We start from the raw sequence: 56,293 nt of genomic DNA on the forward strand, positions 1-56,293 counted from the left end.
CTCCAGGCAGACCGGCACGTCCGCACCGGTCAGGCGCGCCGCCTCATGGAGGGCGGAATGGGACAGGGGGAGATCGTTGAGGCGGGCCAGCAGCCGCAAGGCCGCAGCCGCATCCGAAGACCCTCCGCCGATCCCGGCCGCGACAGGCAGGCGCTTCGTCAGGTGAAAGGTGCCAGCCTTCAAGCCTGCGATCCGCTCCGCGAGGAGACGGGAGGCTTTGAGGACAAGGTTGTCGGCCTCGCTTCCCGCCTGCGGCGCGGTGGGGCCTGCCACCTGAAGAGCCAGCACCGGGCCGGGATCGAGCCGGAGGTCGTCGCCGGTGCCGGCGAACGCCACGAGGCTGACCAGGTCGTGATAGCCGTCGGCCCTGCGCCCAAGCACATGGAGCGTCAGGTTGATCTTGGCGGGCGCGCGGGTGGCAAGAGGCTGGGGCATGGGGCTTCCATGCCCGAGAGCGGCGCGGTTGGGAAGAGTTGGAGCGACACTCACTGTCATTCCGGGGCGGCCAGGGGCCAAGCCGGGAATCCATAAACAGGACAGCTCAAGAAGAGGCGATCAGCGCCGCACGCAGTTCTGCATCGTCAGCGTTTATGGATTCCGGGCTCTCGCTAGCACTCGCCCCGGAATGACAAGAGAGTCCGAAACGACAATGGCCGGGACGGGCCCGGCCATGACGTGGAAACAATGACGATAAAAGCGCTTAACCGCCGTTCTGCTTGGCCACCTCCGGCTGCGGCGCCGGGGCGTTTTCGGCGGCGGTGGGCTTCGGCTCCTCTTCCAGACCGTTGTCGATCTTCTTGAGGATCTTCACCAGCTCCTCGTGCTCGGGATCCGAGACCTTGGCGTGGTCCCACTGGAACTTCGCCTCGAGCTTGCGGCCGACCTTCCAGTAAGCATCCCCCAAGTGGTCGTTGATGGTGGCGTCGCCCGGCTTCAGCTCCACGGCCTTTTCCAGCTCGCGCACCGCGTCTTCGTAACGGCCCATGCGGTAATAGGCCCATCCGAGCGAGTCGATGATCATGCCGTCGCGGGGAGCAAGCTCCACCGCTTGGGTGAGCATCTTGAAGGCCTCGTCGATGTTGATGTTCTGATCGACCCAGGAATAGGCGAGATAGTTCATCACCTGGGCCTTGCCGGCCGGCAGGCCGTCAGGCACGAGCTCCAGCGCCTTCTTCAGATCGGGCTCGGCCTTGTCCCACTGCTTCGAGCGCTCGTAGGACGTGCCGCGATAAAAGTAGAGGATCCAGTGGCCGCGCTCCGGCTGGCCGATCAGGTTGATGGCCTTGCTGTAGGTGTCGGCGGCCTCGGCGAACTTTTTGCGCGAGCGCTGCACGTTGCCCAGCGCCATGACGACCTCCACGTCGTCCGGCCGGTCCTTCATGAGCTTCTCGAGATGCGTGATGGCATCGTCGCCCCGACCCATCAGCTCGTAGTTGTGGCCGATGGAGATGTCGGCGCTGGCGCGCACGGGGGAGTCCTGCGGAATGCGCGCGAAGATCTCGTTGGCCTGGTCGTACTGCTTCAGGCGCTCGTAGACGTCGCCGAGGGTGACGAGGGCCAGCGGGTGATCCGCCTTCAGGTCGAGGCCGAGGCGCAGATAGATGATGGCCGTCAGCTCGTCGCCCTGCGTGTTGCCGACCACGCCTAGGCCGTAGAGCAGCTCCGCCGCCCCGTCCTGCGCGTTGGTCACAAGCGGCATGAGAGGCTTGTTCTCCTCCAGTGCCTTCATGGCGGATCGTACGAGAGGATGGCGGGGCGCCACTTCGTCGAAGGCCTTGTAGACCTTCAAAGCCTCGTCCTTGCGGCCGCGCTTGGCCAGGAAGCGCCCATAGGCGTCCACCACCTGCAGGGTGTTGCGCTCGCCCTCATAGGCCGCCTTGAAGCGCCGCTCGGCTTCTGCCGGATTGCCGACCACATCGGCGATCAGGGCGGCATGATATTCCCGGAACTGGTCGAAGGCGCGCTCGTTCTTGAGCTTGTCGACGGTGGCGAGCGCCTGCTTGCCGTCCTTGGAGCCCGCATAGGTCCAGGCGGTGAGGAGCGTGGCCGTCAGGTCGGCCTGGCGCCCGCGGGTGCCCTTCGACAGGCGGGCGCGGGCATCGGCGTATTTCTGGGCCTTGAGGGACCGGACGCTCAGGGCGAACTGGGCGAGATTGTTCGATCCATCCTGCTGGGTCAGGCGCTCCGCCGCGCGAATCGCCTCCGGCATGGAGCCGTTGGCCAGGAAGGCCACGAAAGCCCGCTCCAGAAGCTCCTGATTGCGCGGATCGTCCTGGATCGCCTGGCGGAAGAAGACCGTTGCCGCTTCGGTGTCCCGCGCGGAGCCTGCCACATAAGCCGCCAGGTAGTTGCCCTCGAGGCTCTCTGCCGGCCTCAGGATCTCGTCGGGGTCCGTGTTCACGGCCATGGCGGGGGACGCCAGCAGGCCGGCGGCCACGAACACGAGTGCAGACAGGCCCTTACGGGTCACAGGCAATTTCAAGGTGGGCACGAAAAGCGGCTCCAATCATCGCGACGTCTCCTGAGTGTAAGGAGATGTGCGCCAAATCAGGCCGGAGAATGGCGTCTCCCTCTTGTGGCCGCAAGGGGACAATTGCCGCTGGGGCGTAAAAGCCTCGTGAGGGATGCAGATGCGCCGGGATCCCAAGGCGTCGTCCCGGCGCTGCGCAGCGGAACCCGGGATTGCGTGAAGGATGTGGCGTGACCTGCTCTCCTCCCCACAAGCCGCGGGCAAGCCCCGAGACTTGTCTTGACGATGCGCAAACTGGGAACACCCGACTTGCAGTGGGGAGGGAAACCTGCGCTCCACTCGTCCAGCATACCGGATCGGCACCTGCCGCCTGGGACAACCGGGGGCTGTCATCCCCGGCAGCCGCAGGCTGGGAAGGGGATCGACTCCCATGCACTGAGCTATGGATTCCCCTTCCCCTCCCCTTCGCTACGTTGCGCCTGGGATGACGGCCGATCTCACATATTGACGTAGTTCGGCCCGCCGCCGCCTTCCGGGGTGACCCAGTTGATGTTCTGGTTCGGGTCCTTGATGTCGCACGTTTTGCAATGGACGCAGTTCTGGGCGTTGATCTGGTAGCGGACGCCCCCCTCGCCTTCCACCCACTCGTACACGCCCGCCGGGCAGTAGCGCTGCGAGGGACCGCCATAGACGTCGTGCTCGGAGCCCTTCTGAAGGCCCATGTCCTTGACCTTGAGATGGACCGGCTGGTCCTCCTCGTGATTGGTGTTGGACAGGAACACCGAGGACAGCCGGTCGAAGGTGAGCACCCCGTCGGGCCTGTCGTACTTGATCGGCTTTACTTCAGAGAGCGGCAGCAGGCACTCGTGATCCGGCTTGCCGTGGCTCATGGTGCCGAAGGGCGACCAGTTGAAGATCTCGGTCAGCCACATGTCGAGGCCGCCGAGCGCCACGCCGGCCGTCGTGCCGTATTTCGACCAGAGCGGCTTCACGTTGCGCACGCGCTTCAAATCGTAGCCGATAGGCGAGGCGCGCCAGGATTCCTCATAAGATGCAACCTCGTCATGCGCCCGGCCCGCCTGCAGCGCCGCGAACACATGGTCGGCGCAGAGCATGCCCGACAGGATGGCGTTGTGGCTGCCCTTGATGCGCGGCACGTTCACGAAGCCCGCCGAGTCGCCCACGAGGCAGCCGCCCGGGAAGCTCAGGCGCGGCACAGACTGCCAGCCGCCCTCCATGATGGCTCGCGCCCCGTAGCCGATGCGCTTTCCGCCCTCGAACACGTCGCGCACCATGGGGTGCGTCTTGAAGCGCTGGAACTCGTCGAAGGGCGACAGGGTCGGGTTCTTGTAGTTGAGATGCACCACGAAGCCGACGGACACCAGATGGTCGTCGAAATGGTAGAGCCAGGAGCCGCCGCCGGAATTGTTCGGCAGCGGCCAGCCCATAGAGTGGCGCACGAGGCCGGGCTGGAAGTGCTCCGGCTTGACCTGCCACAGCTCCTTGATGCCGATGCCGTATTTCTGGTGGTCGCGGCCCTGGTTCAGGCCGAAGCGCTCGACCATCTGCTTGGTGAGCGAACCCCGCGCCCCCTCGCCGAAGACCGTGTATTTGGCGCGAAGCTCCATGCCGCGGGTGAAGTTGGCGTTGGGCTCGCCGTCGCGGCTGATCCCCATGTCGCCGGTGGCCACGCCCACCACCTTGCCGTCCTCGACCAGCACTTCCGATGCCGGGAAGCCGGGATAGATCTCGACGCCGAGTTCCTCCGCCTTGCGGCCGAGATAGCGGGCGACGTTGCCGAGCGAGCCGATGTAGTTGCCGTGGTTGTTCATGAGCTTGGGCATGAACACATTGGGCAGCGTCACGCCGCCGGCATGTCCCAGATACATGAACTGGTCGGCCGTCACCTCGGTCTTGAGGGGGCGGTCCGGATCGGATCGCCACTCGGGCAGGAGCCCGTCGAGGCCGATAGGGTCGATCACCGCCCCGGACAGGATATGGGCACCGACCTCGGAGCCCTTCTCGACCACCACGACGGAGATGTCCCCGCCTGCCTCGGCCGCCTGCTGCTTGAAGCGGATGGCGGTCGCCAAGCCAGCAGGACCCGCGCCCACGACGACGACGTCGAATTCCATGGATTCACGGGCGGGCAACTCGGCCATAGGTTTCCTCCTGATACGCGCCTTCAGCGCCTGAAGAGACAGACGGTTTACATATGAACAATCTGCCTGAATTCTCAAGCTATTCTAATCAAGACATTGTCCTAGCTTCATTGGAACGAGGCTGAAAGTTCTCTTTGTGCATAAGGTGATGCCAAAACCCGATAATCGCGTCTGTCCCGGGCAAACGGATCGGCGCGACCGAGCTGCGCGATCGCAGCGGTGGCAAAGCGCGTCCGGAGTTGTTCGACGATGACGAGAGGGTTACAAAGGAGCATGCAGGATCATCCGCCCGGCCATGCGGCGTTCTACACGCTTTTCGAGACAGCCATGGGCCTCTGCGGTTTGGCCTGGAACCAGCGCGGCATCATCGGCTTTCAGCTCCCCGAGGACGACCGATCCAAGCTCTGCGGCCGCCTCGCCAAGCGCTTTCCCGGGATCGTCGCAGCCCCTCCGCCGCCGGATGTTCAAGGCATCATCGCCGACGTCGTGGCTCTCCTGAGCGGCGAAGCGCGTGATCTCTCCACGGTCCCGCTGGATATGGAACGCGTGCCGGACCTTGACCGTCGCGTCTACGAGATCGCCCGCACCATTCCACCGGGCCGCGTGCTAACCTACGGTGAGATTGCCTCGCAGCTCGGCGTCAACAACGCCCGGATGATCGGCCAGGCGCTCGGGCGCAACCCGTTTGCCATCATCGTGCCCTGCCACCGGGTTGTCGCTGCGGGCGGCAAGCTTGGCGGCTTCTCGGCCACGGGCGGCTCCATGACCAAGCGCCGCCTCCTCGCCATCGAGGGCGCCAGACGCGACGAGAGCCCAACCCTGTTCGACCTGATTTCGTGAAGGCAAGATCTGCAGCACTTTTACAGGCCCGAGCTGTTGATAGGCCCTGGAATGCTCGCACGAGGTCAAAACAGCCCCTCTCCGACGCGATGCACTCCAGGCGGTCCTCGACTTACCTGTCGAGGTAGGGGTTCAGTCACCTGGTCGATCCAACACCGGCGAAGATACTGATCATTCTGCTGACGCCATTTCGTATGAAGACGAGCAGGAAACCTACCAATACGAAGCCCAAAGCCACCAACTGGGAGGCTGACACATCTGCATCCAGCCAAATCCAGGCCATGAGAACAGCCGAGATAGGCATCGCCGCTATGGCAACTCCTGCAGCGGCGGCAGAGCTTCTGCCCATGCCCCAATACCAGAGCAGGAAGCTCAGAATGGTCGGCCCTCCCGCAAACCAGAGAATGGCCAACCATTGAGACGTTTGAGCATGAGGCCACCCATAGAGCCATGTTTCCACCAGGGCAGGCCCTAAAGATAGAAGAAATCCCAAGCCTGACATAGATGCCGCTATGAAGAAGGCGCTCACCGGTGTGGAAAGCCGCTTCGACAGAACGGTGAAGAGAGCATCGGCCCAGTATGCAAGGATCAGACAGACCAAGCCTAGCATTTGCGCGCCCTCGAGCATCGACGGACCGGAACCGTTCTGGCGGCTTATGGCCAACATGATCAATCCTGCAGATGCGCAGCCGACGGCTGCTTTCTCATGCGCCTTCATCCGCTCTTTCAGAAGGACGAAACCGGTCAGGCTGATGAGAGCAGGAAGAAGCCCTGCCGCAACTCCTGCATTGACGGGCCCTGCAAGGTGAACGCCTTGAAGAAAGAGGATCATGAAGATCACGGTGCCGGTCGCAGCCTGGAAGGTTAAAAGACCCCAGTCCCTTGCCGGCAGACGCACCATCCCTCCATGCAGGAGAGCAACTGGGACCAAGACGCTGGATGAGATGGCATAGCGGATGGCAGCTGCCGTGAAGCGGGGGAAGCCCTGAATCACCAAGTCCGAGACGAGCACCATGCTCCCCGCAAGCATGGAAGCGAGTACCATACTGAGAAAAGGAAGCATGTGCTGCTCTGCCATTTCTGAAAAAACAAGCCAAGGGTTATATGAAATAGCGTAACGAAAAGAAAGCTGATGCGCTCGTATGGCAGGGCGGATTTTGTTGTGATAACGCCCCGGAATGCCTATCTAACTGAAATGCCCAGCCATTCCTCCGACCGCGATGCACTCCAGGCGCTCCTCGACTTCCATGTCGAGGCGGGGGTTGATCTCGCGCTCGACGAGACCCCGCACAATCGCTTTGCGGAGCCCAAGGCCGAGCCCGCCCGGGACAAGGCCGAAACGCCGGCTCCCGCCTCCAAGCCCGGACCGGCTCAGGCTGCCCCCTCCCCCCGCGCCTTGCCGAAGGCGGCAGCGAGCGCCCCTGAGGAGGTGGCAGGCCTTGCCCGCGAGCAGGCGCGCCATGCCCGGTCCCTGGAGGAGCTGGAGGCGATCCTGGCAGGCTTCGACGGCTGCGCGCTTAAATTTTCCGCCAAGAACCTCGCCTTCGCCGACGGCAATCCCGAAGGCCGCGTGATGCTGGTGGGCGAGGCTCCCGGAGCGGACGAGGACCGGATCGGCAAGCCCTTCATGGGCCGCTCCGGGCAGCTGCTCGACCGGATGCTCGCCACCATCGGGCTCGACCGATCCCAGGTGTATGTGGCCAATATCGTGCCCTGGCGTCCGCCGGGCAACCGCACCCCGACGCCGCAGGAGATCGCCATCTGCAAGCCGTTCATCGCGCGGCAGATCGAGCTGGCCTCCCCTGAATTCGTGCTCTGCCTCGGGGGCCCCGCCGCCCAGAACCTGCTGAACATCAAGGAGGGCATCCTGCGCGCGCGCGGCCGCTGGTTTACCTACAAGGCTGAGGATGGCCGCGAGATCCGGGCGCTCCCGACCCTGCACCCGGCCTATCTTCTGCGCCAGCCCCTGCAGAAGCGGCTCGGCTGGCGCGATTTCCAGGCCTTGCGGCGAGCGCTCGACGGCAGGGAGTAGGCTGCTTCCGGCATCCTGCTTCGGAACCGGTCCATACGCTTACGCCTTAAGCTCCTGCAGTGACTGGACTGCGGCTTAAAGGTGGATCATGCGCTGGCAAGACTTTCGAACCTCGTCCAATGTGGAAGACCGTCGCGGCATGGGCATGGCCGGCGGCGTGGGCGGGCTCGGGATCGGAGGCATGGTGATCCTCGGCCTGATCGGCTGGGTTTTCGGCATCGATCCCCGCATCCTCATCGGCGGCGCCGAGATGATGACCGGAGGCGGCTCCGGCTACCAGCAGCAGCAGCAGCAGGGTCGACAGGGCGCCCCGCAGGATGAGGCGGGCCGCTTTGCCTCCGCCATCCTGGGCAACACGGAAGACGTGTGGAACACGGTGCTGCCCCAGCAGGTCAATCAGCAGTATCGGGCTCCGAAGCTCGTGCTGTTCTCCGACGCCACCCGCTCCGGCTGCGGCGGCGCGCAATCGGCCATGGGTCCGTTCTACTGCCCTCTCGACCAGACGGTTTATATCGATCTCACGTTCTTCGAGGAGATGCAGCGCCGCTTCCGCGCCGGGGGCGACTTCGCCTATGCGTATGTGCTCGCCCACGAGGTCGGCCATCATGTGGAGAACCAGCTCGGCATCCTGCCCCGCGTGCAGGAGCGCCAGCGTCAGGTTGGCCAGGCCGAGTCCAACCAGCTCTCGGTCCGCGTCGAGCTGATGGCCGACTGCCTTGCCGGCGTCTGGGCCCATCATTCGCAGCAGCGCTGGAAATCCCTCGAGCAGGGTGACATCGAGGAGGCGATCCGGGCGGCCGAGGCTATCGGCGACGACCGGCTGCAGCGTCAGTCCGGCGGCCGCGTGGTGCCAGACTCCTTCACCCACGGCTCCTCCGAGCAGCGCGTGCGCTGGCTGACGACGGGCTTGAAAAGCGGGCAGATCCAAGCCTGCGATACGTTCCGGGCAAGCCGGCTCTAAGATCAGGGCTTGGCGTTATCCCGGACGGCGTGAGCCGATCCGGGATGACACCCGTGGAACGCTCTGTCGTCCTGCGCTAGATCAAGGCTACGCAGCACGGAGATCCCATGCCCGGCATCGACGAAACACTCCCCTTCATCCCTCTCGGCATCGCGGTGCTGACGGTCTCCGACACGCGCTCCTTGGAGGATGACAAGTCTGGCTCGACGCTTGCCGAGCGGCTCACGAAAGCCGGTCACAGGCTCGGGGATCGGGCCATCGTGCCGGACGACGTGGAGGCGATCCGCGGCAGGGTGCGGGGCTGGATCAATGATACCGCCATTGACGTGATCATCACCACGGGCGGCACGGGCTTTACCGGCCGCGACGTGACGCCGGAGGCCATCGAGCCCTTGTTCGACAAGCGGATGGAGGGCTTTTCCGCCGTCTTCCACCGCATCTCCTACGACAAGATCGGCACCTCGACCGTGCAGTCGCGGGCAACGGCAGGGGTCGCCGGAACCACGTTCATCTTCGTGCTGCCGGGCTCCCCCGGCGCCTGCAAGGACGCCTGGGACGGGATCCTGTCGAACCAGCTCGATTACCGGCACCGGCCCTGCAACTTCGTCGAGATCATGCCGCGTCTCGACGAGCACCTGAAGCGGGGCAAGCTGCAGGCCGGCTAGGCCTTCCTCAGGCCAGCGACACGGTCTCGGCAATCACCGAGTCGAGCACCAGGTCGTCGGTGGCGCCCATGAGCCAGAGATGATCGATCTCGTAGCGCAGGATCGGCCGATCCCACCAGCGGTCGAGCAAAGAGGCGAGCGCCGCCGCCTCAGGCGGATCGAGATCGTCCGTCATGTTGTAGAGGCCGACCACGTACAGGTCGGTCTCGCGGCAGCCCAGGCTGCGCTGGATCTGCCGGAAGACGTTCTCGCCCTTCCGGCTTTCTGGATAGGCCCGCAGGTACAGGCGCCCCCGGTTCACGTTGCCGGAAAACAGGCCCCGCAGCTCGACCGTGATCGGCCCGACACCTCTCAGGTCCCGCAGCCGGCTCCTGTCGAGCGTGGGCGGCTCACCTGTCGAGAGCGAGCCGCAAATGGTGGCATGCAGCTTGCTCCTGCGCCTATCGAGCAGGCTCCAGGCAATCTTGCCCGCGAAGGGCGCTGCCCGCATGGCCTCGTCCAGATCGTGATAGGCCGGCGCCTGCGCCAGAGCATCGCCCGGAACCGGCAGCACCAGCGAGAACACCCGCTCGTGCCGTCCCATCACATAGGATGAGCCCTCGCGCGTCGCGATGATGCGCGGATGAGACGGAGCGACCAGGGGCAGGTGCGCAAGCCGGTAGGTCTCGTCGAGGGTGAGCCCCTCGCCAGGCTGGAAACGGGTTCGGCTGCGCTCGAAGCCGAGCTCGGCGTCCGGGCAGAACAGGATTGTCGAGGGTGGGTTACTCATTGGACGCTCAATGGAAGACAGGATCGCGCTCGATGGTCGCGGCAAGGCGCACGGGCGCTCGTGGCTTGCCGTGGTGGATGAGGATGCGGCGATGAACGAGATCGCCGGCGCGGATCGGGGTGCCCGCGAAACGGCGCCCCATGGCTTCCGCCCAGGCCCGCAGAAGGCCCGCGCGGCGGCACAGACGGGCCATGCTCTGCTGAGGCCCGGCAAGGCTGACGAAGCGGTCGACCGCCCGGATCCAGCCCTCCTGCGGAATGTCCCCGTCGTCGAGGCAAAGCAGCCAGTCGCGCCGCGCCGCCTTCGCTCCCTCCGCCCAGGCGGCACCATCAGCCACGACCAAGGTCGCGCCTGCGGCATCGGCCACCATGGCCAAGGCGGAGTCCTGTCTTTCGCACAAGATGACGGCATCGCCCACGAGACCTTCCGCAACAGCCGGAACGAGGGCGCTCAAAGTGGCGGCCAGAGCCTCGGGCCCATGGGTGACGCGAACCAGAACAGTGATCATCCGAACAGTATAGCCACACTCATCCCCACCGTCGCTAGGACAATCTAGCGACCGGCATCTTGAATTTGTTCTTGTTTTGTTCTTAAGCTTGGGGTGTTCCCACCTGCAGATTCGCTTGAGGCCGCCATGACTGTTCGCGCCAAGGACAATTCCCGCGATTTCGTCCGCTCCAGGCCTGTGAAGCGCACCCCGCTGGAGGCGGCGGAGGCGGCCCGGCGGCGCATGGACGATCCGGCCTACCGGTTCGAGATGGAGCGCCGACGGGGCCGAGGTGCGGCGGCCAATCCGAGCGGGCGCTACGAGGCGGCCCAGCGCGAGGGCTTCGACGACGGCTGGGAGATCGAGGAGGAACTTCCGGCTCTTCCCACCGAGGTGATCGTCGAGAAGCCGCGCACGATCATCAATCGAAACGACTCGCCCGACATTCTCTTCGAGAAGTCGATCAATCCCTATCGCGGCTGCGAGCACGGCTGCTCCTATTGCTTCGCCCGCCCCACCCACGCCTTCCAGGGCCTGTCCTCCGGGCTCGATTTCGAGACCAAGATCTTTGCCAAGCCGAACGCCGCGGAGCTGCTGGAGAAGGAGCTGCGCGCCTCCAGCTACCAGCCCACGACCATTGCGCTGGGCTCGAACACCGACCCCTACCAGCCGGTGGAGCGGCGATTTCGCATCACGCGCTCCATCCTTGAGGTCCTGCATCGGACGAACCATCCCGTCGGGATCGTGACGAAATCGGCGCTCGTGACCCGAGACATCGATATCCTGAGCCAGATGGCCGGCCGGCAGCTCGCCAAGGTGGCCGTCTCCATCACCACCCTCGACCCCAAGCTCGCCCGCCGGATGGAGCCTCGCGCAGCCTCCCCGATGAAGCGCCTCGAGACGGTACGCAAGCTCACGGAGGCCGGGATTCCGGTGACCGTGCTGGTGGCGCCGGTCATCCCGGCCGTCAACGACCACGAGATCGAGGCCATTCTGAAGGCCTCCGCCGAGGCCGGTGCCCAGGAGGCCGGCTACGTGCTCCTGCGCCTGCCGCACGACCTCAAGGACCTGATGCGCGACTGGCTCGCCGAGCACTACCCGGACAAGCTCAAACACGTGTTCACCCTGTTGCAGGAGGCCCGCGGCGGCAAGGATTACGATGCCGAGTGGAGCACCCGCCAGTCCGGCATCGGCCCTTATGCCTGGATGCTCGGCCGCCGCTTCGAGACCGCAGCCGAAAGGCTCGGGTTGAACAAGCGGAACCTGAGGCTGCGGACTGACCTGTTCCAGGTGCCGCCGAAGGAGACGGGGCAGTTGAGCTTGTTTTGAGCAATAGACCCAGCTGCGCAAATCATTATTATATTGCGTTGAAATGATAGATAGATTGTCGTTATCATATGACTGCATCTGCCCTAATGGTTGATCGCCAGCCGGTTCTTGTCGGTGAGAGCCTCGTGCTGCGGCCCATGCGTTCCGATGACTTCGACGAACTTTACGCCGTCGCAAATGACCCATTGCTATGGGCGCAGCACCCCGAACCCACACGCTGGCAGAAACAAGCATTTGAGCGTTACTTCAATGAGATGGTCGTGTCTGGTGGGGCCCTTGTCGTGATTGATCAAGCAACTACCAGGTTGATTGGCGCATCACGCTTTCAGATCACCTACGAAAACGATCTTGAGATTGGATGGTCGTTTCTAGGCCGTGCCTACTGGGGTGGGCCCACCAATGCGGAAATGAAACACCTCATGATCGACCATGCATTTGGGACAATTGATTCGGTCATCTTCCGAATCGGAGCCAACAACGCCCGGTCGCGGCGGGCGGTTGAGAAGTTGGGAGCACTCCTCGAAGCAACCTTCGAGAGCGCGCGTGGCCCTGCTGTGACGTATAGATTGCGACGCGGGGACTGGGTTGGCAGACACGATTCCATGACCTTTGTCACTGTCGATAAGTAAGCAACTCCCCCGATGGTGATCGTTTGATCTTAGCGAGATGACAAATGGTCCAACCAGCAGTTTTGTATCCTTATGAGCTCATCGATTCGCTCACCGAAATCACCCGGTCTCGGCCTCGACCGTGAGCTTTCCGCTCGCGCGCAGGGTTATTCCTGCATCGCCGGCCTCGACGAGGTCGGGCGTGGGCCGTTGGCAGGGCCGGTGGTGTCGGCGGCCGTGGTGCTCGATCTCGACCACGTCCCACAGGGCTTGGCCGATTCGAAGGCGCTGACAGCGGCCAGGCGTGAGGCTCTGTTTGCCGAGATCCTGGCGACGTCCAGGGTCGGCCTCGCCTCGGTCTCGCATCAGGAGATCGACACCATCAACATCCGGCAGGCCTCCCTGCTTGCCATGTGCCGGGCGCTTGCCGCGCTCCCCTGCAAGCCGGACATGGCGTTCGTCGACGGCAACGATCCGCCGGGCCTGCCCTGCTCAACGGAAGCGGTCATCAAAGGTGATTCGAGCATCGCCTCCATTGCGGCGGCCTCCATCGTGGCGAAAGTGGTCCGCGACCGCATGATGGCGAGGCTCGGACAAGCTTATCCTGCTTATGGTTTCGCCAGCAACGCGGGCTACAGCACGAAGGCGCATCTCTCGGCGGTCGCAAGCGAAGGGCCGTGCCCCTTCCACCGCTTAAGTTTTTCACCCTTGCGCCAAGGGTTACTGGACCTGTAACCGAGCTTAACGCTCGTTAACCCGGAAAACCCAATGAATTCAATAAGTCGGCAAGTTTTGCCGACCCAAAATAGCACGCGTTTTTTCCGGCTTGGAAACCTCATCTTTACCCTAACCGCACATGATCGGGACTGTTAGTTGCGTAACCGGTGATCACCCATGGGTACCTTGCGTACCGGGGCTGCCGGCGCCGCCTCCCGGATCAGTGTCTCGCGTACCGGGCGGTCTGCGCCGGCTCCTCGGACGGGGCGTAAAGCCCCCTTGTCCGTTCTGCCGCCTTCTCTTCCTCTCAATGAGATCCTTCTCGGCGACTGCATCGCCAATCTGGAGAAGCTTCCCCCTGAGAGCGTGGACGTGGTCTTCGCGGACCCGCCCTACAATCTTCAGCTCGAACAGGCGCTCACGCGCCCGGACCAGAGCCTCGTCGACGCCGTCGATGACGACTGGGACAAGTTCGCGAGCTTTGCCCATTACGACGCGTTCACCCGCGCGTGGCTGCTTGCCGTGCGCCGCGTGATGAAGAAGAACGCGACCCTGTGGGTCATCGGCTCCTATCACAACATCTTCCGCGTGGGCTCGGCCCTGCAGGACCTGAACTTCTGGATCCTGAACGACATCGTGTGGCGCAAGGCCAACCCGATGCCGAACTTCAAGGGCCGCCGCTTCACCAACGCGCACGAGACCATGATCTGGGCCTCGAAAAGCGCCGAATCAAAGGGCTACACCTTCCACTACGACGCGCTGAAGGCCGGCAACGAAGACGTGCAGATGCGCTCGGACTGGTTCATACCCCTGTGCACCGGCGACGAGCGCCTGAAGGACGAAAACGGCCGGAAGGTTCATCCGACCCAGAAGCCCGAGGCCCTGCTCGCCCGCATCCTGCTCTCCTCGTCCAATCCGGGCGACGTGGTGCTCGATCCGTTCTTCGGCTCCGGCACGACGGGCGCGGTCGCCAAGATGCTGGGGCGCAACTTCATCGGCCTCGAGCGCGATTCGACCTATGCCAAGGCGGCGCGCAAGCGCATCGATGCGGTCGAGCCCCTCTCGGACGTTTCGATTGCGGCGGCGCCCGAGAAGCGCACGGAAGTGCGGGTGCCCTTCCTGTCCATCGTCGAGGCCGGCCACGTGAAGGCGGGCGAGACGCTGGTGGACGAGCGCGGCCGCCACAAGGCGGTGGTGCGGGCGGACGGTACCTTGGCGCTCGGCGCCATCGTGGGCTCCATCCACAAGATCGGCGCGCTCACGCAGGGCTTCCCGTCCTGCAACGGCTGGACCTTCTGGCACGTGGAGCGTGAGGGCAAGCTCGTCTGCATCGACGAATTCCGCGCGAAGATGCGGACGGAGATCGCAGCCTGAGGGTTCCCTGCGACACCGCAAATCTGTTAAAGGGCTGGCCGCGCGCCGGCCCTTTTCGTTTGCGGCACGCAGGCATCGGACCCAGAAGTGGCTTCCACGTCTGGGATCGATTCCGAAGCCACTACATTGACTGGCGCATCGTTCTTCGCGGGAGACCGGGTCCCCTTTTCCGCACGATGCTCTAGCTTTTCGTCACAGAGGCGTCATCCGACACCGCTAGCGCGGGGGCAGCCTTACCAATAGCGAGGAACCGCCCCGTGTCCATCAAGCGCTTTCTTCCCCTGCTCGTCGCCCTGATGCCCACCTTCGCCCAGGCGCAGGGCCTTTCCGGCAACCTGGTTCTCTACACCAGCCAGCCCAACACCGACGCCCAGCAGACCATCGACGCCTTCAAGGCGAAGAACCCCGGCGTCACCGTTACCTTCGTCCGCGACGGCACCCCGAAGATCCTGGCCAAGCTCGGCGCCGAGTTCGAGGCGGGCCAGCCCCAGGCCGACGTGCTGCTGATTGCCGACAGCGTCACCATGGAAGGCCTCAAGAAGGAGGGCCGGCTCCTGGCGCACGACAAGGCCGACCTCTCGGCCTATCCCGCCGGCACGCACGACCCCAAGAAATTCTGGTTCGCCACCAAGCTGATCACCACAGGCATCGCCTACAACACCAAGGCGTCCTTCAAGCCGACCTCGTGGGCGGACCTGACCAGGCCTGAGATCAAGGGCCAGCTTGTCATGCCGAGCCCGCTCACCTCGGGAGCGGCCCTCATCCATGCGGCGACGCTGACCGGCACCATGGAAGGCGGCTGGAAGTATTACGAGGCCCTGAAGGACAACGACGCCGTGGCCGGCGGCGGCAACGGCGACGTGCTGAAGCAGGTGGCCGGGGGCCAGAAGCTCTACGGCGTCATCGTCGACTACATGCCGATCCGCGAAAAGGCCAAGGGCGCATCCGTCGAGTTCGTGTTCCCGAAGGAGGGCGTCTCGGCCGTGTCCGAGCCGGTGGCCATTCTCAAGAGCACGAAGAACCCGGACGCCGCCCGCGCCTTCGTCGATTTCCTTCTGTCGAAGGACGGCCAGGAGCTGGCGCTCAAGCAGGGCTACATCGCGGCGCACCCGGCCGTTGCGCTGCCCGCCGGCTACCCGCCCCGCGAGCAGATCAAGGTCATGGGCTTCGACGCCGCCAAGGCGCTCGCGGATGAGACCAAGAACAAGGCGGCATTCGCCGAAATCTTCGGACAGTGAGACGACAAGCTCAGGCCAAGTCGTTCCTGGAGCGGGGAGGTTTCGGCCTTCTCGCTCTTATCGCTTTGGCCGTCCTCGCCTTCGATGTTCTGCCTGCCGTGCGGCTGGTGCTGGCAGCCTTCGCTCTGGGCGGAGCGTTCAGTCCGGACGCGGCGCTCTCCGCGCTTTCCAGCCGGTCGGCCATGAACGCTTCGCGGGCAACCCTGGAAACGGCTTTTCTGTCGAGCCTGCTGGCCCTTCCGCTCGGCGGCGCCATGGCGCTCGTCCTTGCGGTGACGGATGTTCGCGGGCGACGCATCGCCTCGTTCCTCTTCGTCCTGTCGGTGATGATCTCGCCCCAGGTGATCGCGCTTGCCTTTCTTCATCTCGCCGGTCCCGCATCGCCGATCCTGAACAGCCTTGGCCTTGCGCCCGAAGCGGGCACCGCCAATCCCATACTCGGACGCGGCGGCATCATTCTGGTGCTGGGCCTGCATCATGCGCCCCTGGTTTACGTGGTGCTGAGCGCCGGCCTGAAGCGCATTCCCCTTGCGGTCGTCGAGGCGGCCCGCATGGACGGCGCGCAGCCGCTGCGGATCGTCACGGACCATCTTCTGCCCCTGCTTCGCCCGCATCTCCTGGGCGCAGCCCTGCTCGCCTTCGTGGCCGGTGTCGGCAATTTCGGCATTCCGGCGCTGCTCGGCGCACCCGTGAACTACCTCACGCTCCCGGTGCTCATCTATCGGCGGCTGTCGAGCTTCGGCACGGGCGTGATCGGCGATGTGGCGGCGCTCGGCCTGCTCGTGGCCGGGATCGCCATCGCCTGCGTGGCCCTCAGCCAGTTTCTCACCCGCAAGGATGGCATTCTCCTGGAGGAGGACGCTTCCTTGAAGCCGTTCTGGCATCTCGGGCGTGCCCGCATCATCGCCGAGGCCTTTGCGGGTCTCGTGATTGCCGTGACGCTGGTCCTGCCCGTGCTGTCGCTGCTGGCAGCAGCGCTCGTTCCGTCCTACGGCATGCCGCTCAATCTTTCCACGATCACCCTCGACAACTTCGTCGAGGTTCTGGCGCGGCAGGACGTGACGGTGCGCGCCTTCATGAACTCGCTGGTTTATACGGGCGGCGCAGCGTTCCTGCTTGCGCTCCTGTCCGTGCCGGTCGCCTACGGATTGGTGCGCCTGATGGGACCCGCGCGAATCCTGGCAACGGCCCTCCTGGAAATCTCCTATGTGCTGCCCGGCATCGTGCTGGCCATCGCCTGCATCCTCCTGTTCCTGAAGCCGCTGCCGGTGATCGGCCTGTCGCTCTATGCCACGCCCTGGATCATCGCCTTCGCTTACGTTGCCCGTTTCCTGTCGGTGGCGCTCAAGCCCGTGCTGGCGGGAATGACGCAGATCGACATCGCCCAGGAGGAGGCGGCAGCCATGGACGGCGCCCGCCTGCCCCAGCGGCTCCTCGGCATCGTCCTGCCCTCGCTGCTCCCGGCGGCCGTGGCCGGCGGGCTGATGGCGTTCCTGCTCGCCTTCAGCGAGCTGACCGTCTCGGCCCTGCTCTGGACGGCCGGAACCGAAACCATCGGCGTGGTGCTCTACAACCTCGAAGAAGCGGGCCTTGCGAGCCAGGCATCCGCCGTTGCGGTGGTTATCGTGGCTGTGGTGACGGTTGCGATGCTCGCCCTCGATGCGCTCGGCAGATACCTGCCGGAAGGCACCCTGCCCTGGCACGGCGCGACGGATGCGGCTGCGGTTACAGCCAAGGCATCTGGTCTATTGAATGCTGACTTAGAAAGGGCCAAGCGCTTCGAGCCGGCACCAGCCCTTGGTGCTTAGAAGCTTTTGCAGAGCAAAGCTCTCCGGCGGCTCAATGGAAGCGACGCAACTTTATCCTTGCTGAGCCCCGGCTGCCATGAACTACAATGGAGCGATGAGAATCGCCGTTATCGCTGACATCCACGGCAACCTGATCGCCCTTGAAGCCGTCCTTGCTGACATTGCCAGGGAGAAGCCCGATCTGACCGTCGATCTGGGCGACTGCGTGTCAGGACCTCTTTGGCCTCGCGAGACGATCGAGCTTCTTGCTACCCTGAAACTTCCCACGGTCAGGGGCAATCACGACAGGCAGGTTGCGACCCTTGCTCCGTCAACCATGGGTGCGTCCGACCGCTTTGCCTATGGGGAACTGGACGTCAGGCATCTGGAGCACCTGAAGGCGCTGCCGCCGAGCCTTTGGGTAGCACCGGATGTCCTAGCCTTTCACGCAACGCCCCATCGGGACGATGTTTACCTGACGGACGCCGTCGTCGACGGACGGCTCGTTCGTGCCGGCATCGCCGACATCGAGAAGCATCTCGGCCAAACCACCGCGCGGGTGATCCTGTGCGGGCACAGCCACAGGCCCGACGCAGTTCGCCTCGGCAACGGCGCCCTGATCGTGAACCCCGGCAGCGTCGGCTGCCCGGCTTATGACGACCCGGTGCATCCGGCCCATGTCTCGGAAGCAGGAACGCCCCATGCGCGGTATGCAATCATCGACATGCGGTCGAATGCTGCCGTGAACGTGGCGTTCAAGGCCCTGAACTATCCGCATGAGGCCGCGGCCCAACGGGCAGAGGCCAACGGCAGGCCGGAATGGGCTCATGCGCTCAGAACAGGCATGACGCTGCATTCGGTCGAGTGAACTGGAAGGGTAGGCTGAATTGTCGATATGGCCGGCATCATGCCGGCCATATCGTTTTAGCTCACGGCTGAGACCGCGCCGACAGCCAGCTCATCAACTCCGCATCGAAGAGAGCGCTCTCCTCGAGCTGCGGCGTGTGCCCGCTTTTTTCGAACACGCGAACCGTCAGGCTCTTGAACCTGCTCCTGTACGGCTCCCAGGCAGCATAAGGCGCCACGAGGTAATCGTAGCGCCCCAAAGCCAGGAAAACCGGAGCTTCTAGCCGCTCCAGACCTTGCGCGATATCGATATCGCGAAACGCCTCGCCCCAGAGATGGTCGAAGACGGGCATGTTCACATGCACGCCCTCCCATAAAGGAGCGGCATCGAACCCGTAGTCGTACCAGCTTCTCGCCCCCATCCTCACGCAGAAGGTGACGAAGCGCTTTTCCGGTGCGGCTTCGATCTCAGCTGGAAGAAGCGCGAGATCGCTTGCGAGCCTCGCCTTCCGCTCGGGGCAGACGGATTCCTGCCAGTACTGCTCCGTCGCCGCTTGATGCGCGGCACCGTGGCTCGGGCCGGTGGCGATGATCACCACATGGGACACATGCTGCGGATGACGCTTGGCATATTCCAGCGCCATGTAGCCGTGACCGGAATGGCCGATGACGATCACCTTCTCGAAGCCGAGATGCTTTCTCACGAGATCGATATCGTCGAGCACCACATCCAGGGTGTATTCCGACGGCGGAACATTCTCGGACAGATGCGCGAAGCCGCGATGGTCCGCAAAGACCAGCTTCAGCGATTGCCGTAGGGCTTGCGAAAAAACGCGCGGATAATAGACCGCGCTTCCGATCACGAGGGCAGGCGTTCCAGCGCCCTCGACGGAATAGGCCAGCTCGAAGAGCCCGGACCGGATCGTCCCACGCTCGATGGCGTCTTCTGATGCTTCAGACATTGTGGTTCTTTCATCCATAGGTCGTCATCCTGCCGAAACAATGGTTTCGGCGTGAAAGGCATGGCAAAACGGCCCGCATGGCAGGCTCATTGCCACGGATTTTCAGGCGGGATAGCGTCGCTAACGGATGAGGCGCACGGGTGAAGTCCTTCGGCTGCGAAGCCCTTGTTGTGCTCCAAGCCAGCGCACTTGTGAAGCCCCGGCCCCTCATCAAATCTGAAGAGCTCCCGCACGGTTCTGGCGGGCTGCGGCAGGGCTGGCATTGCGGGAAGGTGCGGCTTGTCCCCAGGGCCGGAACATTCCCCTATGCCGATCCCGCTTCAACGCTTTAGCATCATCTCATGGCTTCTTCGTCTCTCGACCCCTTCCGCCTCGCCTTCACGGAACCCTCCTGGGACGATCTGCGGATCTTCCTGGCCGTGGTGGCTCATGGATCGATGAACAGCGCCGCCAAGGCGCTCGGCCAGAGCCAGCCGACGATCGCGCGGCGCATCAAGGTGCTGGAGGAGACCGTCGGGCTCTCCCTGTTCCAGCGCGGCCCCAACAACCTCGAGCTGACCGAGGCCGGGCAGGCCATCCTCGAGGCCGCAGTTCCCATGGGGGATGCAGCCGCCATCGTGTCGCGCACGGCGGCGGCCTACCGCCCCGATCCCGATGCCCCCGTGCGGATCACGGCAACCGCCTCCGTCACCATGTTCCTGTCGCTACACTCGGCGGAGCTGCACCAGGCGGCCTCCCCCGTGGAGATCGCCTATATTCCAACCCGGCGCAGGCTCGATCTGGCGTCCGGCGAGGCCGATATCGGCCTGCGCATGCGCACCCTGCCGGAGGGCACGGACGACCTGGTCGCGAGAAAAATCGGGCAGATCGCCTTTGCCATCTATGCGCGCACGGACAATCCCACCGCCGTCATCGCGCCGCCGGAGGACCCGACCCTGTCCCGGCAGGCGGCCTATGTGGCCGAATTTGCGCAAGGCCGCACCATCGCGGCCCGCATCGGCGACATGCCGATCCGCTACCAGGCCGCGAAGGCAGGACTTGGCGCGGCCTTCCTGCCCTGCTGGCTCGGCGATTCGGACCCGGATCTGGTTCAAGTGGTGAAACCCGAAGGCGACCTGATCGAGGACGTCTTCCTCGTCATGCACCGCCGCAGCCGCACCCGCCCGAACGTGACGCGGGTGGCGAATGCGCTGGCCAACCTGTTCAAGCGCAATCAGAAGGCGCTGGTGGGGGTCTGAGCGTTGTTCCTGGCTATTTAGGCTTTCCAAATGGGGGCAGAACAGGAGCGTCGGTATCGTTCCTCCCTCACCTGCCTGGCAACTCAAGGAAACGGAGCGTCTTGCCCCAGCATCACTTTAGCAAAGGCCATCCTACGCCCGGTGGCGGTTATGCTCGGATGCTGCCTACGGCTTGGGCGTGCCATCCATCAGCTTTCCCACCGCCGCCCTGATCTCATCGGTGATTCCTACCGCATAGGCAAAGCACCGCCTTGGATCGAAGCTGCAGCTCCCGGTCTTTCTGCCGCTGTAGGACGATACGACCCCAGCCACCTCAGGCCCGGATGAGCCTTCGACCAGGACGGCGCTTCCAGAAGCTCCGATGCTGGTTGAGCAGTCGAGTTTGTATCCGGCAGGTTCGATCCGATCGATGGTGACCCCGGCCCGGACCTTGCATGTTTGATAGACGCGCATGAACTGCGACACGTATTTGAAACCCTCCTGGTGCATGGTAACGAGGGTTACAGGCGTGTTAGGCCGAACTGCTTGCGAGGCTAAGGGATAAGGCTTCACGCCTGGAACCGGGCTCTCCAGTTTGAGCACGACCCAATCGAACCGGTCCACAAACGAGCGCTGCTTCGCCGCGTTGAAGATCGCGCTTTTGACGATGACCGGATACCAGTTCGAACGCTCCCCATCGGATACCTCAAGCGAGCATCGGTTTGGTTTGGATGCGGCGCTGTAGTCCTTCTGGGCAGGCTCGGCCATGAACACATGACGCACGGTCAGTACGATATCGCCCCTCTCGACGAGCGCCGCGCTGCCGGAGGTGAAGTTGCACATGATGCGCTGGCTCGCAGCATAGGGCTGGGCGGTGAGATCGTTGCCGATCCCCTTCTCCCGGTAATGGTCCAGGAGAACCTGCCGATTGTCTTTCCCGATCACCCCAGCTTGAGCCAGCGGGGAAAGCTGAGCGCACCAAATGACCGCAAGGCTCAAAGTCAGCGCGTATTGTCCTAATCGGGTCATGTGCTGCCCCCTTACCGTCGACAGGATCAACATGATGTGACGATATAATGAGCTACGATCCCGATTCGTTGCCGGCTGGGTTGGCTTTTTTTCCTGTTCCGGCAATCAGGGCCTTCCCGCCCGGCAGCTCGCCCAGCGCATGCGCCAGTACCTTCTTCATGGCGCCGGGCAGCGCCTCCTCATGCAGCTGCAGCCGGGGCGTCCAGCGCATCTCGTCAGGCGCCGGCGTTCCCTTGGCGACCTTGGCGAAGAGCACCGTCAGCTCCAGAGGAAAGTGGGTGAAGACGTGCCGGACGGTGCCCGGCAGGCGCTGCCAGCGGGCCTCGATGGGGGCGTCGAGCACGGCGCGGGAGGGCTGGTAATCCGGCTCCCAGGCGCTTGTTGGCGGTTCGACCATGCCGCCGAGCAGTCCCGTGGGCGGGCGGGTGCGGAGCAGGATCGTGTCGTCGGCGCGAAGCACCACGAAGGCTGCCCCCTTTCGCAGCTGCCCGGCCTCCTTCTTCTGCTTCTTCGGAAAGGTTTCCTGCAGGCCCTCGGAGCGGGCGCGGCACGGCCTCATCCATGGGCACAGCGCACAGGCGGGCCGCTTGGGCGTGCAGATGGTGGCGCCGAGATCCATGACCGCCTGGGCGAAATCGCCCGGCCGATCCTCGGGCACGAGCTCCTCGGTCAGGCTCCGAATCAGGGGCTTTGCCTTGGGCAGGGGTTCCTCGACCATGAAGACCCGGGACATGACCCGCTCCACGTTGCCGTCCACCGCCGCCGCCTTCTCGTTGAAGGCGATGGCCGCGACGGCAGCTGCCGTATAGGCGCCGATGCCGGGAAGCTTGAGGAGTTCGGCCTCTGTCGAGGGAAAGCGCCCGCCGTGTTTTTCCACAACCGTCTTGGCGCAGGCATGGAGGTTGCGGGCGCGGGAATAGTAGCCGAGCCCGGCCCAGGCATGCATCACAGCCTCGGATGGGGCCTCGGCGAGCGCCTCGACCGTGGCGAACCGCTCCAGGAAGTTCAGGAAGTAAGGCTTGACCGCCGCCACCGTGGTCTGCTGCAGCATGATCTCGGACAGCCAGACGCGGTAAGGGTTTGCGGTCTCGCCCGGCTTGGCGCGCCACGGCAGGTCGCGCCGGTGACGGTCGTACCAGACGAGGAGATCCTGCGGGTCGGGCTTGGTCGCGCTCAAAGCGGGCGTTAACATGTGACGTGGAATAACGGTCTTGGATCCATATTCCAACGCGGCTTTTGGACATTCAACATGAGACGACCGAGGCCTTTGGCCCGCCCCCTTGCCGAATTTCTCGATGTCTGCTTGTCCCCCAGCCTGGCAGCGCAGGGCTTCGCCACCTCCGACATCATCATGGCCTGGCCCGAGATCGTGGGCGAGCGGCTGTCCGCCTTCACCCAGCCGCTCAAGATCGAATGGAAGCGCAAGAGCCCCCATGCGGATCCGGAATCGCGGCCCGATCCGGCAACCCTCGTGGTCCGGGTGGAGAGCGCCTTTGCGTTGGAGCTCCAGCACCTTGCCCCCACGGTCATCGACCGGGTGAACACCTATTACGGCTGGCGCTGCATCGGAAAGCTCGTGCTGAAACAAGGGCCTGTGCGGCGGGTTGAGAAGAAGCGCCCGGCCGCTCCCATCCTGTCGCCTCAGGACCGGGAGAAGGTCGACAGGGCCGTGCAGCCCATTGAGGAGGAATCCCTGCGGGCGGCTCTCGACCGGCTGGGCCAGGCGATCGTCAGCTCCGGTTCACGCACGAAAGCGTGAGATATCCGGCGCTTGCCTCTTAGGGCAAGGCATTCTACCGCAGAACGAAATCCTTTCAGGAGTTCCCTTACGATGATCACCCGGCGTCAGACGCTTCAGCTTCTCGGAACCGCAGCCGTTGCGGCCTATTTCGCCACCAGCCTGCCGGCACTCGCCCAGAACGTGTCCGCTCAGGACCTTGCCGTCCAGGGCCCCCTCGGCGACGTGGCCATGGGCCCGGACGACGCCAAGGTGACCATCATCGAGTACGCCTCGCTCACCTGCTCCCACTGCGCCAATTTCCACAAGACCACCTGGCCGGAGCTGAAGAAGCGCTACATCGACACCGGCAAGGTGCGCTTCGTCCTGCGCGAGTTCCCCCTCGACCCGCTGGCCACCGCCGGCTTCATGCTCGCCCGCTGCGACACCAAGGATAAGTACTACCCGATCACGGACCTGCTCTTCGAGCAGCAGCGGAACTGGGCTTTTACCGACAAGCCCCTCGACGCCCTGCGCGGTCTCATGCGCCAGGCCGGTTTTTCACAGGAAAAATTTGACGCTTGCCTCAAGGACCAGAAACTATATGACGCAGTCAATGCGGTGAAGAACCGGGGTATGGAGCAGTTCCGTGTGGACTCCACGCCGACCTTCTTCATCAATGGTCAGCGTCATCCTGGAAGCCTGTCGATCGATGAGATTGAAAAGGTCATCAAGCCGATCCTGGGAGAGTAAGCTCCTTCACCTTGCCCCCATGGGGCGGGACGGGAAGGCGCGTCCATGAAGCTGACGCGCCTTCGCATCGCAGGCTTCAAGACCTTCGTCGAGCCCACCGACTTCCTGATCGAGCCGGGCCTGACCGGCGTCGTCGGCCCCAACGGCTGCGGCAAGTCCAACCTCGTCGAGGCCCTGCGCTGGGTCATGGGGGAGAACTCCTTCAAGAACATGCGCGCCACGGGGATGGACGACGTCATCTTCTCCGGCTCCGGCGGCCGTCCGGCCCGCAACTGGGCAGAGGTGATGCTCACCATCGACAATGCGGAGCGCACGGCGCCCGCCGCCTTCAACGACACGGACCTCCTGGAAATCTCCCGCAAGATCGAGCGCGAGGAAGGCTCCACCTACCGCGTCAACGGCAAGGAGGTGCGCGCCCGCGACGTGCAGATCCTGTTCGCAGACGCCGCCACCGGGTCCCGCTCGCCGGCGCTGGTTCGCCAGGGCCAGATCAGCGAGATCATCTCGGCCAAGCCTCAGGCCCGCCGCCGCATTCTCGAAGACGCCGCCGGCATCGCGGGGCTTCATGCCCGCCGCCACGAGGCAGAACTGCGGTTGAAGGCCGCCGAGGACAACCTGGTTCGCGTCGAGGATGTGATCCGCGAGCTGGAAAGCCAGATCGAGAGCCTGAAGCGCCAGGGCCGCCAGGCCTCCCGCTACAAGAACCTTTCCGCCGAGATCCGCCGGCTCGAAGCCCTCATGTACGCCATCAGCTTCGCCGAGGCCCGGGAGCAGGCGGCAACCGCCGAGCGCCAGGTGGCGGAGAATCTCAAGGCCGTGGCCGAAGCCACCGAGGAGCAGACCCGGACCGCCACCGCCCAGGCGGTGGCCGCCCACGCTCTTCCGGCCCTGCGCCAGGCGGAAGCCGCAGCCGCAGCCGCCTTGCAGCGCCTGACTCATGCCCGCAACGAACTCGAATCGGAGGAACGCCGCTCCAAGGAGCGCGTGACCGAGCTGGAGCGGCATATCGGCGACCTCAACCGCGACCTGGCTCGCGAGGCCGCCCAACGCACGGACGCCGAGGCCACTATCGAGCGTCTTCAGTCGGAGGCCGCCGAGATTGCGCTCACCACCGACGGGGCGGACGATACCCGCGCCGAGGCCGAGGAGCGCCTCCACGCCGCCGAGGCGGAACTGGCCGAGGCCGAGGCTGCGCTGGGCGCCCTTCAGGCCCAGACCTCAGATCTCAACGCCCGCCGCGCCGCCCTGGAGCGGGCCATGCGCGAGGAGATGGAGCGCGCCGCCCGCTTCCGGTCCGAGAAGGAGCGGTTGGAGCGCGAAATCGCGGCGCTGTCCACCTCCACGGAGGACGGCCCAGCCCTCGACGACCTGCGCGAAGAAGCGGCAATCGCCGAGGAGATGGCCCAATGCGCCGAAGAGGCGGTGATCGAGGCGCGCGAGGTTCTGGCAGCCGCCCGGGACGCCGAGAACCGCCTGCGCCAGCCTCTCAACGAGGCGGAGCGCCGGGCGCAGCGCCTCGAGACCGAAGCGCGCACGCTCGCCAAGCTCGTGACCTCCGCCACCGGCGACCTCTGGCCCCCGGCGGTCGACCAGATCACCGTCCAGAAGGGCTATGAGACGGCGCTGGGCGCAGCCCTGGGCGACGATCTCGAGGCCTCCACCAACGCCTCCGCGCCTCATCACTGGGCCGAGACGACAGCCGGCGAGAACGATCCCGCCCTGCCGGAGGGTGTGCGCTCCCTGGCAGACCTAGCCCAGGCGCCCGCCGCCCTTCAGCGCCGCCTTCGCCAGATCGGCGTGGTGAGCAAGGCCGATGGGCTTCGCCTGCGCGGGCTCCTCAGGCCCGGCCAGCGGCTCGTATCGCAGGAGGGCGACCTGTGGCGATGGGACGGCTTCACCACGGCAGCGGAAGCTCCCTCCCCGGCGGCCCGGCGCCTTGCCGAAAAGAATCGCCTCGGCGACCTGGAGCGCGAGGCGGCGGAGGCCCGTGAGGCGGCCGAGCACCTGCGCCAGGAAGCCGAAGCGGCGCTCGATACCGTCCGCAAGGCCGCCTCGCACGAGATGCAGGCCATCGAGGCCGCTCGCCAGACCCGTCAGGCTCTCGATGCAGCCCGGACGCGCCTGACCGTCGCAGAGCGCCGGGAAGCCGAGCTCGGCCAGCGCCGCTCTGCCCTCCAGGAGGGCTTGACGCGTCTGTCGGAAAGCGAAGCGGAGGCCGTGGAGCGCGTGCAGGATGCGCAGGACGCCCTGCAGGACCTCGCTCCCGCACCCGACCTGGAAAGCCGCTTGCTCGAGGAGCGCACCCGCGTGGCCGAGCGCCGCGCAGCCGCGTCCGAGGCACGGGCCGCCCTCCAGTCCCTCATGCATGAGGCGGAGCTGCGCCGCCGCCGGCAGGAGGCCCTCGCGGCCGATATCCGCCTGTGGACCGAGCGGACGACACGCGCCGCCAGGGCTTTGGAGGATCTCGGCGAGCGTCTGGAGCGGGCTCAGGACGAGCACCAGCGGCTCCTCGAGGCTCCCGATACCTACCTGATGCGCCGTCGCGCCCTTATCGCCGAGGTCGAGGAGGCTGAGGCGAGGCGCAAGGAGGCCGCCGACCGCCTAGCCGATGCCGAAACGAGCCTTGCCGAGACGGACCGTGCCGCCCGCGCCGCCCTGGAGGCCATGTCGGCCGCCCGCGAGGCCCGGGCCGGGTCCCAGGCGCGCCACGAGGCCGCTCTGGCCCGCTTGGCCGAGATCACCCGCACCATCGCGGAAAACCTGGAGACGACCCCGGCCGGGCTCATCGAGCTGGCCGGCTTGAAGGACGGCGTCGAGCTGCCCTCCCACGGGGAGATCGAGTCCAAGCTCCACTCGCTCAAGAACGACCGGGAGCGCCTCGGCGCCGTGAACCTGCGCGCCGACGAGGAACTCTCCGAGCTTGAGGCCAAGTACAACAGCATCGCAGGCGAGCGGGACGACCTGGTCGAGGCCATCAAGCGCCTGCGCCAAGCCATCGGCAGCCTCAACCGGGAAGGCCGCGAGCGCCTCTTGGCCGCCTTCGACGTGGTGAATGGCCATTTTCAGCGCCTCTTCACTACCCTGTTCGGCGGCGGCACGGCGGAGCTGACCCTGGTCGATTCGGACGATCCATTGGAAGCCGGCCTCGAAATCCTCGCCCGTCCGCCGGGCAAGAAGCCCCAGAGCATGACCCTGCTGTCGGGCGGCGAGCAGGCGCTCACGGCAACCGCCCTGATCTTTGCGGTCTTCCTCACGAATCCGTCTCCCATCTGCGTGCTCGACGAGGTGGACGCGCCCCTCGACGACGCCAATGTGGAGCGCTACTGCGCCCTCCTGGAAGACATGGCCCGCCAGACGGAGACCCGGTTCGTGGTGATCACCCACAATCCGATCACCATGGCGCGCATGGACCGCCTGTTCGGCGTCACCATGGCGGAGCGGGGCGTCTCGCAGCTGGTCTCGGTCGATCTGCAGAGCGCCGAGCGCATTCTTGAGGTGGCTTAAGGCTTTCAGCCGCCGCCTTCGTTCAGCCTCAAAAACATGTGCGCTTTCGGCCCACGCTTGCGCAAAACCGCCGTTATATAAATAATTTCAAAAGCTTAGATCTTTTCAGACTTTCCTTGACAGGGTGGACCCCCGCTCATATGGTGCGCCCGGCTTTCGGGGCTGGTTTCCAAGCATTTTCCCGCAACGCTTCAAAGGAGATCGCAATGGCGGACCCTCAAGAGCGGAACGGCGAGAATGAGCGGAAAACGAGCGGCGCCGATGATGCCGACCTTTCAGCGAGACTGAAATCGCTCGACGCGCGGATCTCCCAAGCATCCGTTCATCGAGCCGAGTCAGAGCCTCGTGCCCGCCAGACGTCAAACTCCACCGCACTCGGCCAAGCCTTCAGGCTCTCGGCCGAATTCGTTGCAGGCGTCGCGGCAGGCGGAATTCTAGGTTGGCTCGTCGATCGTTTTCTCGGGATTTCTCCTTGGGGTCTGATCGTTTGTCTCATACTCGGCTTCTGCGCCGGGATGCTCAATCTGATGAGAGCATCGGGGGTGGTCAAACCCTCCCGGTATGACGAAAAGCGTTGACGAACCGGACTTTCGAACGCCAAACGGCATTTGACAACAGCGAACTTTGAGAGCGGATCATGGCGAGCCCGATCGAACAATTCCAGATCAAGCCCATCATTCCGGTTATCAATTTCACCAATTCATCCCTGTTCATGATCGGCGCCGCCGCCGTGATCGTCGGCGGCCTTCTGCTGGCGACCCGCAAGCGCGCCGTCGTTCCGGGCAGGGCCCAGTCGGTTGCAGAGGTCCTGCACGATTTCGTTGCGAACACGCTTGTCGATGCCACGGGCAGGGAAGGAATGAAGTTCTTCCCTCTCGTCTTCTCCCTCTTCATGTTCGTGCTCACCGCGAACCTGCTCGGCATGATCCCGGGCTTCTTCACGGTCACCAGCCACATCATCGTGACCTTCGCTTTGGCCATGCTGGTGATCGGCACCGTGGTGGTCTACGGCTTCGTCAAGCACGGCACCCATTTCCTGGGGCTCTTCGTGCCGTCGGGCGTGCCGGGCTGGCTCCTGCCGTTCATCGTGGTCATCGAGCTCATCTCGTTCCTTTCCCGCCCGATCTCCCTCAGCTTGCGTCTTTTCGCGAACATGCTCGCCGGACACATCGCGCTGAAGGTTTTCGCAGGCTTCGTGGTCAGCCTCCTGGCGGCCGGCGGGGCGCTGACGATCCTCGCTCCGCTGCCGCTTCTCATGGCGGTTGCTCTCATGGCGCTCGAGTTCCTCGTCGCCGCCCTGCAGGCCTACGTCTTCACGGTGTTGACCTGCATCTACCTCAACGACGCGCTGCACCCGGGGCACTAGGTCTGCGCTGAGTTACCCCTTCCCTCCCGATCACGTTATTCCCAAGGAGATCACAATGGATCCGGTTGCTTTCAAGTTCCTCGGCGCGGGCCTCGCCTGCATCGGCATGGGTCTCGCCGCTATGGGCGTTGGCAACATCTTCGGCAACTTCCTCTCGGGCGCTCTGCGTAACCCGTCGGCCGCTGACAGCCAGTTCGCTCGCGCCTTCATCGGTGCGGCGCTCGCGGAAGGTCTCGGCATCTTCTGCCTCGTCGTCGCTCTCGTTCTGCTCTTCACCTAATTCAAGACGGTGATCGGGAGGTCGAGGCGTGCGAACGCTTCGCCTCGACAAGGGTGACGGCGGATCGAAACCGCCGTCATTCATGTTTCCGGCGCATCGTGCGGAAAAAGTGGGGACCGGTTTCCCTGCCGAACGATACGCCGACTGGGAGATTGGGCATCGGATGAATCCCAAAAGTGCGTTCCACTTTCAGGTCCGATGCTAAGATTATCCATCCTTTAGGATCTGCTCCATGGCTCAGGCTCAGACGACCCACGCCACAACAGAGGCCCACGGCGGCGCTCACGAGGAAGCCGGCTTTCCGCCCTTCGCGTCGGAGACTTTCGGCGGTCAGCTCCTGTGGCTCGCCATCACCTTCGTGGTGCTCTACACCCTGCTCTCACGGCTGGTCCTCCCGCGCCTGAGCGGAATCATCGAGAACCGCCGCACGATGATCGCCGGCGATCTCGACGAGGCTGCCGCCATGAAATCCCGCGCGGAAGAGGCGGGCTCCGCCTACGAGAAGGCCCTTGCCGAAGCCAAGGGCCGCGCACAGGCTCTCGCTCAAGAGACCCGCGCCAAGCTCTCGGCCGAGAGCGATGCCAAGCGCAAGGCGCTTGAAGCCGACCTCAACCAGCGCCTGGCCGAATCGGAGGCCACGATCGCTGCCAAGAAGGCAGAGGCCATGGGCCATGTGCACGGCATCGCCCACGACACGGCAACGGCCATCATCGAGCGCCTGACCGGCAAGGCTCCTGCTCCGCAGGCCGTCGAGGCCGCCCTCAACCAGATCAAGGCCTGATCAGGAGATCCCCATGTTTCAAAGCGCTGAATTCTGGGTTGGCGTCGCCTTCGTCATTTTCTGGGGCCTGATGTTCTACCTCGGCGTTCCCGGGAAGGTTTTCAACCAGCTCGATTCCCGCGGCAAGCGCATCAGCGACGAGCTCGCCGAGGCCAAGCGCCTGCGCCAGGACGCCGAACGGCTCCTCAAGGAGTACGAGGCCAAGCGCGCCGCTGCCGAGCGCGAGGCCGCTGACATCGTCTCCTCCGCCCGCGACGAGGCCGAGCGCCTGGCCCGCGATGCGCAGGAGAAGATGACCGACTTCATCACCCGCCGCACCGCCTCCGCCGAGGCGAAGATCGCCCAGGCCGAGGCTCAGGCTTCCGCTGAGGTGCGCGCCGCTGCGGTCGATGCCGCCATCAGGGCATCCGAGCGCGTCCTGCGCGACGAGATCACCGGCCCCACGGCCGCCTCCCTCGTCACCGCAAGCCTCAACGACGTGCGCACGAAGCTGCAGTAAGGGCTGCCCGCACCGGACACGATTTACAAAGGCCGCCTTTCGAGGCGGCCTTTTTGCTGGAGGCTTCCATGCTGCTGATTTTCGATTGCGACGGAGTTCTGGTGGATTCCGAGGGCTTGAGCTGCCAGCTCGATGCGGAACTGCTGACCGAGTTCGATGTGCCCTACACGGCCGAAGACGTTGCCCGCGAGTTCATCGGCGTCAGCCTCAAGGACCAGGTCGCCCGCATCGAAGGAAAGCACGGCATCAGGCTGCCTGCGGATTTCAGCGAGAGGCTGAACCGCCGGCTCTTCGCCCGGTTCGAGACCGACCTTGAGCCGATTGAAGGCGTCCGGGAGGCGATACTCGCCCTCCCCGTCCCCCGCTGCGTCGCCTCCTCCTCCGTGCCGGAGCGGATTGCCCTGTCGCTTCGCGTGACAGGGCTGTCGGACCTGTTCGACCACATCTTCAGCGCAACACAGGTTCCCCGTGGCAAACCGGCCCCCGACCTGTTCCTTCACGCGGCAGCGCAGATGGGTGCGGTTGCCCAGGAGTGCGTGGTGGTCGAGGACTCCACCGCCGGTGTTCAGGCAGCCGTTGCGGCAGGGATGCAGGTCATCGGCTTTACTGGCGGCGGGCATTGCGGGCCGGAGCATGGTGACAAGCTGCGTGCAGCCGGCGCATCCGTGGTCATCGACCATATGACGGATCTGCCGAAAACCGTTCGGGCCTTCACCCATTCCGCGAGCTGAAGCGGTGGAGATAACCGCCCATGCATAAGGTTTTCGTCTTCGGCACCCTCAAACGCGGTTTTTCCCAACCACGACGAGGGCATGGCTGGCCTCACCTGTCTCGGTTTTTACCGCACCGTTCAAGCCTATCCCTTGGTCATCGGGGGCCGGTGGTTCTCGCTGGTGATGTTGCCGGAGCCCGGAACTGGGCATCGCGTGACAGGAGAACTCTACGAAGCTGATGACGCGGCACTCACGCGCCTCGACCTCATCGAATCCGTTCACCTGCCGACCGGCTACCATCGCGAAAGGATTAAGGTCGTATCCCTGGACGGCGGGTTGCCCGTGAACGCCTGGGTTTACTTCAAGGATCGGGCACGGGTCGAATGCACACACTCCGCCTATCTGACCGCGTACGATGACGATCGGTACATCCATAGATCCAAGCGGCCCGCCGCCTGAGCACGCGAAGAAAAAGGCCGCCCAATGGGCGGCCTTTTCATATGTGGATGTCTTGAAAGGTTTACTCCGCGGCCTCTGCCACAGGCGCAGGCGGGGTCCACTTGAGCACCGGGTTGCGGGCGGCACGGGTCTCGTCGAGGCGGCGGCGCGGGGCGTGGTAGGGAGCGCCGGTGAAGCGCTCCTTGTCGCCCTTCTTGGCCGACATGGCGAGATCCCGCAGGGTCGCGACGAAGAGGTCCAGCGACGCCTTCGATTCGGACTCCGTGGGCTCGATCAGCATGGCCCCATGCACCACCAGGGGGAAGTACATGGTCATCGGGTGGTAACCCTCGTCGATCATGGCCTTGGCCACATCGAGAGTAGTCACGCCCGTGTCCTTGAGCCAGGCGTCGTCGAACAGCACCTCGTGCATGCACGGCTTGTCGCCGAAGGGCAGCGACATCAGGTCGGCGAGGCCCGCGCGGATGTAGTTGGCGTTGAGCACCGCATCTTCGGAGGCCTGCTTCATGCCGTCCGAACCATGGGAGAGCATGAAGGACAGGGCACGCACATACATGCCCATCTGGCCATGGAAGGCGGTCATGCGGCCGAACGGAGCAGCGGAGCCGCCGGCCTCATCGTTATGCTCCACCAGCTCGAACTCGCCATCCTTCACCCGCACGAACGGCACCGGCGCGAAGGGCGCGAGGCGTTCGGAGAGCACCACCGGACCGGAGCCCGGGCCGCCGCCGCCATGGGGCGTCGAGAAGGTCTTGTGCAGGTTGATGTGCATGGCGTCGACGCCGAGATCGCCGGGCTTCGCCTTGCCCACAATGGCGTTGAAGTTGGCCCCGTCGCAGTAGAAATAGGCGCCTGCATCGTGGATCGCCTTCGCGATCTCCGCCACTTGCGGCTCGAAGAGCCCGCAGGTGTTGGGGTTCGTGAGCATGATCGCGGCCACGTCGGGCCCGAGGCGCTCCTTCACGTCCTCCACATGAACCCAGCCGTCCTCGCGGGCCGGCACCGGCTTCACCTTGAAGCCGATGAGGGCTGCTGTCGCCGGGTTCGTGCCGTGCGCGGAGTCGGGCACCAGCACCACGTTGCGAGTCGCGCCCTCGCCCCTGGCCTCGATAGCCGCCTTGATCGCCATCATGCCGCAGAGCTCGCCATGGGCGCCAGCCTTGGGCGAGAGCGCCACGGCGGTCATGTTGGTGAGCGTGACCAGATAGCGCCCGAGCTCGTTCATGAGCTCCAGCGCGCCCTGCACGGTCGAGACCGGCTGCAGGGGATGCACGTCCGAGAAGCCCGGCAGGCGCGCCACGCGCTCGTTGAGGCGCGCATTGTGCTTCATGGTGCAGGAGCCGAGCGGAAAGAGACCCGTGTCGATGCCGTAGTTCTGCTGGGACAGGCGCACATAGTGGCGCATGGTCTCGGGCTCGGACAGCCCCGGCAGGCCGATCGGCTCCCGGCGCTCCAGCCCGCCGAGGCGCGGCTGGAAATCCTCCGGCTCGTCGATGTCGACGCCGGTGGTGTCGTAGCGGCCGATCTCGAAGAGCAGCGGCTCGATCTGCGCCAGCGCCTTGTTGCCGGTGAAGGTCGGATGGTTGCCTCCGGCAGAACCGGTAGCGCGGCTGGCGTCGCCCTGCAGGCGAGCGGCCTCGTCGCCCATCCCGGCGGCCGGATCGGACACGCCATGAGCCTGAGGAGCGGAGGGACGTCCCTGGCGGTTCAACATCACAGAACCTCCTTCAAGGCGGCGCATAAGGCCGCGCGGTCATCATCGGTGTTCACTTCGGTGGAGGCCACCAGCAGCAGGTTGTCGAGGCCGGCACCGGGCAGAAGGCGCGACACGGGCACGCCCGCAAGTACGCTCTTCTCGGCAAGACGCTCCACCACTTCGGCCGCAGGCTTTGCGAGCTTCACGGTGAATTCGTTGAAGAAGGTCTTGTTGAGCACTTCGACGCCGTTCACGCTGGCCAACCGGTCGGCCAGCTTCACCGCATTCGCATGGTTGACGCGGGCAAGGCGCGTGAGCCCCGCCTCGCCGAGCAGCGTCATGTGGATGGTGAAGGCCAGCGCGCAGAGGCCCGAATTGGTGCAGATGTTCGAGGTCGCCTTGTCGCGGCGGATATGCTGCTCGCGGGTCGAGAGCGTCAGCACGAAGCCGCGGCTGCCGTCAGCGTCCACGGTCTCGCCGCAGAGGCGGCCCGGCATCTGGCGGATGAACTTGGTCTGCGTGGCGAAGAGGCCCACATAGGGTCCGCCGAAGTTCAGCGCATTGCCGATGGACTGCCCCTCGCCCACCACGATGTCGGCGCCCTGGCTTCCGGGGGAGGCCACGAGGCCGAGCGACACCGCTTCCGTGAAGACGGCGATGAGCAGCGCGCCGTGCTGGTGCGCCTTCTCGGCGATGGGCTTCAGGTCACGCACGTTGCCGAACACGTCCGGCGACTGCACGACCACGCAAGAGGTGCTGTCGTCGATCTGGGACAGGATGTCCTCGGTCGCGCCGACATCCGGCTGCATGGACACCACATCGTCGCTCGACATCTCGGAGAGAGTCCGAACCAGATCCGCGTAATGCGGGTGCAGGCCGCCCGAGAGCACTGCTTTTCGGCGCTTGGTGACGCGGTGGGCCATGAGCACCGCCTCGCCCGTACCGGTGGAGCCGTCATACATGGAGGCGTTCGCCACCTCCATGCCGGTGAGCGCGGCTACCTGAGTCTGGAATTCGAAGAGGTACTGCAGCGTGCCTTGAGCGATCTCCGGCTGGTACGGCGTGTAGCTCGTCAGGAACTCGGAGCGCTGGATCAGGTGATCGACGGTCGCGGGCACATGGTGCTTGTAGGCGCCGGCGCCCACGAAGAACGGCACGGACGAGGCCGCGACGTTCTTCGCCGACATGCGGGAGAGGATGCGCTCCACCTCCAGCTCGCCCTTGCGGCGCGGCAGATCCACCGGTTCCTTCAGGAGCAGGTTTTTCGGCACGTCGGCGAAAAGCTCGTCAACCGTGTTGACGCCGATCCGCGCGAGCATTTCGCGGCGGTCGGTATCGGAGAGTGGCAAATAGCGCATCGGCAATGAACCTTGAAGTTTAGTGCGAGGGAATGCCCGCCACGACAATTTCCGTGATCACGGAATTGGCGATGAAGCACTCCTGGTGTGCAAGATGATGCAGATCGGCGATCTGCTCAGGCGTCGGCATTTTGTCGCCCGAAAACTCGATAACGGGATCCAAGGTCACCTTGGACACATAGAGCTTGCCCTTCTCGTTCGGCGTCATGATGCCCAGTGCCTGATCCACGTAGCTGTCGATGACGAAACGCTTCTTGGCCGCAATCGACAGGAAGGTCAGCATGTGACAGCTCGACACTGCTGCGACGAATGCCTCCTCCGGATCGACCGCATCCTCCCGCGAGAGGGGCAGCGGCACCACGGACGGGGACGCGGATGCCAGCACCTCGATCCCGCAGTCGAACGACCAGTGATGGCCGCGGCTGTAACGGTTGTCCGAGAATGTGGCGCCGTCACGGTTCCAGCGAACCGTCGCTCTGTATTCATGTGACATGATGGTTCCCCCCGTTTTTTTATGGTTAGCCGATCGATTTCAGGAATTCCTGATACTGGTCTTCGGTCATGAGATCGCCGAGCTCGCCCTCATCCTTCACGCGGATCTTCATGAACCAGCCGCGGCCCGAAGGATCCTCGTTGACGGCTCCGGGGGAGGCTTCGAGGTCGCTGTTGACCTCGACCACCTCGCCGGACACGGGCGCGTAGACTTCGCTTGCCGCCTTCACGCTTTCGACGACGGCTGCCTCATCGCCCTTCGACAGGCTTTTGCCGACGCTCGGCAGCTCCACGAACACCACGTCGCCAAGCTGGCCCTGGGCGTACTCGGAAATGCCGACGATGCCGGTGTCGCCTTCGATGCGGATGTATTCGTGATCCTTGGTGTAGCGCGTGGTCATGTTGGGTTCCTCTGGTCTTAGCGCTTGTAGCGATGGGGTGCGAACGGCATGGCGGCGACCTTGGCGGGCAGCGGCTTGCCGCGAACGATGAGGTGAAGGTCCGTGCCCACGGCGGACATGTCCCTGGACACGTAGCCCATGGCGACCGGGCCGTTGACGGTGGGGCCGAAGCCGCCGGAGGTCACGACGCCGACCTCCCGGCCGTCGGGCGTGGTGATGATGCTGCCCTCGCGGGCCGGAGCGCGACCCTCGGGCCTGATGCCGACACGAACGCGGGCGGCGCCCTCCTTGATCTCGCGCTGGACGCGCTCGGCCCCGGGGAAGCCTCCCTCCTCGCGGCGGCGCTTCTGGATCGACCAGATCAGGCCTGCCTCGATGGGAGACGTGGTGGTGTCGATATCGTGGCCGTAAAGGCAGAGGCCCGCCTCAAGCCGAAGCGAGTCGCGCGCGCCGAGGCCGATGGGCTTCACCTCCGGGTCGGCCAGCAGCCTGTTCCAGAGCTTCGCCGCATCTTCAGCCTGGCAGGAAATCTCGAAGCCGTCCTCGCCCGTGTAGCCTGAGCGGGAGACATGGCACCGGATCCCGTCGACCTGCACGCCGGCGGACATCATGAAGGGAAGATCGGCGGTCTCCGGCGCAAGCCCGGCGAGCACGGCGGCGGCGGATGGCCCCTGAAGGGCCATGAGCGCCAAGCCGTCCTTGCGGTTCAGGCTGACCCCTTGAGGCAAATGCGCCTGGATATGGGCGTAATCGGCGTCCTTCATGGAGGCGTTCACCACCAGATAGAGCCAGCCCTCATGCCCCGGAGCGCCTACGCGGGTGACCATGAGGTCGTCGAGGATGCCGCCATCCTGGGCGAGGAGCTGCGAATAGCGCTGCTGGTTCGGCTTGAGGTTCAAGACGTCGGCGGGAATCAGCGCTTCGAGCGCCCTCGCCACGGTCTCGTGGCTCTTGTCCTCGGCCACCAAGAAGGCTTGGCCCATATGCGAGACGTCGAACAGGCCCGCATGCTCGCGGGTCCAGTTGTGCTCGGTCAGGATGCCGGCAGGATACTGCACCGGCATGCTGTAGCCGGCGAAGGGCACCATGCGGGCGCCCGAGCGCACATGCTCGTCATGCAGCGGGGTTTGCAGAAGCGGCTCGTCGCTGTGGGCAGGCTCGGCCATCGGTTTCCCTCAAAGGTGCGCGTTCCATCGAGCCTTGCGGCCCGCTGCTTGCGCCCCCTCTGTCCCGAGACCTGAGAGATTTCCCTTGATCGCTTTCGCGAAAGGTTACGCCCGTCGGTGGACGGCGCTTATGAAGCGTCGTCGCTTTCCAGAGTGCCAGCTCCCGCGCGGTCCTTTGGCCTGAGCGTTTCCGGGGCGGTTGCGCCTTCGGCGCCGGGCTCTTACGCCCGGTCTCTTCCGCGGGGATCATCGGCTGGTTTAGCTCTGAAGAGGAAATGCGGTCCTGTCAACAAAGCAGGGCAGCCCTGTTCACCCTTTAATTGACGGCGCGCCCGGGAGGCTCCATCTTAGGGGCCATCTGTCACAGAAGGGGAGAAGCGCGGCCTGATCCGGTCAGCAGCTCCATGCATCGTTGCTCGAACTGATCATCGCTCTCGCTCTCGTCGCCCTGAACGGCGTCTTTGCCCTCTCCGAACTTGCCATCGTTTCCGCCCGCCGCCCACGCCTCAAGGCGCTGGCCGAGCAGGGCCGCCGGGGAGCCAACACGGCCCTGACCCTCATGGAGGATTCGGGGCGGTTCCTGTCCACGGTCCAGATCGGCATCACCCTCGTGGGCATTCTGGCGGGCGCCTTCTCGGGCGCGGCCCTCGGCCACAGGCTGACCGAGATCTTCCTGGCCCAGGGCATGCCCGAGGGCGCGGCCGAGCCCCTGGGCTACGGCCTCGTGATCGGCATCATCACCTACCTGTCCATCGTCATCGGCGAGCTCGTGCCCAAGCAGCTGGCCCTGCGCCATCCGGAAGGCATCGCCTGCGCCATGGCCCCCGCGATGCTGATCGTCTCGAAGGTCGCGGCTCCGGCCGTCTGGCTTCTGAATGCCTCTACGGGCCTGATCTTCAGCCTGTTCGGCAAGGGCTCCGACGGGGAGACGACGGTCACCGAAGAGGAGATCAAGATGCTCGTCGGCGAGGCCGAGAGCGCGGGCGTGATCGAGGAGGAGGAGCGCCGCATGATCTCCGGCGTGCTGCGCCTGGGCGACCGGACGGTGCGCGGCCTCATGACGCCGCGCACGGACGTGGACTGGATCGACCTGGACGACGACGAGGCGGCGATCCGCGAACTGCTCATCGAGACCCCGCACTCGCGGCTGCCGGTCAGCGAAGGAACGCCCGACAACGTGATCGGAGTCGTTCAATCCCGGGAGCTTCTGGCGGCGCTCCTGACCGGCCAGCCCCTGGACATCCGCAAGCACGTGCAGCAGGCCCCCGTCATTCCGGACACCCTCTATGCCCTGGACGCCCTGTCGACCCTACGCGACTCGGAGGTGCCGATGGCCCTCGTCCATGACGAGTATGGGCATTTCGAAGGGGTCGTGACCCCTGCGGACGCCCTGGAGGCGATCGTCGGCGCCTTCCGGTCGGACGGCGAGGCGCCCGACCCCGATGCGGTCCGGCGCGAGGACGGCTCATGGCTGCTCGCAGGCTCCATGCCGGTGGACGAGATGGCCGAGGTTCTGGGCGTCACGTTGCCTGACGCGCGCAGCTATCACACGGTGGGCGGCCTGGTGATCAGCGAACTCCAGCACCTTCCCAACACCGGCGAGCATGTGGACGCCCTCGGCTGGCGCTTCGAGGTCATCGACCTTGACGAGCGCCGCATCGACAAGGTTCTGGCCGCTCCCTTGAACCAGAGAGCGGGTGCCGCCGCCAACTATTGAGTGCTGGTGCGTCAGTAATGGGAGCATCGAACCGAGCCCAAAAGTGCATCACACTTCCGGGCTCGATGCTCTAGCCGCGCCGCCGGCCCGCCGCGGCGTTGCCGAGGCCGACCTGGATCACGAAATCGTTGGCATAGGCGGCCGGCACAACGATGCCCTCTTCCACCACGGACACCGTCGTCTGGGTTTCGCCGGCCGGGATGGCCGCGGCCACGCGCCGGGAGCGGTTCGCCAGAACGGTATCGCCGCGCTTGACGACAATCTGGATGGGCACGTCATAGCGGCCCGCCGATCCGCCACCGCCCAGGAGCGCCCGCGCCTCGACGCCCACCCGCACGAGGGTGGTGCCGTCCGGCTGGCCGACGCATTCCCGCGCCAGCTCTCCCAGGGCAACCTGACTGCGGATGGAGCCAGCCTCGCCTCCGCCGCGAACCTGGAGGGCGGCGCCTCCGTCGACGACGTCCACGGTCGGGCAGTAAACGTCACGACTTTCGGCCGATTGGGCCGGAGCCAGGGTGGCTCCCCCGGTGAGCAGCATGTCGCCCACGCCGAAGCCGCCCTCACCCGGCGCCCCGCAGCCCGTCAGGGCCGACAGGCCAAGCACCGCGACCGTCCATCCGGCCTTCCGGCCCCATCCGTCACTCATGAGAATCCCCCAACCTTCTTCATCTCTTATGGCAGGGCGTCGAACCCGGCCGCAAATCCGTTCAGGGACACGGGAATGCCGATCCCCTCCTCGGGCGTCTGGAAGACGATGAAGGTTGCCGCCTGCCCGGTCTTCATCTGCCCGATCAGGTTGTCCTCCATCACCACCTCAGCGACGCAGCCCGTGGCCAGGCAGCGGACGAAGCCCGCACGGCCGATATCCGTCTGGTCGATCTTGAGGCCCAGGCCCGAGGGCAACAGAATACCAAGAGGCGCGACCACGCGCAGGAGGCGGCTTTTGCCATCGGCGGTTTTCAACACAATAATGACGAGGGTGACGTTGGGACGATCTTCCGCAACGACATTCTGAACGAGGGCGCATTGCTCGGCCGTCGCTCCGGCCGGGGTCTCGCAGCGCATCTGCCACTCGCCGAAGGTGTTCTTGACCATGCCCTGGGCGCTGGCCTCATCCATGCCGGACAGGACTGAGAGCCCCAAGAATACTGCCGCGCCAAAGCGAACCCAGCGGGATGCGCCCATCGGTCTCTCCATTCCTGAACCCCTTTTTCAGGGGAGCGGCCTGCCGCCGCTTCGATCCATCTTTGGCCCGTTGGGACCATGCCAGGGGGCGCGATGTCAAGCGAGAGAGGCCGATTGGCGCCCGGAAACGCCTTTTGGCGGTTATGACGCATAAATTGCGACGTCAGCACCGTTGCGCTTCATCGCATCCTGTGGTCTTTGACGCAGATCAAAGGTGATGGCGCAAGCCGGGCGCCGCTATTGGCTCGCCCGCGCCCTCCCCGATGCTTCCATGGCCTCAAGGCCATCACATCTTTAGGAGCTTTGGAACGCCGATGCGGATCGAGACTGGACGTCGATCGGTGACCGCCCTCTCCACGGCAGCGGTCACACTTGTATTGGGCATAAGTGAGGCGTTTGCCGCCGCCGGCCGGCCCTCCCCCTGGGAAACCGGCATGCAGGAAATGGTGACCGAGTTGGGACAGAACGTGTCCAACTTCCACACCTACCTGGTTTGGCTGATCACCGTAATCTGCGTCTTCGTGCTGGCCCTGCTTCTTGTGATCGTTTTCCGTTTCAACGAGAACAAGAACCCGGTTCCCTCGAAGACCACCCACAACTCGCTGCTCGAGGTTGCCTGGACCATCATTCCGGTTCTGATCCTCGTGGCCATCGCCATTCCGTCCTTCCGGCTCCTGCGCCAGCAGCTCGTGCCGCCGCAGGCCGACCTGGTGGTGAAGGTGACCGGTTATTCCTGGTACTGGGGCTACGAGTACCCGGCGGATCAGGGCGGCGGCTTCAAGTTCGACTCGAACATGATCGCCGACGCCAAGGACCTGAAGCCCGACCAGCCGCGCCTGCTGGGCGCCGACAACGCGATGGTCGTGCCGGTGGGCAAGGTGGTTCGCGTTCAGGTCACCTCGGCCGACGTGATGCACTCCTTCACGGTGCCGTCCTTCTACTTCAAGGTCGACGCCATTCCCGGACGCCTGAACGAAGTCTGGTTCAAGGCCGAGAAGGAAGGCGTCTATTTCGGCCAGTGCTCGGAACTCTGCGGCAACGGCCATCCTTACATGCCCATCGAAGTCCGCGTCGTGAGCGAGCAGCAATATGCCGCTTGGCTGACCGAGGCGAAGCAGCGTTATGCTTCCACGGACGGCTCGGCCCCGGTCAAGTTCGCGACAGCTCAATAATCGGAAAAAAGGACCACAGAGGTCTATCATGGCACATGCAGCTGATGCCGCTCACGCGGATCACCACGATCATCTCCCGAGCTTCTGGCGCCGGTGGTTCTATTCCACGAACCACAAGGACATCGGCTCGCTCTACCTCATCTTCGGCTTCACGGCCGGCATCATCGGCGGCCTGCTCTCCATCGGCATGCGCCTGGAACTCCAGGAACCGGGGCTCCAGTACTTCTCCAACCCGCAGGCCTACAACGTCTTCGTGACCGGCCACGGCCTCATCATGGTGTTCTTCATGGTGATGCCCACCCTGATCGGCGGCTTCGGCAACTGGTTCATCCCGATCATGATCGGCGCGCCCGACATGGCCTTCCCGCGGATGAACAACATCTCGTTCTGGCTCACCGTCTCGGCCTTCGCCCTGATGCTCTGCTCGCTCTTCGTCGAGGGCGCTCCGGGCTCGCTCGGCTTCGGCGGCGGCTGGACCGTCTACCCGCCGCTCTCGACGGTCGGACACCCGGGACCCGCGCTCGATTTCGGCATCCTGGCCCTGCACCTTGCCGGCGCGGCCTCGATCCTGGGCGCGATCAACTTCATCACCACGATCCTCAACATGCGCGCTCCGGGCATGACGCTGCACAAGATGCCGCTGTTTGCCTGGGCCATGCTGGTGACCGCGTTCCTGCTGCTCCTGTCGCTGCCGGTTCTGGCAGGCGCGATCACGATGCTGCTGACCGACCGTAATTTCGGCACCACCTTCTTCGACCCGTCGGGCGGTGGCGATCCGGTCCTCTACCAGCACCTGTTCTGGTTCTTCGGACACCCCGAAGTGTACATCATGATCCTGCCGGCCTTCGGCATCGTCAGCCACATCATCTCCACCTTCTCCAAGAAGCCGATCTTCGGCTATCTCGGCATGGCCTACGCCATGGTGGCGATCGGCGTGGTCGGCTTCGTCGTGTGGGCGCACCACATGTACACCGTCGGCCTCTCGCTCCAGACCCAGGCCTATTTCGTGTTCGCCACCATGGTGATCGCGGTGCCCACGGGCGTGAAGATCTTCTCGTGGATCGCCACCATGTGGGGCGGCTCCATCCGCTTCACGGCGGCCATGCAGTGGTCGGTCGGCTTCGTGTTCCTGTTCACGGTCGGCGGCGTCACCGGCGTGGTTCTGGCGAACGCTCCCGTCGATCGCTACATGCACGACACCTACTACGTGGTGGCTCACTTCCACTACGTGCTGTCCCTCGGCGCCGTCTTCGTGATCTTCGCGGGCATGTACTACTGGTTCCCGAAGATCACGGGCTACATCATGCCCGAATGGATCGGAAAGCTGCATTTCTGGGTCGCCTTCATCGGCTCCAACGTGCTGTTCTTCCCGATGCACTTCCTCGGCCTGTCCGGCATGCCGCGCCGCTATGCGGACTACCCGGATGCGTTCGCGGGCTGGAACATGGTGTCCTCCATCGGTGGCTACGTGTTCTTCGCCGGCCTGTTCATCTTCATGTTCGGCGTGGTCTACGCCTTCATCCGCAAGGAGCGGGCTGCGGACAATCCGTGGGGCGAAGGGGCAACGACCCTGGAGTGGACGCTGTCGTCTCCGCCTCCGTTCCACCAGTTCGAGACCCTGCCCCGCGTGGTGGACACCGGACACTAACAATCCGAGCTGGGCGGCCCTGGCGCCGCCCGCTCCTCCCCAGAGGGCTTGGGCTCGGCCTAAGCCCTGCGGCGAGGAGCCGACAATCCGGAGGCCTTTCGGGCCTCGTCCCGGCATTTCGGAAGATCACCTGTGATGAGCACCATGTCGAACAGTTTGGCCGATAACCATACCGAGAGCTTTGCCACGGCAGGCCTCTCCCAAGGGGACGTGTCCGACTTCTTCGCCCTCCTGAAGCCCCGCGTGATGTTTCTGGTCGTGTTCACGGCGCTCGTGGGCATGGTCGTCAGCCACCCCAACGTGCATCCCGTGGTGGCCTTCGTGTCGCTCCTGATGATCGCGGTCGGCGGCGGCGCCTCGGGCTGCCTGAACATGTGGTGGGACGCAGACATCGACGCGGTCATGACCCGCACGGCCAAGCGCCCGATCCCGGCAGGCAAGATCGAGCCCGGCGAGGCGCTCGCTTTCGGCGTGACGCTCTCGGCCGGCTCGGTGATCATTCTCGGCCTCGTGAGCAACTGGCTTGCCGCAGGCCTGCTGGCCTTCACCATCTTCTTCTACGTCATCGTCTACTCCATGTGGCTGAAGCGCTCGACGCCGCAGAACATCGTCATCGGCGGCGCGGCCGGCGCCCTCCCCCCGGTGGTTGCGCAGGCGGCCGTCACCGGCCACGTGGCCTGGGACAGCATCGTTCTCTTCGCCATCATCTTCATGTGGACGCCGCCCCATTTCTGGGCGCTCGCCCTCGTGAAATCCGGCGACTACCAGCGCGCGGGCATCCCCATGATGCCGAACGTGGCGGGCCCCGACTCCACCCGCACCCAGATCCTGGTCTATACGGTGCTGCTGGCGCCCTTGGGGCTTGCCCCCGTTGCCCTCGGCTTCGGCGGACTGGCCTATGCGGTCATCGCGGTGATCGGCGGCCTCGGGATGCTGGCCCTGGCCCTCCAGGTCTATCGCCTGCGGCAGGGCGAGCCCGCCATGAAGGTGGCCCAGCAGCTGTTCGCCTTCTCGATCCTGTATCTCTTCCTGCTGTTCGCCACCCTTCTGGCAGAACACGGCCTCGGCTTCTTCCGTCCGGTCTTCGGGTGATCGGATGGCGGATCCCAAAGCCCCCCTTCGCCTGACGTCCGAGGAACAGAAGCGCCGCCGCAAGCGTTCGCTTGCCCTGGCGCTCACTCTCGGCGTCCTCGTTCTCCTGTTCTACGTTGTCACGATCGCAAAGCTTGGACCCGACGTCCTGCAGCGCCCCATGTGAGGCTGGATATGGCTGAGACCCCTGACACCCAACGCAAGATCCGCGGCACGGTCCTGGCCTGCGTCGGCGTCGTCGCGGGCATGGTCGGTCTCGCCTACGCGTCCGTGCCCCTCTACGACCTCCTCTGCAAGGTGACGGGCTTCGGCGGAACGCCCATCGCGCGCAGCGAGAACGCATCGGAAGTGGTCAACCGGACGATCTCCGTCCGCTTCGACTCCAATGTGGCGCCGGGCCTCAACTGGCGCTTCTCGCCGGAGACCCCGGAGGTCAAGGTCAAGCTCGGCGAAACCACCACGGTCCTGTACAAGGTCACGAACCTTGGGGATAAGCCGAGCACGGGCATCGCCACCTACAACGTGCAGCCCGACCTTGCGGGCACGTACTTCTCGAAGCTCGAATGCTTCTGCTTCACCGAGCAGACCCTGCAGGCCGGCGAAACCCTGGAATCGGCCGTCGTCTTCTACGTGGATCCCCGCCTCGTGCAGGATGCCGACGTGAAGGACCTGGACACCATCACCCTCTCCTACACCTACTTCCCCTCCAAGGCGGGAAAGCCGGTGGCGGAGGCGACATCTTCAACCAAGACCATTGCTCAATAAGACACGTGACAAGCTGGACAGAAACGTCTTAAAGCGAGTTCACATTCGAGGCACGGAGACGATACGAAATGGCCGAGGCCCACGCCAAGAACCACGACTACCACATCCTTGAACCGAGCCCGTGGCCGCTCATCGGCGCGGTCAGCGCCTTCCTGCTGGCCTCCGGGTTCGTGACCTGGTGGAAGGACATCATGATCGCCGGGATGGATCTCGGCCCCTTCATCTTCGGTGCCGGCATCATCGGCGTCCTCTACACGATGCTCGCCTGGTGGAGCGACGTGGTGCGCGAGGCCAATACCGGCTCGCATACCCGCGTGGTCCAGCTTCACCACCGCTACGGCATGATCATGTTCATCGCCTCCGAGGTGATGTTCTTCGCGGCCTGGTTCTGGGCCTATTTCGATGCCGCGCTCTATGCCGGCGACCCGCAGCTCTACTCGCGCATCGAGTCGCTCGGCGGCGTCTGGCCCCCCAAGGGCATCGAGACCTTCGACCCCTGGCACCTGCCGCTCCTCAACACCCTGATCCTGCTCACCTCCGGCACCACGGTCACCTGGGCGCACCACGCGCTTCTGGAGAACGACCGTAAGGGCCTCAAGGCGGGCCTGTGGCTCACGGTGATCCTGGGCATCATCTTCAGCTTCGTGCAGGCCTACGAGTACAGCCATGCGGCCTTCGGGTTCAGCGGCAACATCTACGGCGCCACCTTCTTCATGGCGACGGGCTTCCACGGCGCCCACGTGATCATCGGCACGATCTTCCTGGCCATCTGCCTGCTGCGCGTCTATCGCGGCGACTTCACGCCCCAGCAGCATCTCGGGTTCGAGTTCGCCGCCTGGTACTGGCACTTCGTCGACGTGGTGTGGCTCTTCCTCTTCGCCGCCATCTATGTATGGGGCTACGGCGGAAGCGGAGCCGGGCACTAAGCCCGCCCAGCAGCAGCAAACCGGCAAGGGCGGCTTTCACGGCCGCCCTTCGCTTTTGGGCCTCCTGCCACCATTTGTGCAGGAACCCGTTGACCGGCAGCCCTTTTGGAGAAACGCCGTGGCACAGGATCCTTCCGCCCCCTCACCCATTCCCGTCGGCTTGAAAGGGCTATGCCCCCGCTGCGGCAAGGGGCACCTGTTCAAGGGCTATCTGAAGGTTCGGCCGAAATGCGATGTCTGCGGCCTCGATCTTGCCTTCGCCGACACGGGCGACGGCCCCGCCTTCTTCGTCATGTCCATCGTGGGCATCGTGGTGGTGGCTCTCGCCCTCTGGGCGGAGTTCGCCTATGAACCGCCGATCTGGGTCCACCTTGTCATGTGGTCCGCCTTGAGCGTCATCCTGAGCCTCGTGCTCGTGCGGCCCCTGAAAGGCGTTCTGGTGGCCCTCCAATACCACCACAAGGCCGAGGAAGGGCGCTTCGAGAAGTGACAGCCGTCAGCTCGTACAAAGGGCGCTCCCTTGTTCTTCCGGGACTTGTAGCGCTCGCGGCCCTCGCTGTCCTGATCGGGCTGGGCACCTGGCAGCTCCAGCGCAAGGCCTGGAAGGAAGATCTGATCTCCCGGATCGCGGCCCGCGCCTATGGCGAGCCGGGCTCCATCGTGCCGGAAGAGCAATGGGCCACCTGGCGCGCCGATCAGGACGAGTTCCGGAAGGTCCGGGTCACCGGCACCTTTCTTCATTCCTTTGAGGCTCCAGTCTATGGCTTGGCCGCCGGCGAACGGCAGGGCGCGCCGATCCAGGGCTTCTACCTGATCACCCCCCTGCGGCTCGCCACAGGTGCGGTCGTGATGATCAACCGGGGCTTCATACCAACCGACCTGCGCGACCCTCGCCGTCGCCCCGAGAGCCTGCCCGCGGGAGAAGTCACGGTCACCGGCCTCGTGCGTGCGCCCGAGGCGCGCAATTCCTTCACGCCAGCCGACAACCCCGCCCGCAATCAGTGGTTTGCCCGCGACCCTCAGGCCATCGCCGCAGCCCACAATCTCGAGCGCGTCGCGCCCTTTCTGATCGACGCGGGTGCAAGCCCCAACCCGGGCGGGTGGCCCCGTGGCGGGCAGACCCTGCTCACCCTGCCGAACAACCACCTGCAATATGCGCTTACCTGGTTCGGTATCGCCCTCACGCTGATCGGCGTTTTCAGCGCCTTCGCATGGCAAAGGCTGAAACGGCCGGCGTCAGGCGAGTAGGTGAAGGAAAGCTTGCAAGAGGGGTTTGGCACTCTGCTGAGATACTGTACCATCCCTTCCATGTTTACGCTGCTCACGACCGTAACCCATCTCACCATGCGCCTTGCAGGGCGCACGGGAGAGGCTTTGCGCGTCTAAAAGCGTCAAGCATTTTCTGGAAAAGCCCTGCGGAGACGAGCAGGGCTTTCAAGGCTCCGTTCGCCTCCGTTTTCACAAGGAGAGCGACATGGACGCACAAGAAGCATCATATTCCATCGACACCGCAAATGCCGAAGACATCGTCATCCGGGCGGCGCGACCTGGAGACTGCGAGGGCATCGCGGCCCTGGGCAACATGCCCGGCTATCGCTGGGGCACCCTGCGGCTCCCCTACCAGTCGCCCGAGGCGACCCGGAAATGGCTTGAGGGCATCAATCCGGCCAACAACGTCAACCTCGTGGTCGAGAAGGACGGCCGGATCATCGGCAGCGGCGGCTTCGAGCGCCTTCAGGGCCGCCGCGCCCACGTCGCCTGTCTGGGCATGGGCCTGCACGACGACTTCCATGGACAAGGCATCGGCTCCCGGCTGCTGCGCGAGCTGATCATGATCGCCGACGACTGGCTGAACCTGAAGCGCATCGAGCTCACCGTCTATGTGGACAACGCTCCGGCCATCGCGCTCTACAAGCGCAACGGCTTCGAAATCGAGGGCACCCACCGGGAATTCGCCTTCCGGGGTGGCGCCTTCGTCGATGCTTATGCGATGGCGCGGATAAAACCATGATGTCTGCGACCGGATGCGGCTTGCCGTGTCCGGTCCATGACCATAATGTCCGCCCGAATTTCCAGGAGATTGAACGTGCTCCACGTCTCGACCCGGGGAGAAGCCCCCGCGCTCGGTTTCGCCGATGCCCTGCTGACCGGCCTTGCCCGTGACGGCGGCCTCTACATGCCGGAACGCTGGCCGACCCTGAGCGCCGCTACGATCCAGGGCTTTGCCGGACAACCCTACGCGGAAGTCGCCAAGGCCGTGCTCGGCCCGCTGATTGACGGCGACATCCCGGAAGCCGCCCTTTCGCGCATGATCGACGAGTCCTACGCCTCGTTCCGCCATGCCGCCGTCTGCCCGCTGACCCAGCTCGGCGACAACCTGTTCGTGCTCGAGCTTTTCCACGGCCCCACGCTCGCCTTCAAGGACGTAGCGATGCAGCTGCTCGGCCGGCTCATGGACCATGTGCTGAAAGCCCGCGGGGCCCGTGCCACCATCGTGGGCGCCACCTCGGGCGACACGGGCAGCGCGGCGGTCGAGGCCTTCAAGGGGCTTGATCAGGTCGACATCTTCATCCTCTACCCCCACGGCCGCGTCTCGGACGTGCAGCGCCGCCAGATGACCGCGGTCGCCTCCCCCAACGTTCACGCCCTTGCGGTGGAGGGCACCTTCGACGATTGCCAGACCATGGTGAAGGGCATGTTCAACCATGCCCGCTTCCGCGACGAGCTGCAGCTCTCAGGGGTAAACTCCATCAACTGGGCCCGCGTCGCGGCCCAGGCCGTCTACTACTTCACCGCCGCCGTGGCGCTCGGCGGCCCTCGCCGGCCGGTCTCCTTCGCGGTGCCTACCGGCAATTTCGGCGACATCCTGGCCGGCTGGGTCGCCAAGCGCATGGGCCTTCCGGTCGAGCGGCTGATGATCGGCACCAACGCCAACGATATTTTGGCCCGGACCTTGGGTTCCGGTTCCTATGAGCTCAAGGGCGTGCAGCCCACCACCTCGCCCTCCATGGACATCCAGATCTCGTCGAACTTCGAGCGCCTGCTGTTCGAGGCCTATGATCGCGACGGCGAAACGATCCGCCGCCTCATGGGAAGCCTCAGCCAGTCCCGCGCCTTCATGATCGACGCAGATCCCCTTTCCCGCATCCGCCAGGAGTTCTCGGCCGAGGCCGTGAACGAGGCCCAGGTGATCGATGAGATGGCCGAGACCTATCGCCAAACCGGCTACGTGCTCGACCCGCACAGCGCCATCGCCACCCGCGCCGGCCGCACCCTGCTGAAGGATGATCCGCAGACCCCGGTCGTGGCTCTGTCCACCGCGCATCCGGCCAAGTTCCCCGACGCGGTCGAGCGCGCCACCGGAACGCGCCCCGCACTTCCGCCGCACATGGCGGATCTGATGGAGCGCCGGGAGAGCTTCACGGTGCTCCCCAACGAGCAGGCCGCGGTCGAGCGCTTCATCCGCGAGCGCGCGCGGGCCGTCAAAGGCGTTGCCGCATGAACCAGCATTTCGTCCGCGAGAAGCGGATCGACATCACCACCCTGTCCAACGGCCTGATGGTGGCCACCGAGCGCATGCCGGAGATCGCCACCGCGACACTTGGCGTCTGGGTCGGCACCGGCTCGCGCCACGAAGAGCCGCATGAGCATGGCCTGTCCCACCTCATCGAGCACATGGCCTTCAAGGGCACGGCGCGGCGCTCCGCCCGCCAGATCGCCGAGGACATCGAGAATGTGGGCGGCGACATCAATGCCGCCACCAGCGTCGAATACACGAGCTACACGGCCCGCGTTCTCGGCGAGAACGTGGACGTCGCCCTCGACGTGCTCGGCGACATCCTCATCAACTCCGCCTTCGACGCGGGCGAGCTTGCCCGCGAGAAGGGCGTGATCCTGCAGGAATACGCCGCCGTCGAGGACACGCCCGACGACCTCATCTACGACGCCTTCATGGAAACCGCTTTCGCGGGCCAGGCCGTTGGCCGGCCGATCCTGGGCACCCCGGACACCATCAAGAGCTTCGACGAGGCGACGATCCGTGCCTTCCTGGCGCGGGAATACACCCCCGGCAAGATGGTGCTGGCGGCCGCCGGCGACGTGGACCATGCCCGGATCGTCGACATCGCCGAACGGCTCTTCGGCGCGATGCCGGCCGTCGAGGCGCGGCAGCCGGAGCCCGGACGCTACACCGGCGGAGAGAGGCGGATTTCCCGCAAGCTGGAACAGGCCAACCTGGTTCTCGGACTGCCGGGCCTGTCGTTCAAGGATCCCGGCTACTACGGCGCCCACCTCTTTGCCCATATGCTCGGCGGCGGATTGACCTCGCGCCTCTGGCACGAGGTGCGCGAGACCCGTGGCCTTGCCTACTCCATCGACTCCTTCCACTGGCCCTTCTCGGATTGCGGCCTCTTTGGCATCGGCGCCGGCACCGGAGCCTCGGATGTGCGCGAGCTGATGGACGTGACGCTCGCCTGCATGGCGCAGGCCACGCAGGACATCAGCGAGGTCGAGCTGGTCCGCGCCAAGGCGCAGATGAAGGTCGCGCTCCTCACGGCCTTGGAGACGCCGGGCGGCCGCATCGAGCGCGTCGCCCGCCAGCTCCTGTCCTGGGGGCGCGTGGTGGAGAGCGAGGAGATCGTCCGCAAGGTCGATGCGCTCGAGGTGGAGCATGTGCGCGAGGCGGGGCGCGTCCTGCTCCAGGGCGCGCCGACCCTGGCGGCAATCGGCCCCATCAAGGGCTTGCCCTCTCTCGATATCATTGCGTCAGGACTGCGCGGCTGAATTTTTCGGCCGCGCCTGCCTTTGGGTCAAGGCCGATTCTCCTCAATCCCGCCGCAAACGCGCCCCATGGGCGCGTGGTAACAATAACCAACGAGTCCTGCGGACAAGTGGGGAGCCCCCTCGGCTCCACCTTGCCCTCAAGGCTCCTGACCGGTACCAATCCTGTTCCATTGTCTTAGTACCGGACGAAAGACCGAAGCATTGCGGATCGTATCTTTCGCCATAACCCTTCTGTTGGCGACATTCCTGGGGCTTGCCTGGCCGTCAAGCGGCTGGGCCGTGGAGTCCGTGCGCGTCGACCCCAAGATGAAGGCCATCGACCTCACCCCGGCCATCGAGCACAACCGCTCGGAGGGCGACGAGATCCGCATCTCGACGGCGCCGGGACGCGACGGCATCGTTCGCCGCATCGCCGTGAAGGCGCGCGAGATGGGCACGCGGCCGGACTGGATCGTCTTCGCGCTCACCAACGATACCGACGAGCAGGTAGACCGGCTTCTGGTCGCCCCGCATTTCCGCCTCACGGGCTCAGGCGTCCTCTGGCCGGATCTCGGCGCAACCCGCATCGCGGCCATCACGGCAAGCCAGGGCATCCGGCCGGACCGTGACGACAGCGAGGATGCGGACATCTTCCTCATCACCCTCGATCCCGGCACGACCGTGACCTTCGTGGCGGAGCTGCGCTCCGACAACCTTCCCCAGCTGCACCTGTGGGATGCGGATGCCTACAAGGACCGCGTCAACGGACTGACCCTCTACAAGGGCATCATCATCGGCATCGCCGGACTGCTGGCCCTGTTCCTCACCATCGTGTTCGTGGTGAAGGGCGCCCTGATCTTCCCGGCCGCGGCGGCGCTCGCCTGGGCGGTGCTGGCCTATGCCTGCATCGATTTCGGCTTCTTCCAACGCATCTTCCCCATCACCGAGGCAACGGAGCAGATCTATCGGGCCGGTGCGGAGGCGGTGCTCGCCGCAACGCTGCTCGTCTTCCTTTTCGCCTATCTCAACCTCAACCGCTGGCACGTGCGCTACAGCCATGTGACGGCCTTCTGGCTCCTGTTCCTGGGAGCCCTGGTGGCGCTCGCCATCGTCGATCCGCCGGTGGCGTCGGGCGTGGCGCGCATGTCCATCGCGGCCGTTGCCGGCATCGGCTTCGTGCTGGTGATCCATCTGGCGACCCATGGCTACGACCGCGCCGTGATGCTCGTGCCCACCTGGCTTCTGCTGGTCGCCTGGGTGGCGGCTGCAGGCTTTACGGTGGTCGGGCAGCTCCCATCGGATCTCGTGCCCCCTGCCCTCGTCGGCGGCCTCGTCCTGGTGGTGATGCTCATCGGCTTCACGGTGATGCAGCATGCCTTCGCCGGCGGCTCTTTCGCGCGGGGCTTCGTGAACGACACGGAGCGCCGGGCGCTGGCGCTCACGGGCGCAGGCGACATCGTGTTCGACTGGGACGTGGTCTCCGACAACATCTTCGTGAGCCCCGAGGTCGAGCATCAGCTCGGGCTCAAGCGCGGCTCGCTCGAGGGCCCGGCCTCCGCCTGGCTCGACCTGATCCACCCCTTCGACAAGGATCGCTACCGGCTTGCGCTGGACGCGGTCATCGAGCACCGCCGGGGCCGGCTCGCCCAAGATTTCCGTCTCCGGTCGTCATCCGGCGCGCACAACTGGTTCCGCCTCAAGGCCCGCCCGGTGATCGGCTCCGACGGCGAGGTGATCCGCATCGTCGGCACCCTGGCCGACGTCATGGACAGCAAGACCGCCGAGGAGCGCCTGCTGCACGACGCGGTGCATGACAACCTGACCAGCCTGCCGAACCGGCAGCTGTTCTATGACAGGCTGGAAGCGGCGCTCACCTATGCGAGCCAGGACGATGCCCTGCGTCCGACCGTTCTGGTGGTCGACATCGACAAGCTCAAGGAGACGAACGCGCTTGCCGGCCACGCGGCAGGCGACTCGGTCCTGCTCACCCTATCCCGCCGCTTGAGCCGCCTGCTGAAGCCCCAGGACACCCTGGCGCGCATCTCGGGCGACGAATTCGCGATCATCCTGCTCTCCGAGCGGGAAACGGACCGCATCATCGGCTTTGCCGACATGGTCCGGCGCGTGGTCACCACGCCGTTCACCTACGCCGAGCGGGAGATCTTCCTGACCGCCTCCATCGGCATCGCCCTGCACGATCCGCAGATTGCGGCCCGGCGCGAGGAGGTGCTGCGGAACGCCGAGATCGCCATGGCCCATGCCAGGCGCCATGGCGGCGACCGGATCGAGGTCTTCCGCCCCACCATGCGCTCGGACCGCAGCGACCACTTCACCATGGAAACCGACCTGCGCCACGCCCTCGACCGGGGCGAGATGAAGGTGCTGTTCAAGCCGATCGTGCGCCTGGAAGACAGGACCATCGCGGGCTTCGAGTCGATGCTGCGCTGGGACCATCCCCGGCTCGGCCGCGTCGGGCCGGAGGACTTCATGTCGATTGCCGAGGAGACGGGCCTCATCATCAAGCTGAGCGTCTTCCTCCTGGAGCAGACGGGACGGGAGCTCGCGGCCTGGCAGAACGCGCTCGAGGTCGATCCGCCGATCTTCGCCAGCGTCAACATGTCGAGCCACCACCTCCTGCGGCACGACCTCCTGCAGGACGTGAAGACGGTGATCGCCCGCTCGGGCGTCATTCCGGGCTCCCTCAAGATCGAGATGACCGAAAGCCTCGTGATGGAGAACCCGGAATATTCGGCCCAGATGCTCGCGCGCCTGCGGGATCTGGGAGCCGGCTTGTCGCTGGACGATTTCGGAACGGGCTATTCCGCCCTCTCCTACCTGCAGCGGTTCCCCTTCGACACGATCAAGGTGGACGAGTCCTTCGTCCGCCTGATGGCAGCCGGAAAGCCGGTCATCCTGCGCTCCATCGTCAAGATGGCCCATGAGCTCGGCATGCAGATCGTCGCCGAAGGCGCTGAAAGCGAATCCGAGGCCATCGAGCTCTATCAGCTCGGATGCGAGTATGCGCAGGGGCCTGTTTTCGGTGAGCCGATGTCGACGCTTCAGGCCCGCCAACTCGTGGGCGCGGCCCCCGCGGCGGCGTGAGACTTCAATGAGTCAGGCGTGGCCGGCTTCCATGGACAGCATGGCGGGCTCGATCCCGATCCGGCGCAGGGCCATCTCGTAGCGCACATCGGCGGCCGTGTTGAAGATCAGCTCCGCATCGGCCGGGCAGTTGAGCCAGCCGTTGGCCTGAAGCTCGAGTTCCAGCTGCCCCGCTCCCCAACCGGCATAGCCCAGGGCGAGCACGGCGTTCTTAGGCCCGATGCCGGCCGCGATGGCGCGCAGGATGTCGATGGTGGCCGTCAGGCAGACGCTGTCGTCGATAGGAAGGGTCGACTGGGGGATGTGGAAGTCCGGCGAGTGGAGCACGAAGCCCCGGCTCGTCTCCACGGGGCCGCCCATCAGAACCTGCATCTGTCCCACCCGCTGCGGCAGGCGGATCCGCTCCGGCTCGGGAACGATCTCGAGCTGCACCAGAAGATCGGGCATGTTCACGTTTGCGGCAGGCCGGTTGAGAATGATCCCCATCGCCCCTTCCGCCGAATGGGCGCAGACATAGATAACCGATCGCGCGAAGGTTTCCTCCATCATCCCTGGCATGGCGACGAGGACCTGCCCGTCCAGGTAAGGAGATTCGTTACCATAAGGGAAAGACTGGAAGCTCATATCCTGAAATCTGCCTTTCCGGGCGGCTCTCCCGATCACAGGATCGTGGATGGCAGACCCGAAGATAAACTGCATAAGGGAAGCGCGTCAGGGAGGCGTCAGTTCCATGGCAATCATGCTCCGCACCGTTTCGGCGGCGATTTTTTTGATCCTGTCCCTCGTCGCAGCGGCCGCGCAATCGTCCAAGCCCGCGGCATCGGAGCAGGGTTTCCACTCGCGCGCACGCCTGATCTCGGGTGGCAGGCAGGGCTCGCAATGGCTCGCGGGCATCGAGATCACCCTCGACCAGGGCTTCAAGACCTACTGGCGCAATCCCGGTGATTCCGGCCTTCCGCCACGCTTCGACTGGTCGGGTTCGGAGAATGCCGCCGGTATCGAGGTTCGCTGGCCTGCCCCCTCCCGGCACGAGGATGCAGCCGGCGTGGCCTATGTCTACGGCAAGAAGGTGGTTCTTCCGGTTGTCGTAACCGCTAAGGAAGCCGACAAGCCGGTCAGGCTCGTTCTTGCGGCCGAGTACGGGGTCTGCAAGGACATCTGCATCCCGGCCCATGCGAATCTCAGCCTGGACCTCACCGGCGAGGGTTCGGAGCGCAGCGCCATCGAGGGCGCCCTGGCCAAGGTGCCGGTCGCCCGGGCCCTGGGCGTGCAGGCCGATCTGTCGGTGCTCTCCGTCGACCCTCTAGCGCAGGATAAGCCTGCCCTCTCAGTCACGGTTCGAGCGCCCGCAGACGCAAAGCCCGCCCTTTTCGCCGAAGGGCCGGAGAACTGGTACTTCTCGGTCTCCGTCCCGGACGATGCAGGCCGCTTTACCGTCACGGTCGAGGAGAAGCCCAAGGAGACTTCCGGCCCCGTTTCCCTGCGCCTGACCCTGGCGGCGGGAGGAAAGGCGGTTGAGACGGAAGTCAGCCTCGACGGCAACGGGCAGCCACGCTAGGTGGTTAGCACTACTGGCATCTTTGGAGAACCGCCCATGCCCATCCAGGTTGGAGAACGCCTACCCCAGGTTACCTTCCGCATCATGACGCCCGATGGACCGGTGGCCAAGACGACGGACGATCTGTTCAAGGGCCGCAAGGTGGTTCTCGTGGCCGTTCCCGGCGCCTTCACGCCCACCTGCCATCGCAACCACCTGCCGGGCTACGTGCAGAAGAAGGACGAGATCAGGGCCAAGGGCGTGGACTCGATCCTGGTGACCGCCGTCAACGACGTTTTCGTTCTGGAAGCCTGGGGCAAGTCCTCGGGCGCCGAGGACATCGAGTTCCTGTCCGACGGCAACGCCGATTTCGCCAAGGCCATCGGCCTGTCCATGGACGGCTCGGGCTTCGGCCTCGGCACACGCTCGCAGCGCTATTCCATGGTGGTCGACGACGGCGTGGTGAAGGCGCTCAACGTGGAGGATGCTCCCTCCCGGGCCCAGCATTCGGGCGCCGAGAACATCCTGAAGGACCTCTGATCCCTCGTTTTGGCAGAGGGTGAGGCTAAGCCCTCGCCCTCTGCTTCTTGAACGGCTTCATCGCCGCAACGGCAAGCTCATCGACCCTGATGTTGACCGGGTCGTCCGCATGCCCCTTGACCCAGTGCCAAGCCACGTCGTGGCGGCCGGCCGCCTCGTCGAGCTCGCGCCAGAGGTCCTCGTTCTTCACCGGCTTGTTGTCCGCCGTGCGCCAGCCGCGCCGTTTCCAGTTGTGCATCCACTGGGTGATGCCCTGGCGCACGTACTGGGAATCCGTGAACAGGTCGACGGCGCAGGCGCGCTTGAGGGCGTTCAGGCCCTCGATGGCGGCCCGGATCTCCATGCGGTTGTTGGTGGTGTGAGCCTCCCCGCCGGAGATCTCCTTCTCGGTTCCGTTGAAGAACAGGATCGCGCCCCAACCGCCCGGCCCGGGATTTCCCGAGCAGGCGCCGTCGGTGTAGATCGTCACGCGCTTAGGGTCGGTCATGCTTCAAGTCCGTATTCGCGCGCATGCTTCACATGGCGGTGGAAGTTGAGCTTGCGGTCGTATTCCAGAGGATCCTTGGGCTTCACCAGGGCGCCCGGCGGCACGTTGAGCCAGTCCACTAGGCGGGTCAGCATGAAGCGCATGGCCGAACCCCGGCAGAGCACCGGCAGCGCCTCGACCTCCTGCGGCTCGAGACGCCGGACGGCCTGATAGCCCGCCAGCATCGCCTGGCCTTTGGTCAGGTTGAACGAGCCGTCCGTCTCGAAGCACCAGGCATTGAGACAGATCGCCACGTCATACGCGAAAGCATCCGTGCAGGCGAAATAGAAGTCGATCAGGCCGGAGACCTCCGGCCCGATGAAGAACACGTTGTCGGTAAAAAGATCCGCATGGATGATGCCGGCAGGCAGCCCGCGCGGCCAGACCTCTGCAAGAAAAGCAAGCTCCCGCCTGGTCCGCTCGGCAAGCCCTGAGGACACCGTATCGGCCTGCGCCTCGGCCTGGGCAAAGAGCGGTGCCCAAGCCTCCAAGGTGAGCGCATTCGGCCGGTGCATGGCGAAGTCCTGCCCCGCCAGATGCAGCTTCGCCAGCGCGGCGCCAAGCGCCCCACAGTGCTGGGCCGTCGGACGGCGGATCGCGATGCCGTCGAGAAACGTGATGATCACGGCAGGTCGCCCTGACAC

At 64.9% G+C, this 56,293-nt stretch carries 56 protein-coding genes and 1 riboswitch (2 of these 57 only partly in view); of the genes, 37 read left to right on the forward strand and 19 right to left on the reverse strand.

Features of this window, described 5'->3' with window-relative positions:
• From JKG68_RS08385 to JKG68_RS08395, 3 genes are all read right to left on the reverse strand, one after another.
• Positions 1-435 carry the 5' end (the start) of a 4-(cytidine 5'-diphospho)-2-C-methyl-D-erythritol kinase gene (locus JKG68_RS08385; RefSeq protein ID WP_202058021.1) on the reverse strand. Its footprint begins 438 nt before the window's first position, so the window shows 435 of its 873 coding nt (coding positions 1-435); it begins with the start codon at positions 433-435; its stop codon lies off the left edge, out of view.
• Positions 436-700: 265 nt separating this feature from the next.
• Positions 701-2,491, reverse strand: a complete 1,791-nt coding sequence (locus JKG68_RS08390; RefSeq protein WP_312890756.1) for a tetratricopeptide repeat protein — start codon at positions 2,489-2,491, stop codon at positions 701-703.
• A gap of 476 nt (positions 2,492-2,967) precedes the next feature.
• Positions 2,968-4,632 (reverse strand): electron transfer flavoprotein-ubiquinone oxidoreductase, encoded by a 1,665-nt coding sequence (locus JKG68_RS08395; protein WP_202058026.1) that lies wholly within the window; start codon positions 4,630-4,632, stop codon positions 2,968-2,970.
• A gap of 273 nt (positions 4,633-4,905) precedes the next feature.
• On the opposite strand from JKG68_RS08395, the gene JKG68_RS08400 reads away from it, so the two are divergent.
• A complete protein-coding gene (locus JKG68_RS08400) occupies positions 4,906-5,472 on the forward strand; it encodes a methylated-DNA--[protein]-cysteine S-methyltransferase (RefSeq protein WP_202058030.1) in 567 nt (188 codons plus the stop codon).
• 136 nt (positions 5,473-5,608) lie between these two features.
• On the opposite strand, the gene JKG68_RS08405 is transcribed toward JKG68_RS08400, so the two are convergent.
• Complete coding sequence (locus JKG68_RS08405) at positions 5,609-6,535, reverse strand: DMT family transporter (protein ID WP_202058035.1); 927 nt, start codon at positions 6,533-6,535, stop codon at positions 5,609-5,611.
• A 132-nt stretch (positions 6,536-6,667) separates the two neighbouring features.
• Here JKG68_RS08405 and JKG68_RS08410 point away from each other — a divergent pair, with 132 nt between their 5' ends.
• The 3 genes from JKG68_RS08410 to moaB all read left to right on the forward strand — a co-directional run bounded on the left by JKG68_RS08410 (position 6,668) and on the right by moaB (position 9,130).
• Complete coding sequence (locus JKG68_RS08410; protein WP_202058037.1) at positions 6,668-7,504, forward strand: uracil-DNA glycosylase; 837 nt, start codon at positions 6,668-6,670, stop codon at positions 7,502-7,504.
• A gap of 88 nt (positions 7,505-7,592) precedes the next feature.
• Positions 7,593-8,465, forward strand: a complete 873-nt coding sequence (gene ypfJ / locus JKG68_RS08415) for a KPN_02809 family neutral zinc metallopeptidase (RefSeq protein WP_202058039.1) — start codon at positions 7,593-7,595, stop codon at positions 8,463-8,465.
• Between the two features lie 107 nt (positions 8,466-8,572).
• Positions 8,573-9,130: a molybdenum cofactor biosynthesis protein B gene (gene moaB, locus JKG68_RS08420; protein ID WP_202058043.1), complete on the forward strand. Its 558-nt coding sequence runs from the start codon at positions 8,573-8,575 to the stop codon at positions 9,128-9,130.
• A gap of 7 nt (positions 9,131-9,137) precedes the next feature.
• Here the strand turns inward: moaB and JKG68_RS08425 are convergent, their stop codons facing one another.
• On the reverse strand, positions 9,138-9,899 hold the full coding sequence (locus JKG68_RS08425) for a hypothetical protein (RefSeq protein ID WP_202058044.1): 762 nt from the start codon (positions 9,897-9,899) through the stop codon (positions 9,138-9,140).
• A 7-nt stretch (positions 9,900-9,906) separates the two neighbouring features.
• A complete protein-coding gene (locus tag JKG68_RS08430) occupies positions 9,907-10,407 on the reverse strand; it encodes a hypothetical protein (protein ID WP_202058045.1) in 501 nt (166 codons plus the stop codon).
• A gap of 222 nt (positions 10,408-10,629) precedes the next feature.
• Between JKG68_RS08430 and JKG68_RS08435 the strand changes: the two genes are divergently transcribed.
• The 7 genes from JKG68_RS08435 (at position 10,630) to JKG68_RS08465 (ending at position 18,307) form a co-directional block, all read left to right on the forward strand.
• Positions 10,630-11,715, forward strand: a complete 1,086-nt coding sequence (locus JKG68_RS08435) for a PA0069 family radical SAM protein (RefSeq protein WP_246515236.1) — start codon at positions 10,630-10,632, stop codon at positions 11,713-11,715.
• 86 nt (positions 11,716-11,801) lie between these two features.
• Complete coding sequence (locus JKG68_RS08440; protein WP_202058049.1) at positions 11,802-12,344, forward strand: GNAT family N-acetyltransferase; 543 nt, start codon at positions 11,802-11,804, stop codon at positions 12,342-12,344.
• Positions 12,345-12,416: 72 nt separating this feature from the next.
• Positions 12,417-13,058: a ribonuclease HII gene (gene rnhB, locus JKG68_RS08445; RefSeq protein WP_246515221.1), complete on the forward strand. Its 642-nt coding sequence runs from the start codon at positions 12,417-12,419 to the stop codon at positions 13,056-13,058.
• Between the two features lie 159 nt (positions 13,059-13,217).
• On the forward strand, positions 13,218-14,414 hold the full coding sequence (locus JKG68_RS08450; RefSeq protein ID WP_246515223.1) for a site-specific DNA-methyltransferase: 1,197 nt from the start codon (positions 13,218-13,220) through the stop codon (positions 14,412-14,414).
• 263 nt (positions 14,415-14,677) lie between these two features.
• Positions 14,678-15,652: an ABC transporter substrate-binding protein gene (locus JKG68_RS08455; RefSeq protein WP_376773123.1), complete on the forward strand. Its 975-nt coding sequence runs from the start codon at positions 14,678-14,680 to the stop codon at positions 15,650-15,652.
• Positions 15,649-17,460, forward strand: coding sequence for an ABC transporter permease (locus tag JKG68_RS08460; RefSeq protein WP_202058053.1), 1,812 nt, complete (start codon positions 15,649-15,651; stop codon positions 17,458-17,460). Before JKG68_RS08455 ends, JKG68_RS08460 begins: the two co-directional genes overlap by 4 nt.
• Before the next feature lie 94 nt (positions 17,461-17,554).
• Positions 17,555-18,307, forward strand: a complete 753-nt coding sequence (locus JKG68_RS08465; RefSeq protein ID WP_202058055.1) for a metallophosphoesterase family protein — start codon at positions 17,555-17,557, stop codon at positions 18,305-18,307.
• Positions 18,308-18,368: 61 nt separating this feature from the next.
• Here JKG68_RS08465 and JKG68_RS08470 read toward each other — a convergent pair whose 3' ends face one another.
• Positions 18,369-19,247 carry an alpha/beta hydrolase gene (locus tag JKG68_RS08470; protein ID WP_202058057.1) on the reverse strand — a complete coding sequence of 293 codons (879 nt, stop codon included), beginning with the start codon at positions 19,245-19,247 and terminating at the stop codon, positions 18,369-18,371.
• Between the two features lie 341 nt (positions 19,248-19,588).
• On the opposite strand from JKG68_RS08470, the gene JKG68_RS08475 reads away from it, so the two are divergent.
• Positions 19,589-20,485 carry a LysR family transcriptional regulator gene (locus JKG68_RS08475; protein WP_202058059.1) on the forward strand — a complete coding sequence of 299 codons (897 nt, stop codon included), beginning with the start codon at positions 19,589-19,591 and terminating at the stop codon, positions 20,483-20,485.
• A 165-nt stretch (positions 20,486-20,650) separates the two neighbouring features.
• Here JKG68_RS08475 and JKG68_RS08480 read toward each other — a convergent pair whose 3' ends face one another.
• Complete coding sequence (locus tag JKG68_RS08480) at positions 20,651-21,493, reverse strand: trypsin-like serine peptidase (protein ID WP_202058061.1); 843 nt, start codon at positions 21,491-21,493, stop codon at positions 20,651-20,653.
• A gap of 52 nt (positions 21,494-21,545) precedes the next feature.
• A complete protein-coding gene (gene mutY / locus JKG68_RS08485) occupies positions 21,546-22,685 on the reverse strand; it encodes an A/G-specific adenine glycosylase (RefSeq protein ID WP_202058063.1) in 1,140 nt (379 codons plus the stop codon).
• Positions 22,686-22,742: 57 nt separating this feature from the next.
• On the opposite strand from mutY, the gene JKG68_RS08490 reads away from it, so the two are divergent.
• From JKG68_RS08490 to JKG68_RS08535, 10 genes are all read left to right on the forward strand, one after another.
• A complete protein-coding gene (locus JKG68_RS08490) occupies positions 22,743-23,252 on the forward strand; it encodes a DUF721 domain-containing protein (protein WP_246515225.1) in 510 nt (169 codons plus the stop codon).
• A 72-nt stretch (positions 23,253-23,324) separates the two neighbouring features.
• A complete protein-coding gene (locus JKG68_RS08495; protein ID WP_202058065.1) occupies positions 23,325-23,963 on the forward strand; it encodes a DsbA family protein in 639 nt (212 codons plus the stop codon).
• A gap of 45 nt (positions 23,964-24,008) precedes the next feature.
• Positions 24,009-27,467, forward strand: a complete 3,459-nt coding sequence (gene smc / locus JKG68_RS08500) for a chromosome segregation protein SMC (RefSeq protein WP_202058073.1) — start codon at positions 24,009-24,011, stop codon at positions 27,465-27,467.
• Positions 27,468-27,673: 206 nt separating this feature from the next.
• A complete protein-coding gene (locus tag JKG68_RS08505; RefSeq protein WP_202058081.1) occupies positions 27,674-28,045 on the forward strand; it encodes an AtpZ/AtpI family protein in 372 nt (123 codons plus the stop codon).
• 59 nt (positions 28,046-28,104) lie between these two features.
• Positions 28,105-28,833 carry a F0F1 ATP synthase subunit A gene (locus tag JKG68_RS08510; protein ID WP_202058087.1) on the forward strand — a complete coding sequence of 243 codons (729 nt, stop codon included), beginning with the start codon at positions 28,105-28,107 and terminating at the stop codon, positions 28,831-28,833.
• Between the two features lie 55 nt (positions 28,834-28,888).
• Positions 28,889-29,113 carry a F0F1 ATP synthase subunit C gene (locus JKG68_RS08515; protein WP_134494401.1) on the forward strand — a complete coding sequence of 75 codons (225 nt, stop codon included), beginning with the start codon at positions 28,889-28,891 and terminating at the stop codon, positions 29,111-29,113.
• 232 nt (positions 29,114-29,345) lie between these two features.
• The gene (locus JKG68_RS08520) at positions 29,346-29,894 is read left to right on the forward strand and encodes a F0F1 ATP synthase subunit B family protein (RefSeq protein WP_202058090.1); all 549 of its coding nucleotides are present in this window, start codon (positions 29,346-29,348) and stop codon (positions 29,892-29,894) included.
• 13 nt (positions 29,895-29,907) lie between these two features.
• Entirely contained in the window at positions 29,908-30,393 is a 486-nt protein-coding gene (locus JKG68_RS08525) for a F0F1 ATP synthase subunit B family protein (RefSeq protein ID WP_202058092.1), read from the forward strand.
• A 68-nt stretch (positions 30,394-30,461) separates the two neighbouring features.
• On the forward strand, positions 30,462-31,124 hold the full coding sequence (locus tag JKG68_RS08530) for an HAD family hydrolase (protein ID WP_202058094.1): 663 nt from the start codon (positions 30,462-30,464) through the stop codon (positions 31,122-31,124).
• 24 nt (positions 31,125-31,148) lie between these two features.
• Positions 31,149-31,565, forward strand: a complete 417-nt coding sequence (locus JKG68_RS08535; protein WP_312890764.1) for a gamma-glutamylcyclotransferase family protein — start codon at positions 31,149-31,151, stop codon at positions 31,563-31,565.
• A gap of 61 nt (positions 31,566-31,626) precedes the next feature.
• On the opposite strand, the gene gcvPB is transcribed toward JKG68_RS08535, so the two are convergent.
• The 5 genes from gcvPB to gcvT are packed head-to-tail and all read right to left on the reverse strand — an operon-like array spanning position 31,627 to position 36,678.
• Positions 31,627-33,279 (reverse strand): aminomethyl-transferring glycine dehydrogenase subunit GcvPB, encoded by a 1,653-nt coding sequence (gene gcvPB / locus JKG68_RS08540; RefSeq protein WP_246515226.1) that lies wholly within the window; start codon positions 33,277-33,279, stop codon positions 31,627-31,629.
• Positions 33,279-34,619 (reverse strand): aminomethyl-transferring glycine dehydrogenase subunit GcvPA, encoded by a 1,341-nt coding sequence (gene gcvPA, locus JKG68_RS08545; RefSeq protein ID WP_202058098.1) that lies wholly within the window; start codon positions 34,617-34,619, stop codon positions 33,279-33,281. Before gcvPA ends, gcvPB begins: the two co-directional genes overlap by 1 nt.
• 19 nt (positions 34,620-34,638) lie before the next feature.
• The gene (locus tag JKG68_RS08550; protein ID WP_202058100.1) at positions 34,639-35,112 is read right to left on the reverse strand and encodes an OsmC family protein; all 474 of its coding nucleotides are present in this window, start codon (positions 35,110-35,112) and stop codon (positions 34,639-34,641) included.
• A gap of 25 nt (positions 35,113-35,137) precedes the next feature.
• Positions 35,138-35,512, reverse strand: a complete 375-nt coding sequence (gene gcvH / locus JKG68_RS08555) for a glycine cleavage system protein GcvH (protein ID WP_202058102.1) — start codon at positions 35,510-35,512, stop codon at positions 35,138-35,140.
• A 17-nt stretch (positions 35,513-35,529) separates the two neighbouring features.
• On the reverse strand, positions 35,530-36,678 hold the full coding sequence (gene gcvT, locus JKG68_RS08560; RefSeq protein WP_202058104.1) for a glycine cleavage system aminomethyltransferase GcvT: 1,149 nt from the start codon (positions 36,676-36,678) through the stop codon (positions 35,530-35,532).
• Between the two features lie 158 nt (positions 36,679-36,836).
• Positions 36,837-36,928: riboswitch (glycine riboswitch) on the reverse strand.
• Positions 36,929-37,090: 162 nt separating this feature from the next.
• Between gcvT and JKG68_RS08565 the strand changes: the two genes are divergently transcribed.
• Positions 37,091-38,395: a hemolysin family protein gene (locus JKG68_RS08565; protein WP_202058111.1), complete on the forward strand. Its 1,305-nt coding sequence runs from the start codon at positions 37,091-37,093 to the stop codon at positions 38,393-38,395.
• 70 nt (positions 38,396-38,465) lie between these two features.
• Here the strand turns inward: JKG68_RS08565 and JKG68_RS08570 are convergent, their stop codons facing one another.
• Both JKG68_RS08570 and JKG68_RS08575 read right to left on the reverse strand, forming a co-directional pair.
• A complete protein-coding gene (locus JKG68_RS08570; RefSeq protein ID WP_202058112.1) occupies positions 38,466-39,041 on the reverse strand; it encodes a hypothetical protein in 576 nt (191 codons plus the stop codon).
• A 26-nt stretch (positions 39,042-39,067) separates the two neighbouring features.
• Positions 39,068-39,580 carry an invasion associated locus B family protein gene (locus JKG68_RS08575; RefSeq protein ID WP_202058122.1) on the reverse strand — a complete coding sequence of 171 codons (513 nt, stop codon included), beginning with the start codon at positions 39,578-39,580 and terminating at the stop codon, positions 39,068-39,070.
• 314 nt (positions 39,581-39,894) lie between these two features.
• Here JKG68_RS08575 and coxB point away from each other — a divergent pair, with 314 nt between their 5' ends.
• From coxB to JKG68_RS08635, 12 genes are all read left to right on the forward strand, one after another.
• The gene (coxB, locus tag JKG68_RS08580) at positions 39,895-40,752 is read left to right on the forward strand and encodes a cytochrome c oxidase subunit II (protein WP_202058129.1); all 858 of its coding nucleotides are present in this window, start codon (positions 39,895-39,897) and stop codon (positions 40,750-40,752) included.
• Between the two features lie 28 nt (positions 40,753-40,780).
• Entirely contained in the window at positions 40,781-42,400 is a 1,620-nt protein-coding gene (gene ctaD, locus JKG68_RS08585) for a cytochrome c oxidase subunit I (RefSeq protein WP_202058131.1), read from the forward strand.
• Between the two features lie 135 nt (positions 42,401-42,535).
• Positions 42,536-43,492 (forward strand): heme o synthase, encoded by a 957-nt coding sequence (locus JKG68_RS08590; RefSeq protein WP_202058133.1) that lies wholly within the window; start codon positions 42,536-42,538, stop codon positions 43,490-43,492.
• A 4-nt stretch (positions 43,493-43,496) separates the two neighbouring features.
• Positions 43,497-43,658, forward strand: coding sequence for a cytochrome c oxidase system small membrane protein (locus JKG68_RS08595; RefSeq protein ID WP_202058136.1), 162 nt, complete (start codon positions 43,497-43,499; stop codon positions 43,656-43,658).
• An 8-nt stretch (positions 43,659-43,666) separates the two neighbouring features.
• Complete coding sequence (locus tag JKG68_RS08600) at positions 43,667-44,257, forward strand: cytochrome c oxidase assembly protein (RefSeq protein WP_202058138.1); 591 nt, start codon at positions 43,667-43,669, stop codon at positions 44,255-44,257.
• Between the two features lie 68 nt (positions 44,258-44,325).
• Positions 44,326-45,183 carry a cytochrome c oxidase subunit 3 gene (locus JKG68_RS08605; protein WP_202058140.1) on the forward strand — a complete coding sequence of 286 codons (858 nt, stop codon included), beginning with the start codon at positions 44,326-44,328 and terminating at the stop codon, positions 45,181-45,183.
• A gap of 118 nt (positions 45,184-45,301) precedes the next feature.
• Positions 45,302-45,673 carry a DUF983 domain-containing protein gene (locus JKG68_RS33315; RefSeq protein WP_312890758.1) on the forward strand — a complete coding sequence of 124 codons (372 nt, stop codon included), beginning with the start codon at positions 45,302-45,304 and terminating at the stop codon, positions 45,671-45,673.
• Positions 45,670-46,431, forward strand: a complete 762-nt coding sequence (locus tag JKG68_RS08615) for an SURF1 family protein (protein WP_202058144.1) — start codon at positions 45,670-45,672, stop codon at positions 46,429-46,431. Before JKG68_RS33315 ends, JKG68_RS08615 begins: the two co-directional genes overlap by 4 nt.
• A gap of 226 nt (positions 46,432-46,657) precedes the next feature.
• Entirely contained in the window at positions 46,658-47,194 is a 537-nt protein-coding gene (locus tag JKG68_RS08620; RefSeq protein WP_202058151.1) for a GNAT family N-acetyltransferase, read from the forward strand.
• Between the two features lie 75 nt (positions 47,195-47,269).
• The gene (gene thrC / locus JKG68_RS08625) at positions 47,270-48,685 is read left to right on the forward strand and encodes a threonine synthase (protein ID WP_202058157.1); all 1,416 of its coding nucleotides are present in this window, start codon (positions 47,270-47,272) and stop codon (positions 48,683-48,685) included.
• Positions 48,682-49,965: a M16 family metallopeptidase gene (locus JKG68_RS08630; RefSeq protein WP_202058159.1), complete on the forward strand. Its 1,284-nt coding sequence runs from the start codon at positions 48,682-48,684 to the stop codon at positions 49,963-49,965. Before thrC ends, JKG68_RS08630 begins: the two co-directional genes overlap by 4 nt.
• A 201-nt stretch (positions 49,966-50,166) precedes the next feature.
• On the forward strand, positions 50,167-53,046 hold the full coding sequence (locus JKG68_RS08635) for an EAL domain-containing protein (RefSeq protein WP_202058166.1): 2,880 nt from the start codon (positions 50,167-50,169) through the stop codon (positions 53,044-53,046).
• Between the two features lie 12 nt (positions 53,047-53,058).
• Here JKG68_RS08635 and JKG68_RS08640 read toward each other — a convergent pair whose 3' ends face one another.
• Positions 53,059-53,670, reverse strand: coding sequence for a YqgE/AlgH family protein (locus JKG68_RS08640; protein ID WP_202058168.1), 612 nt, complete (start codon positions 53,668-53,670; stop codon positions 53,059-53,061).
• A 106-nt stretch (positions 53,671-53,776) separates the two neighbouring features.
• Between JKG68_RS08640 and JKG68_RS08645 the strand changes: the two genes are divergently transcribed.
• Positions 53,777-54,604: a protein-disulfide reductase DsbD domain-containing protein gene (locus JKG68_RS08645; protein ID WP_202058170.1), complete on the forward strand. Its 828-nt coding sequence runs from the start codon at positions 53,777-53,779 to the stop codon at positions 54,602-54,604.
• A gap of 36 nt (positions 54,605-54,640) precedes the next feature.
• Positions 54,641-55,123 carry a peroxiredoxin gene (locus JKG68_RS08650; protein ID WP_202058173.1) on the forward strand — a complete coding sequence of 161 codons (483 nt, stop codon included), beginning with the start codon at positions 54,641-54,643 and terminating at the stop codon, positions 55,121-55,123.
• A gap of 25 nt (positions 55,124-55,148) precedes the next feature.
• Here the strand turns inward: JKG68_RS08650 and rnhA are convergent, their stop codons facing one another.
• On the reverse strand, positions 55,149-55,610 hold the full coding sequence (gene rnhA / locus JKG68_RS08655; RefSeq protein WP_202058183.1) for a ribonuclease HI: 462 nt from the start codon (positions 55,608-55,610) through the stop codon (positions 55,149-55,151).
• Positions 55,607-56,293: the 3' portion of a homoserine kinase gene (locus JKG68_RS08660; protein ID WP_202058186.1), read on the reverse strand. 279 nt of this gene lie beyond the right edge of the window; the window shows 687 of its 966 coding nt (coding positions 280-966); the start codon falls outside the window, past its right edge; it ends in the stop codon at positions 55,607-55,609. Before JKG68_RS08660 ends, rnhA begins: the two co-directional genes overlap by 4 nt.

Origin of the sequence: Microvirga aerilata, assembly GCF_016743775.1 — a bacterium.
GTDB classification, from domain to species: domain Bacteria; phylum Pseudomonadota; class Alphaproteobacteria; order Rhizobiales; family Beijerinckiaceae; genus Microvirga; species Microvirga aerilata.

Bases quoted from the DNA above. Each gene is read 5' to 3' on its own strand.
- ctaD (WP_202058131.1), top strand. From the start codon at position 40,781: ATGGCACATGCAGCTGATGCCGCTCACGCGGATCACCACGATCATCTC.
- JKG68_RS08470 (WP_202058057.1), bottom strand. From the start codon at position 19,247: ATGTCTGAAGCATCAGAAGACGCCATCGAGCGTGGGACGATCCGGTCC.
- JKG68_RS08550 (WP_202058100.1), bottom strand. From the start codon at position 35,112: ATGTCACATGAATACAGAGCGACGGTTCGCTGGAACCGTGACGGCGCC.
- JKG68_RS08640 (WP_202058168.1), bottom strand. From the start codon at position 53,670: ATGAGCTTCCAGTCTTTCCCTTATGGTAACGAATCTCCTTACCTGGAC.
- JKG68_RS08520 (WP_202058090.1), top strand. From the start codon at position 29,346: ATGGCTCAGGCTCAGACGACCCACGCCACAACAGAGGCCCACGGCGGC.
- gcvT (WP_202058104.1), bottom strand. From the start codon at position 36,678: ATGGCCGAGCCTGCCCACAGCGACGAGCCGCTTCTGCAAACCCCGCTG.
- JKG68_RS08595 (WP_202058136.1), top strand. From the start codon at position 43,497: ATGGCGGATCCCAAAGCCCCCCTTCGCCTGACGTCCGAGGAACAGAAG.
- JKG68_RS08630 (WP_202058159.1), top strand. From the start codon at position 48,682: ATGAACCAGCATTTCGTCCGCGAGAAGCGGATCGACATCACCACCCTG.
- JKG68_RS08475 (WP_202058059.1), top strand. From the start codon at position 19,589: ATGGCTTCTTCGTCTCTCGACCCCTTCCGCCTCGCCTTCACGGAACCC.
- JKG68_RS08650 (WP_202058173.1), top strand. From the start codon at position 54,641: ATGCCCATCCAGGTTGGAGAACGCCTACCCCAGGTTACCTTCCGCATC.
- JKG68_RS08480 (WP_202058061.1), bottom strand. From the start codon at position 21,493: ATGACCCGATTAGGACAATACGCGCTGACTTTGAGCCTTGCGGTCATT.
- gcvPB (WP_246515226.1), bottom strand. From the start codon at position 33,279: ATGTTGAACCGCCAGGGACGTCCCTCCGCTCCTCAGGCTCATGGCGTG.
- JKG68_RS08465 (WP_202058055.1), top strand. From the start codon at position 17,555: ATGAGAATCGCCGTTATCGCTGACATCCACGGCAACCTGATCGCCCTT.
- rnhA (WP_202058183.1), bottom strand. From the start codon at position 55,610: ATGACCGACCCTAAGCGCGTGACGATCTACACCGACGGCGCCTGCTCG.
- moaB (WP_202058043.1), top strand. From the start codon at position 8,573: ATGCCCGGCATCGACGAAACACTCCCCTTCATCCCTCTCGGCATCGCG.
- JKG68_RS08425 (WP_202058044.1), bottom strand. From the start codon at position 9,899: ATGAGTAACCCACCCTCGACAATCCTGTTCTGCCCGGACGCCGAGCTC.
- JKG68_RS08510 (WP_202058087.1), top strand. From the start codon at position 28,105: ATGGCGAGCCCGATCGAACAATTCCAGATCAAGCCCATCATTCCGGTT.
- JKG68_RS08430 (WP_202058045.1), bottom strand. From the start codon at position 10,407: ATGATCACTGTTCTGGTTCGCGTCACCCATGGGCCCGAGGCTCTGGCC.
- JKG68_RS08435 (WP_246515236.1), top strand. From the start codon at position 10,630: ATGGACGATCCGGCCTACCGGTTCGAGATGGAGCGCCGACGGGGCCGA.
- JKG68_RS08525 (WP_202058092.1), top strand. From the start codon at position 29,908: ATGTTTCAAAGCGCTGAATTCTGGGTTGGCGTCGCCTTCGTCATTTTC.
- smc (WP_202058073.1), top strand. From the start codon at position 24,009: ATGAAGCTGACGCGCCTTCGCATCGCAGGCTTCAAGACCTTCGTCGAG.
- JKG68_RS08600 (WP_202058138.1), top strand. From the start codon at position 43,667: ATGGCTGAGACCCCTGACACCCAACGCAAGATCCGCGGCACGGTCCTG.
- JKG68_RS08450 (WP_246515223.1), top strand. From the start codon at position 13,218: ATGGGTACCTTGCGTACCGGGGCTGCCGGCGCCGCCTCCCGGATCAGT.
- JKG68_RS08570 (WP_202058112.1), bottom strand. From the start codon at position 39,041: ATGAGTGACGGATGGGGCCGGAAGGCCGGATGGACGGTCGCGGTGCTT.
- rnhB (WP_246515221.1), top strand. From the start codon at position 12,417: ATGAGCTCATCGATTCGCTCACCGAAATCACCCGGTCTCGGCCTCGAC.
- gcvPA (WP_202058098.1), bottom strand. From the start codon at position 34,619: ATGCGCTATTTGCCACTCTCCGATACCGACCGCCGCGAAATGCTCGCG.
- JKG68_RS08400 (WP_202058030.1), top strand. From the start codon at position 4,906: ATGCAGGATCATCCGCCCGGCCATGCGGCGTTCTACACGCTTTTCGAG.
- gcvH (WP_202058102.1), bottom strand. From the start codon at position 35,512: ATGACCACGCGCTACACCAAGGATCACGAATACATCCGCATCGAAGGC.
- ypfJ (WP_202058039.1), top strand. From the start codon at position 7,593: ATGCGCTGGCAAGACTTTCGAACCTCGTCCAATGTGGAAGACCGTCGC.
- JKG68_RS08440 (WP_202058049.1), top strand. From the start codon at position 11,802: ATGGTTGATCGCCAGCCGGTTCTTGTCGGTGAGAGCCTCGTGCTGCGG.
- mutY (WP_202058063.1), bottom strand. From the start codon at position 22,685: ATGTTAACGCCCGCTTTGAGCGCGACCAAGCCCGACCCGCAGGATCTC.
- coxB (WP_202058129.1), top strand. From the start codon at position 39,895: ATGCGGATCGAGACTGGACGTCGATCGGTGACCGCCCTCTCCACGGCA.
- JKG68_RS08395 (WP_202058026.1), bottom strand. From the start codon at position 4,632: ATGGCCGAGTTGCCCGCCCGTGAATCCATGGAATTCGACGTCGTCGTC.
- JKG68_RS08490 (WP_246515225.1), top strand. From the start codon at position 22,743: ATGAGACGACCGAGGCCTTTGGCCCGCCCCCTTGCCGAATTTCTCGAT.
- JKG68_RS08530 (WP_202058094.1), top strand. From the start codon at position 30,462: ATGCTGCTGATTTTCGATTGCGACGGAGTTCTGGTGGATTCCGAGGGC.
- JKG68_RS08620 (WP_202058151.1), top strand. From the start codon at position 46,658: ATGGACGCACAAGAAGCATCATATTCCATCGACACCGCAAATGCCGAA.
- JKG68_RS08410 (WP_202058037.1), top strand. From the start codon at position 6,668: ATGCCCAGCCATTCCTCCGACCGCGATGCACTCCAGGCGCTCCTCGAC.
- JKG68_RS08505 (WP_202058081.1), top strand. From the start codon at position 27,674: ATGGCGGACCCTCAAGAGCGGAACGGCGAGAATGAGCGGAAAACGAGC.
- JKG68_RS08575 (WP_202058122.1), bottom strand. From the start codon at position 39,580: ATGGGCGCATCCCGCTGGGTTCGCTTTGGCGCGGCAGTATTCTTGGGG.
- JKG68_RS08590 (WP_202058133.1), top strand. From the start codon at position 42,536: ATGAGCACCATGTCGAACAGTTTGGCCGATAACCATACCGAGAGCTTT.
- JKG68_RS08495 (WP_202058065.1), top strand. From the start codon at position 23,325: ATGATCACCCGGCGTCAGACGCTTCAGCTTCTCGGAACCGCAGCCGTT.
- JKG68_RS08515 (WP_134494401.1), top strand. From the start codon at position 28,889: ATGGATCCGGTTGCTTTCAAGTTCCTCGGCGCGGGCCTCGCCTGCATC.
- JKG68_RS08605 (WP_202058140.1), top strand. From the start codon at position 44,326: ATGGCCGAGGCCCACGCCAAGAACCACGACTACCACATCCTTGAACCG.
- JKG68_RS08405 (WP_202058035.1), bottom strand. From the start codon at position 6,535: ATGCTTCCTTTTCTCAGTATGGTACTCGCTTCCATGCTTGCGGGGAGC.
- JKG68_RS08645 (WP_202058170.1), top strand. From the start codon at position 53,777: ATGGCAATCATGCTCCGCACCGTTTCGGCGGCGATTTTTTTGATCCTG.